This window comes from Rhodococcus sp. NPDC055112, from assembly GCF_053607505.1.
Genome location: NZ_JBSGTR010000005.1, coordinates 112616 through 161673 on the forward strand (window position 1 = coordinate 112616; position 49058 = coordinate 161673).

General features: G+C 69.9%; 54 protein-coding genes and 1 pseudogene (1 of these 55 cut by a window edge). 29 read left to right on the forward strand and 26 right to left on the reverse strand.

All coding sequences use genetic code 11. From position 1 onward, the window contains the following. Positions 1-403: the start of an ATP-binding protein gene (locus ACWFRB_RS04485; protein WP_452639153.1), read on the reverse strand. It extends 1136 nt beyond the left edge of the window; only the first 403 of its 1539 coding nucleotides appear in the window; its start codon is at positions 401-403; its stop codon lies beyond the left edge, outside the window. Between the two features lie 139 nt (positions 404-542). Here ACWFRB_RS04485 and hemL point away from each other — a divergent pair, with 139 nt between their 5' ends. The 8 genes from hemL (at position 543) to ACWFRB_RS04525 (ending at position 9690) form a co-directional block, all read left to right on the forward strand. After that, on the forward strand, positions 543-1874 hold the full coding sequence (gene hemL, locus ACWFRB_RS04490; RefSeq protein ID WP_452639154.1) for a glutamate-1-semialdehyde 2,1-aminomutase: 1332 nt from the start codon (positions 543-545) through the stop codon (positions 1872-1874). A 33-nt stretch (positions 1875-1907) separates the two neighbouring features. After that, complete coding sequence (locus ACWFRB_RS04495) at positions 1908-2576, forward strand: histidine phosphatase family protein (protein ID WP_027500726.1); 669 nt, start codon at positions 1908-1910, stop codon at positions 2574-2576. Continuing rightward, entirely contained in the window at positions 2573-3166 is a 594-nt protein-coding gene (locus ACWFRB_RS04500) for a TlpA disulfide reductase family protein (RefSeq protein ID WP_452639155.1), read from the forward strand. The genes ACWFRB_RS04495 and ACWFRB_RS04500 overlap by 4 nt, the downstream gene beginning before the upstream one ends. 5 nt (positions 3167-3171) lie before the next feature. Continuing rightward, complete coding sequence (locus tag ACWFRB_RS04505) at positions 3172-4005, forward strand: cytochrome c biogenesis CcdA family protein (RefSeq protein ID WP_452639156.1); 834 nt, start codon at positions 3172-3174, stop codon at positions 4003-4005. Further along, positions 4002-5690, forward strand: a complete 1689-nt coding sequence (resB, locus tag ACWFRB_RS04510) for a cytochrome c biogenesis protein ResB (protein ID WP_452639157.1) — start codon at positions 4002-4004, stop codon at positions 5688-5690. Before ACWFRB_RS04505 ends, resB begins: the two co-directional genes overlap by 4 nt. Before the next feature lie 16 nt (positions 5691-5706). Then, positions 5707-6690 (forward strand): c-type cytochrome biogenesis protein CcsB, encoded by a 984-nt coding sequence (gene ccsB / locus ACWFRB_RS04515; RefSeq protein ID WP_452639159.1) that lies wholly within the window; start codon positions 5707-5709, stop codon positions 6688-6690. A gap of 7 nt (positions 6691-6697) precedes the next feature. Further along, positions 6698-7891 (forward strand): MinD/ParA family ATP-binding protein, encoded by a 1194-nt coding sequence (locus ACWFRB_RS04520; protein WP_452639213.1) that lies wholly within the window; start codon positions 6698-6700, stop codon positions 7889-7891. 149 nt (positions 7892-8040) lie between these two features. Next, positions 8041-9690, forward strand: coding sequence for an NTF2-like N-terminal transpeptidase domain-containing protein (locus tag ACWFRB_RS04525; protein WP_452639160.1), 1650 nt, complete (start codon positions 8041-8043; stop codon positions 9688-9690). A gap of 15 nt (positions 9691-9705) precedes the next feature. Here the strand turns inward: ACWFRB_RS04525 and ACWFRB_RS04530 are convergent, their stop codons facing one another. The 3 genes from ACWFRB_RS04530 to ACWFRB_RS04540 form a co-directional block, all read right to left on the reverse strand. Beyond that, entirely contained in the window at positions 9706-9909 is a 204-nt protein-coding gene (locus tag ACWFRB_RS04530) for a hypothetical protein (protein ID WP_077040692.1), read from the reverse strand. Between the two features lie 136 nt (positions 9910-10045). Then, positions 10046-11251, reverse strand: coding sequence for a lipid-transfer protein (locus tag ACWFRB_RS04535; RefSeq protein ID WP_452639161.1), 1206 nt, complete (start codon positions 11249-11251; stop codon positions 10046-10048). Continuing rightward, on the reverse strand, positions 11248-11730 hold the full coding sequence (locus ACWFRB_RS04540; protein ID WP_452639162.1) for a Zn-ribbon domain-containing OB-fold protein: 483 nt from the start codon (positions 11728-11730) through the stop codon (positions 11248-11250). The genes ACWFRB_RS04535 and ACWFRB_RS04540 overlap by 4 nt, the downstream gene beginning before the upstream one ends. 143 nt (positions 11731-11873) lie before the next feature. Between ACWFRB_RS04540 and ligD the strand changes: the two genes are divergently transcribed. Next, entirely contained in the window at positions 11874-12848 is a 975-nt protein-coding gene (gene ligD, locus ACWFRB_RS04545; RefSeq protein ID WP_452639164.1) for a non-homologous end-joining DNA ligase, read from the forward strand. A gap of 18 nt (positions 12849-12866) precedes the next feature. Here the strand turns inward: ligD and ACWFRB_RS04550 are convergent, their stop codons facing one another. Continuing rightward, positions 12867-13079 carry a BldC family transcriptional regulator gene (locus tag ACWFRB_RS04550; RefSeq protein ID WP_077040695.1) on the reverse strand — a complete coding sequence of 71 codons (213 nt, stop codon included), beginning with the start codon at positions 13077-13079 and terminating at the stop codon, positions 12867-12869. Positions 13080-13241: 162 nt separating this feature from the next. Here ACWFRB_RS04550 and ACWFRB_RS04555 point away from each other — a divergent pair, with 162 nt between their 5' ends. Both ACWFRB_RS04555 and ACWFRB_RS04560 read left to right on the forward strand, forming a co-directional pair. Further along, a complete protein-coding gene (locus tag ACWFRB_RS04555; RefSeq protein ID WP_077040696.1) occupies positions 13242-13580 on the forward strand; it encodes a DUF4229 domain-containing protein in 339 nt (112 codons plus the stop codon). An 8-nt stretch (positions 13581-13588) separates the two neighbouring features. After that, entirely contained in the window at positions 13589-14674 is a 1086-nt protein-coding gene (locus ACWFRB_RS04560; protein WP_136909078.1) for an L-cysteine desulfhydrase Cds1, read from the forward strand. Between the two features lie 33 nt (positions 14675-14707). On the opposite strand, the gene ACWFRB_RS04565 is transcribed toward ACWFRB_RS04560, so the two are convergent. Further along, positions 14708-15403, reverse strand: coding sequence for a FadR/GntR family transcriptional regulator (locus tag ACWFRB_RS04565; RefSeq protein WP_452639166.1), 696 nt, complete (start codon positions 15401-15403; stop codon positions 14708-14710). A gap of 199 nt (positions 15404-15602) precedes the next feature. Here ACWFRB_RS04565 and ACWFRB_RS04570 point away from each other — a divergent pair, with 199 nt between their 5' ends. After that, positions 15603-17264, forward strand: a complete 1662-nt coding sequence (locus ACWFRB_RS04570) for a 2-isopropylmalate synthase (protein WP_452639214.1) — start codon at positions 15603-15605, stop codon at positions 17262-17264. A 66-nt stretch (positions 17265-17330) separates the two neighbouring features. Here ACWFRB_RS04570 and ACWFRB_RS04575 read toward each other — a convergent pair whose 3' ends face one another. Together ACWFRB_RS04575 and ACWFRB_RS04580 are read right to left on the reverse strand one after the other, a co-directional pair. Next, positions 17331-19214, reverse strand: a complete 1884-nt coding sequence (locus ACWFRB_RS04575) for an ABC transporter ATP-binding protein (protein ID WP_452639167.1) — start codon at positions 19212-19214, stop codon at positions 17331-17333. A gap of 142 nt (positions 19215-19356) precedes the next feature. Beyond that, positions 19357-19830 (reverse strand): cupin domain-containing protein, encoded by a 474-nt coding sequence (locus ACWFRB_RS04580; RefSeq protein ID WP_452639169.1) that lies wholly within the window; start codon positions 19828-19830, stop codon positions 19357-19359. A gap of 182 nt (positions 19831-20012) precedes the next feature. Here ACWFRB_RS04580 and ACWFRB_RS04585 point away from each other — a divergent pair, with 182 nt between their 5' ends. Continuing rightward, on the forward strand, positions 20013-20489 hold the full coding sequence (locus ACWFRB_RS04585; RefSeq protein WP_452639170.1) for a hypothetical protein: 477 nt from the start codon (positions 20013-20015) through the stop codon (positions 20487-20489). Positions 20490-20524: 35 nt separating this feature from the next. Here ACWFRB_RS04585 and ACWFRB_RS04590 read toward each other — a convergent pair whose 3' ends face one another. After that, the gene (locus ACWFRB_RS04590; protein ID WP_452639172.1) at positions 20525-20827 is read right to left on the reverse strand and encodes a hypothetical protein; all 303 of its coding nucleotides are present in this window, start codon (positions 20825-20827) and stop codon (positions 20525-20527) included. Positions 20828-20942: 115 nt separating this feature from the next. Here ACWFRB_RS04590 and ACWFRB_RS04595 point away from each other — a divergent pair, with 115 nt between their 5' ends. Continuing rightward, the gene (locus ACWFRB_RS04595; protein ID WP_027500706.1) at positions 20943-21158 is read left to right on the forward strand and encodes a hypothetical protein; all 216 of its coding nucleotides are present in this window, start codon (positions 20943-20945) and stop codon (positions 21156-21158) included. A gap of 4 nt (positions 21159-21162) precedes the next feature. Beyond that, positions 21163-21738 (forward strand): Clp protease N-terminal domain-containing protein, encoded by a 576-nt coding sequence (locus ACWFRB_RS04600; protein ID WP_452639173.1) that lies wholly within the window; start codon positions 21163-21165, stop codon positions 21736-21738. 16 nt (positions 21739-21754) lie between these two features. Here ACWFRB_RS04600 and ACWFRB_RS04605 read toward each other — a convergent pair whose 3' ends face one another. Both ACWFRB_RS04605 and ACWFRB_RS04610 read right to left on the reverse strand, forming a co-directional pair. Continuing rightward, positions 21755-22060, reverse strand: a complete 306-nt coding sequence (locus ACWFRB_RS04605; RefSeq protein ID WP_452639174.1) for a hypothetical protein — start codon at positions 22058-22060, stop codon at positions 21755-21757. Positions 22061-22132: 72 nt separating this feature from the next. Beyond that, positions 22133-22678: a GNAT family N-acetyltransferase gene (locus tag ACWFRB_RS04610; protein ID WP_452639175.1), complete on the reverse strand. Its 546-nt coding sequence runs from the start codon at positions 22676-22678 to the stop codon at positions 22133-22135. Positions 22679-22745: 67 nt separating this feature from the next. On the opposite strand from ACWFRB_RS04610, the gene ACWFRB_RS04615 reads away from it, so the two are divergent. Continuing rightward, positions 22746-23132: a phage holin family protein gene (locus ACWFRB_RS04615; protein ID WP_027500704.1), complete on the forward strand. Its 387-nt coding sequence runs from the start codon at positions 22746-22748 to the stop codon at positions 23130-23132. Positions 23133-23199: 67 nt separating this feature from the next. Next, positions 23200-23655, forward strand: a complete 456-nt coding sequence (locus tag ACWFRB_RS04620; RefSeq protein WP_452639176.1) for a hypothetical protein — start codon at positions 23200-23202, stop codon at positions 23653-23655. Between the two features lie 11 nt (positions 23656-23666). Here the strand turns inward: ACWFRB_RS04620 and ACWFRB_RS04625 are convergent, their stop codons facing one another. Next, a complete protein-coding gene (locus ACWFRB_RS04625; protein WP_452639177.1) occupies positions 23667-24536 on the reverse strand; it encodes a 1,4-dihydroxy-2-naphthoate polyprenyltransferase in 870 nt (289 codons plus the stop codon). A gap of 122 nt (positions 24537-24658) precedes the next feature. Here ACWFRB_RS04625 and ACWFRB_RS04630 point away from each other — a divergent pair, with 122 nt between their 5' ends. After that, positions 24659-27952 (forward strand): BTAD domain-containing putative transcriptional regulator, encoded by a 3294-nt coding sequence (locus ACWFRB_RS04630; protein WP_452639178.1) that lies wholly within the window; start codon positions 24659-24661, stop codon positions 27950-27952. Positions 27953-27991: 39 nt separating this feature from the next. Here ACWFRB_RS04630 and ACWFRB_RS04635 read toward each other — a convergent pair whose 3' ends face one another. Further along, entirely contained in the window at positions 27992-29440 is a 1449-nt protein-coding gene (locus ACWFRB_RS04635; protein ID WP_452639180.1) for an MFS transporter, read from the reverse strand. Positions 29441-29623: 183 nt separating this feature from the next. Here ACWFRB_RS04635 and ACWFRB_RS04640 point away from each other — a divergent pair, with 183 nt between their 5' ends. Beyond that, positions 29624-30115, forward strand: a complete 492-nt coding sequence (locus ACWFRB_RS04640; protein WP_452639181.1) for a MarR family winged helix-turn-helix transcriptional regulator — start codon at positions 29624-29626, stop codon at positions 30113-30115. 62 nt (positions 30116-30177) lie between these two features. Here ACWFRB_RS04640 and ACWFRB_RS04645 read toward each other — a convergent pair whose 3' ends face one another. Together ACWFRB_RS04645 and ACWFRB_RS04650 are read right to left on the reverse strand one after the other, a co-directional pair. Then, positions 30178-31011: an ABC transporter permease gene (locus ACWFRB_RS04645; protein ID WP_452639182.1), complete on the reverse strand. Its 834-nt coding sequence runs from the start codon at positions 31009-31011 to the stop codon at positions 30178-30180. Then, positions 31008-32006, reverse strand: coding sequence for an ATP-binding cassette domain-containing protein (locus tag ACWFRB_RS04650; protein ID WP_452639183.1), 999 nt, complete (start codon positions 32004-32006; stop codon positions 31008-31010). Before ACWFRB_RS04650 ends, ACWFRB_RS04645 begins: the two co-directional genes overlap by 4 nt. Before the next feature lie 184 nt (positions 32007-32190). Here ACWFRB_RS04650 and ACWFRB_RS04655 point away from each other — a divergent pair, with 184 nt between their 5' ends. Together ACWFRB_RS04655 and ACWFRB_RS04660 are read left to right on the forward strand one after the other, a co-directional pair. Next, on the forward strand, positions 32191-33021 hold the full coding sequence (locus ACWFRB_RS04655) for a class I SAM-dependent methyltransferase (RefSeq protein WP_452639184.1): 831 nt from the start codon (positions 32191-32193) through the stop codon (positions 33019-33021). 21 nt (positions 33022-33042) lie between these two features. Next, positions 33043-33678, forward strand: coding sequence for a TetR/AcrR family transcriptional regulator (locus ACWFRB_RS04660; RefSeq protein WP_452639186.1), 636 nt, complete (start codon positions 33043-33045; stop codon positions 33676-33678). Between the two features lie 9 nt (positions 33679-33687). Here the strand turns inward: ACWFRB_RS04660 and menE are convergent, their stop codons facing one another. Together menE and ACWFRB_RS04670 are read right to left on the reverse strand one after the other, a co-directional pair. Further along, positions 33688-34848, reverse strand: coding sequence for an o-succinylbenzoate--CoA ligase (gene menE / locus ACWFRB_RS04665; protein ID WP_452639187.1), 1161 nt, complete (start codon positions 34846-34848; stop codon positions 33688-33690). 3 nt (positions 34849-34851) lie between these two features. Beyond that, a complete protein-coding gene (locus tag ACWFRB_RS04670; protein ID WP_452639188.1) occupies positions 34852-35310 on the reverse strand; it encodes a MarR family winged helix-turn-helix transcriptional regulator in 459 nt (152 codons plus the stop codon). A gap of 90 nt (positions 35311-35400) precedes the next feature. Here ACWFRB_RS04670 and ACWFRB_RS04675 point away from each other — a divergent pair, with 90 nt between their 5' ends. Further along, the gene (locus ACWFRB_RS04675) at positions 35401-35748 is read left to right on the forward strand and encodes a DoxX family protein (protein WP_452639190.1); all 348 of its coding nucleotides are present in this window, start codon (positions 35401-35403) and stop codon (positions 35746-35748) included. A 209-nt stretch (positions 35749-35957) separates the two neighbouring features. Then, positions 35958-37330, forward strand: a pseudogene (locus ACWFRB_RS04680) (DUF222 domain-containing protein). A 91-nt stretch (positions 37331-37421) separates the two neighbouring features. On the opposite strand, the gene ACWFRB_RS04685 reads toward ACWFRB_RS04680, so the two are convergent. Both ACWFRB_RS04685 and ACWFRB_RS04690 read right to left on the reverse strand, forming a co-directional pair. Further along, entirely contained in the window at positions 37422-38105 is a 684-nt protein-coding gene (locus tag ACWFRB_RS04685; RefSeq protein ID WP_452639191.1) for an SGNH/GDSL hydrolase family protein, read from the reverse strand. A gap of 5 nt (positions 38106-38110) precedes the next feature. Beyond that, positions 38111-39559 (reverse strand): MFS transporter, encoded by a 1449-nt coding sequence (locus ACWFRB_RS04690; RefSeq protein ID WP_452639192.1) that lies wholly within the window; start codon positions 39557-39559, stop codon positions 38111-38113. A gap of 126 nt (positions 39560-39685) precedes the next feature. On the opposite strand from ACWFRB_RS04690, the gene ACWFRB_RS04695 reads away from it, so the two are divergent. Further along, positions 39686-40291, forward strand: a complete 606-nt coding sequence (locus ACWFRB_RS04695; RefSeq protein ID WP_452639194.1) for a TetR/AcrR family transcriptional regulator — start codon at positions 39686-39688, stop codon at positions 40289-40291. Here ACWFRB_RS04695 and ACWFRB_RS04700 read toward each other — a convergent pair. From ACWFRB_RS04700 to ACWFRB_RS04725, 6 genes are all read right to left on the reverse strand, one after another. Then, positions 40288-40692, reverse strand: coding sequence for a DUF3349 domain-containing protein (locus tag ACWFRB_RS04700; RefSeq protein ID WP_452639196.1), 405 nt, complete (start codon positions 40690-40692; stop codon positions 40288-40290). The two genes, ACWFRB_RS04695 and ACWFRB_RS04700, sit on opposite strands and share 4 nt — an antisense overlap. 12 nt (positions 40693-40704) lie before the next feature. Further along, on the reverse strand, positions 40705-41019 hold the full coding sequence (locus ACWFRB_RS04705; RefSeq protein ID WP_452639197.1) for a DUF3349 domain-containing protein: 315 nt from the start codon (positions 41017-41019) through the stop codon (positions 40705-40707). 31 nt (positions 41020-41050) lie between these two features. Then, positions 41051-41326 (reverse strand): hypothetical protein, encoded by a 276-nt coding sequence (locus ACWFRB_RS04710; RefSeq protein WP_136908796.1) that lies wholly within the window; start codon positions 41324-41326, stop codon positions 41051-41053. An 11-nt stretch (positions 41327-41337) separates the two neighbouring features. After that, complete coding sequence (locus ACWFRB_RS04715) at positions 41338-42570, reverse strand: anion permease (RefSeq protein ID WP_452639199.1); 1233 nt, start codon at positions 42568-42570, stop codon at positions 41338-41340. 288 nt (positions 42571-42858) lie between these two features. Beyond that, on the reverse strand, positions 42859-43248 hold the full coding sequence (locus ACWFRB_RS04720) for a VOC family protein (protein ID WP_097210935.1): 390 nt from the start codon (positions 43246-43248) through the stop codon (positions 42859-42861). A gap of 2 nt (positions 43249-43250) precedes the next feature. Then, entirely contained in the window at positions 43251-43700 is a 450-nt protein-coding gene (locus ACWFRB_RS04725) for a hypothetical protein (protein WP_452639201.1), read from the reverse strand. Between the two features lie 189 nt (positions 43701-43889). Here ACWFRB_RS04725 and ACWFRB_RS04730 point away from each other — a divergent pair, with 189 nt between their 5' ends. Then, positions 43890-45029: an alpha/beta hydrolase gene (locus ACWFRB_RS04730; RefSeq protein ID WP_452639203.1), complete on the forward strand. Its 1140-nt coding sequence runs from the start codon at positions 43890-43892 to the stop codon at positions 45027-45029. A 2-nt stretch (positions 45030-45031) separates the two neighbouring features. Here the strand turns inward: ACWFRB_RS04730 and ACWFRB_RS04735 are convergent, their stop codons facing one another. Then, positions 45032-45925, reverse strand: a complete 894-nt coding sequence (locus tag ACWFRB_RS04735; RefSeq protein ID WP_027500684.1) for a 1,4-dihydroxy-2-naphthoyl-CoA synthase — start codon at positions 45923-45925, stop codon at positions 45032-45034. Between the two features lie 93 nt (positions 45926-46018). Between ACWFRB_RS04735 and ACWFRB_RS04740 the strand changes: the two genes are divergently transcribed. The 4 genes from ACWFRB_RS04740 (at position 46019) to ACWFRB_RS04755 (ending at position 49024) form a co-directional block, all read left to right on the forward strand. Continuing rightward, entirely contained in the window at positions 46019-46675 is a 657-nt protein-coding gene (locus tag ACWFRB_RS04740) for a PaaI family thioesterase (RefSeq protein ID WP_452639204.1), read from the forward strand. A 22-nt stretch (positions 46676-46697) separates the two neighbouring features. Further along, positions 46698-47486, forward strand: coding sequence for a 2-phosphosulfolactate phosphatase (locus ACWFRB_RS04745; RefSeq protein ID WP_452639206.1), 789 nt, complete (start codon positions 46698-46700; stop codon positions 47484-47486). Next, on the forward strand, positions 47483-48511 hold the full coding sequence (locus ACWFRB_RS04750; protein ID WP_452639207.1) for an o-succinylbenzoate synthase: 1029 nt from the start codon (positions 47483-47485) through the stop codon (positions 48509-48511). Before ACWFRB_RS04745 ends, ACWFRB_RS04750 begins: the two co-directional genes overlap by 4 nt. A gap of 66 nt (positions 48512-48577) precedes the next feature. Then, positions 48578-49024 (forward strand): DUF6918 family protein, encoded by a 447-nt coding sequence (locus ACWFRB_RS04755; protein WP_077040721.1) that lies wholly within the window; start codon positions 48578-48580, stop codon positions 49022-49024. The last annotated feature ends 34 nt before the right edge of the window (positions 49025-49058 follow it).

Below are 49058 nucleotides of genomic sequence, written 5' to 3' on the forward strand. Positions count from 1 at the left end.
CCGTCGCGGGCCGGATCGGGCGTTCACCGAACGGCTCGACCGCACGCCGCTCCAGGAAGAAGTCGCCGTCGAACTCGCCGAGCGTGGTCGCGGATCCGCCGAGCGAGCGCATCAGCGGTCGGACGCTGGCCGCGACGACACCGAGCTCCGCCATCTGGTCGCGCACGGTGAAGTCGAGCTGGGGTCCCTCGCGTTCGACCATGCGGACCTCCCGCACCTGGACCGCGACGCGGCGCGCGCCCTCGAACTCGATCACCGCGAACCCGCCGACCTCGACACCGATCTCGATCGGGCCCATGAAGGACACCTCCCGGCCGTCGGCGGACACGGCCACCTGTGCGACCGCGAAGCGTTCGTAGAGCTCGTGTCGGTGATCCTGCAATGCGTCCAGCGTGGGTTCCATGCCGAACATCCTGGCATCACGACTTCGGGTGTCCGATAGGCCGGGATGTCGGTCCCTCCGCGGTGTCTCCGGGGTGTCACAGGCTCCCCTCCTACACCCTGTCGTTGGCAAAATCTCGACAACTGGGACACTGGAGGCCGTGACTGCTCCCACCAGCGCCTCTTTTCAGCCCGCCAGCACCTCCGCGCAGCTCTTCGAGCGGGCAGGCGCCGTCATCCCCGGGGGCGTCAACTCCCCGGTGCGGGCCTTCCAATCGGTGGGCGGCACCCCCCGCTTCATCGCCAAGGCGTCCGGCTGCACGCTCACCGATGTGGACGGCAACGACTACGTCGACCTCATCTGCTCGTGGGGACCGATGATCCTCGGGCACGCGCACCCGGCGGTCGTCGAGGCCGTGCAGAAGGCCGCGACCACCGGGCTCTCGTTCGGTGCCCCCACCGAGGGTGAGATCGAGCTCGCCGAGGCGATCGTCGACCGGGTCGGTCCCGTCGAGCAGGTCCGCCTCGTCAACTCCGGCACCGAGGCCACCATGAGCGCGGTCCGGCTGGCCCGCGGGTTCACCGGCCGCACCAAGATCATCAAGTTCTCCGGCTGCTATCACGGCCACGTGGACGCCCTGCTCGCCGACGCGGGTTCCGGCGTCGCCACCCTCGGGCTGCCCACCTCGCCCGGCGTCACCGGCGCGCAGGCCTCCGACACGATCGTGCTGCCCTACAACGACCTGGACGCGGTCGCGCAGGCCTTCGCCGCGAACCCGCAGCAGATCGCGTGCGTCATCACCGAGGCCGCGGCGGGCAACATGGGCGCCGTCGCGCCGAAGCCCGGGTTCAACGAGGGCCTTCGCCGGCTCTGCACCGCGCACGACGCGCTGCTGATCATGGACGAGGTGATGACCGGCTTCCGCGTCAGCTCGGCCGGTTGGTACGGGATCGACGGCGTCGCGGGCGACCTGGTGACCTTCGGCAAGGTGATGAGCGGCGGACTGCCCGCCGCGGCGTTCGGCGGCCGCGCCGACGTGATGGGCCACCTCGCGCCCGCGGGCCCGGTGTACCAGGCGGGCACCCTGTCCGGGAATCCCGTCGCCGTCGCCGCCGGTCTCGCGAGCCTCCGCGCCGCAGATCAGAGCGTGTACGACGCCCTCGAACGCAACTCCGCGACCCTCGGCAGGCTGCTGGGCGACGCCCTCACCGAGGCGGGCGTGCGGCACCAGGTGCAATTTGCAGGCACCATGGTGAGCGTGTTCTTCGCCGACCGTCCGGTCACCAACTACGCGGAGGCGAAGGCGAGCGACACCTGGCGCTTCCCCGCCTTCTTCCATGCGCTGCTCTCGCGGGGCGTCTACGCACCCCCGAGCGCCTTCGAGGCCTGGTTCGTTTCCGCGGCCCTCGACGACGCCGCTTTCGACCGAATCGCCGCCGCGTTGCCGGCCGCAGCCAAGGCGGCTGCCGCCGCGCAGGCACCCACCACCTAGACCCCGCACCCCTACATCACGGAGCCAAACCACGTGAGCACCCTGCAGCAGACGCCGACGCCCGACCCCGCCGAGTCGCGCACCATCGTGCACGTCCTTCGCCACGGCGAGGTGCACAACCCGAAGGGCATCCTGTACGGCAGGCTGCCCGGCTACCGGCTGTCCGTGACCGGTCAGGCGCAGGCCCGCACGGTCGCCTCGGTGCTCGCCGGGCACGACATCACCCACGTGGTGGCCTCGCCGCTGCAGCGCGCGCAGGAGACCGCGGCGCCGATCGCGGGCGAACACGGGCTGACCCTCGTCACCGACGACAACCTGATCGAGGCGGGCAACGACTTCGAGGGGCTCAAGGTCTCGGTCGGCGACGGTGCCCTGCGCAGGCCGCGGCACTGGTGGAAGCTGCGCGACCCGTTCACCCCGTCCTGGGGCGAGCCGTACCTGCAGATCGCGCACCGCATGCTCGCCGCGGTCAACACCGCGCGCGTCGCCGCCGTCGGGCACGAGGCCGTGTGCGTCAGCCATCAGCTGCCGGTGTGGACGCTGCGCCGGTTCCTGCAGGGCGAGCGGCTCTGGCACGACCCGCGGCACCGCCAGTGCGGACTGGCCTCGCTGACCTCGCTGGTCTACGAGGGCGACACCCTGGTCGACATCGTCTACTCGGAGCCCGCGGGCGCATCCGATCCGAGGGTGACCGGGGCATGAGGCGCGTCGTCCGGGTGGCGGCCGCGGTGCTGGCGGTCGCCGCCGTCACCGCCGGCTGCGGCACCGGCACCGACGCCGTCGCGCAGGGTGGCACGTTCGACTTCGTCTCGCCCGGCGGGCAGACGGAGATCTTCTACGACCCGCCGAGCGAACGCGGCACCATCGGCAACATCTCCGGGCCCGACCTCATGGTCGAGGGCAAGACCACGTCGCTGTCGGACTTCGAGGGCCAACCGGTGGTCATCAACCTCTGGGGTCAGTGGTGCGGACCGTGCCGCGGCGAGGCCGACGACCTCGAGAAGGTCTACGAGAGCACCAAGGACCTCGGCGTCGCCTTCCTCGGCATCAACGTGCGGGACCTGCAGCAGGACAAGGCCCAGGACTTCGTCACCGACAACAAGGTCGGCTATCCGTCGGTCTACGACCCGTCGATGCGCACCCTGACCGCGCTCGGTGGCAAGTTCCCGACGAGCGTCATCCCGTCCACCCTGGTGCTCGACAAGGAGCACCGGGTCGCGGCGGTGTTCCTCAAGGCGTTGCTGGCTGAGGACCTCCAGCCAGTGGTGGAGAGGGTTGCGCGGGAACAGTGAGCACCATGAACGACGCCGTCCTGGCCGCCGGGATCGGTGAGACCTTCGGCAACACGGCGGCCTCCGGGCCGCTGCTGCTGGCCCTCGGCGCCTGCATGCTCGCGGGACTGGTGTCCTTCGCCTCGCCGTGTGTGGTGCCGCTGGTTCCCGGCTACCTGTCCTACCTCGCCGGGATCGTCGGCGCGGACGCACCCGCGGTGACGACGGCCGAGGCCGGCGCCCTCAAGACCGAGACCGAGGCCAGGTCCGCCGCGCGACTGCGCGTCGCGGGCGCCGCCGGGCTGTTCGTGCTCGGGTTCACCGTGGTCTTCGTGCTGGCGACCGCATCGGTGTTCGGCCTGATCTCCGCCCTCACCGTCAACCGCGACGTGTTGCAGCGGGTCGGTGGCGTGATCACCATCGCGATGGGCCTGGTGTTCATCGGACTGGTGCCCGCGCTGCAGCGGGACGTCCGCTTCGAGCCGCGGCGGGTGTCAGGGCTGATCGGCGCGCCGCTGCTCGGGGGCGTGTTCGGGCTCGGGTGGACGCCGTGCCTCGGTCCGACCCTGGCCGGGGTGCTGTCCGTGGCGGCGGGCACCGAGGGTGCGACCGCCGCGCGGGGCGTTGCCCTGATCGTGGCGTACTGCATCGGCCTCGGGCTGCCGTTCGTGATCCTGGCGTTCGGCTCGGTGAGCGCGTTGCGCGGGGTGGGCTGGCTGCGCCGCAATGCGCGCGCCATCCAGATCTTCGGCGGCCTGATGCTGGTGGCGGTGGGCGTCGCCCTGGTCACCGGCGCATGGGACGTCTTCGTTGGTTGGGTTCGTGACGCGTTCATCTCGGAGGTGACGTTGCCGATATGACGGTGACAGAAGACAGGCAGGCCTCGACGCCGCCGCGGCGCCAGTCCCTCGCAGGACGGGGTGTCGCGCTGGTGCGCAACACCTGGCGCGGCCTCACCTCCATGCGGACCGCGCTGGTGCTGCTGTTCCTGCTGGCGTTCGCGGCCATCCCCGGCGCGCTGCTGCCGCAGCGCAGCCTGAACGCGGGCAAGGTCGACGAGTACATCGCGAACCGGCCCACCCTCGGTCCGCTGATGGACAAGCTGGAACTGTTCGACGTGTTCGGCAGCTTCTGGTTCACCGCCGTGTACGTGCTGCTGTTCGTGTCGCTGGTCGGCTGCATCATGCCCCGGTGCTGGGAGCACTACAAGGCGCTGCGCACCAAGCCGGTCGTGGCGCCGCGCAACCTGGCCCGGCTCCCGCACCATGCCGAGGTCACCGTCGCCGACGAGCCGGCGGCCGTCGCGGCCCTGGTCCGCGGGCAGCTGCGCGGCTGGCGCACGGTCACCCGCACCGGCGACGAGCTGCGCGCCGGCCGGCCGGGCGAGGTCACGGTGTCGGCGGAGAAGGGCTACCTGCGCGAGGCGGGCAACCTGCTCTTCCACCTGTCGCTGGTCGGCCTGCTGGCCGCGATCGCCATCGGGAAGCTGGTCGGCTACGAGGGCAACGTCGTGGTGATCGCCGACAGCGGCCCCGGTTTCTGCACCACCTCACCCGCGGTGTTCGACTCGTTCCGGGCAGGCAACACCCAGGACGGCACCGGCATGACGCCGCTGTGTGTGAAGGTCAAGGACTTCAAGGCCGACTACCTGGACAACGGCCAGGCCGAGATGTTCACCTCCAACATCGAGTACCAGGCGGGCGACGACCTGGCGAACAACACCTGGCGCGAGGACCGGCTGCAGGTGAACCATCCGCTGCGGGTCGCGGGCGACCGGGTGTACCTGCAGGGCCATGGTTACGCGCCGACGTTCACCGTGACCTTCCCGAACGGGGAGACGCGCACCGAGACGCTGCAGTGGCGCCCCGACGACGCGACCACCTTCCTCTCCAGCGGGGCGATGCGGTTCGACCCGCCGGGCGGCATGTACCCCGATCCGGCGGAGCGCCGAAAGAACCAGATCGGCATCGAGGGGCTGTTCGCCCCGACCGCGCTGTTCCACGGCAACCTGCTGGCGTCGAGCTTCCCGGCCATGACCGATCCGGCCGTCGCGATCGACATCTACAAGGGCGACACCGGGCTCGACACCGGCAACCCCCAGTCGCTGTTCTCGCTCAGCAAGGAGCTCGTCAACCAGGGCCGGATGGCCAAGCAGGACCGGGTCAACCTGCGGCCGGGCGAGAGCGCGACCTTGCCGGACGGCACCAAGGTGCAGTTCGACGGGGCCAGGGAATTCGTCAACCTCCAGGTCTCGCACGACCCCGCGCAGCAGTGGGTGCTGGTGTTCGCGATCTCGATGATGGCGGGCCTGCTGGTGTCGCTGCTGATCAAGCGGCGTCGGATCTGGGTGCGGGTGTACCCGGCCGAATCAGATGCCGACACGGTGTCGGATACATTGGATCCGCATCGACGACGTACCGTAGTAGAGCTGGGTGGGCTCGCCCGCACCGACCAGGCCGGTTGGGGCGACGAGTTCGACCGGCTGAGCAGCCGTCTGCTCGCGGACCTACAGACCGCGAAGACCACCTCGGAGAACCGCGCCTGAGGCGCAGGAGAGAACCATGCCGATCAACGAGACCATTGCCCAGTACAGCGACTGGGCGTTCGAGTCTGCGTTCGCGATCTACGTCCTTGCCTTTGTGCTGCTGATCGCCCAGTACGCGACAGCGCGGGCGAACGAGGTCCAGGCCCGCGAGGCCCGCGAGCTGGTGGCCGCCGGTGGCGTCGCCGCGCCCGCGGCGCCGTCCGTGCCGGGCAAGGTGGTCGAGGCGCCGCGCAAGCCGTGGTCCGAGCGGCTCGGCAACATGGCGCTCGCGCTGCTGTTCGTCGGCGTCGCGCTGCACATCGGCTCGATCGTGCTGCGCGGCTTCGCCACCGACAGGTTCCCGCTCGGCAACATGTACGAGTTCGTCACGATGGCGACCGCGGCCGCGATGCTGATGGGGTTGGTGCTGCTGCGCAAGCAGACCTACCGCTCGCTCTGGGTGTTCGTGATCGTCGTGGTGATCCCGCTGATGTTCATGGCCGCGACCGTCCTGTACGCGGACGCCGCACCCGTCGTGCCTGCGCTGCGGTCGTTCTGGCTGCCCATCCACGTCACCATCGTGGCCACCGGCAGCGGCATCTTCCTGGTCTCCGGCGTCGCGAGCCTGATGTTCCTGCTCCGGATGCGACAGCCGAAGGGCGAGGAGAGCGACGGCTTCTGGGGCAAGGTCGCCGAGCGACTGCCCGACGCGCAGACCCTCGACCGGCTGGCCTACAAGACCACGATCATCGCCTTCCCGCTGTTCGGTGCGGGCGTGATCCTCGGCGCGATCTGGGCGGAAGCGGCGTGGGGCCGGTTCTGGGGCTGGGATCCCAAGGAGACGGTGTCCTTCATCGCCTGGGTGATCTACGCCGCCTACCTGCACGCGCGGGCGACCTCAGGCTGGCGGGACACCAGGGCCGCGTGGATCAACATCGCCGGTTTCGTCGCCATGCTGTTCAACCTGTTCATCATCAACATGGTGGTCTCCGGCCTGCACTCCTACGCCGGTCTCAACTGATTCTCCGATAGGAACCAGACCGCGCGGCCTGCTATTGTCCAGCGCGGACTCGGCGCTGGGGCGAGTCCGGGGGGAAGTCAGCAACAGGGGGAGTGCCGCCGTGGCGCAGAACAACGTCGGTTCGTGGGAGTCCGTGAGTCCGGAGGCGACGGAGCCGGCCGGTCCGTCCGCGCCGGTCCGTCCCGTCCAGGCGCCGGATCCGTTCGCGCAGGCCGGGCAGTCGGCAGCCCAGCAGGCGCCCGAGCGGCATCACGTCGTCTCGGCCCGTGACCTGTCGACGTCGCTGTTGCTCAAGCAGGTCAAGCCGGCTCCGACCGCGGGGTGGCGCAGGGCGCTCTACCAACTGTCGGGCCGGTACATCAACGTCGGGAACAGCGCCAAGGAGCAGCGGCGCCTCGAGCTGACCAAACAGGTCAACCAGCCGCTGCAGGGCTGCTACAAGATCGCGCTGCTCAGCCTCAAGGGCGGCGTCGGCAAGACCACCACGACCGCGACGCTCGGGTCCACGTTCTCCTCGCTGCGCGGTGACCGGGTGATCGCGGTCGACGCGAACCCGGACCGCGGCACCCTGAGCCAGAAGATCCCGCTCGAGACACCCGCGACCGTGCGCAACCTGCTGCGCGACGCCGACAGCATCGAGAAGTACAGCGACGTCCGCGGGTACACCTCGCAGAGCGCGCATCGCCTCGAGGTGCTCGCCTCGGACAGCGACCCGGCCGTCTCCGAGGCCTTCAGCGCCGAGGACTACTCGACGACCATCGACATGCTCGAGAAGTTCTACTCGATCGTGCTGACCGATTGCGGCACCGGACTCATGCACTCGGCGATGCAGACCATCCTCGAGGAGGCCGACTCGCTGGTCGTGGTGAGCTCGGGCTCCGTCGACGGCGCCCGCAGCGCGTCGGCGACGCTGGACTGGCTCGACGCGCACGGCTACGCGGATCTGGTGAGCAAGTCGGTGGCGGTGGTCAACGCCGTGCGGCCGCGGTCGGGCAAGGTGGACCTCGCGAAGGTCGTCGAGCACTTCGAGCAGCGCTGCCGGGCCGTGCGCCTGATCCCGTTCGACCCGCACCTCGAGGAGGGCGCCGAGATCGACCTCGACCGGCTCCGCCCGCAGACGAGGAACGCCCTGCTCGAACTGGCCGCCGCGGTCGCCGCGGACTTTCCGATGTCGAGCTTCGCGATGCAGGATCGCCTCTGACGCAGGCGATTTGCTCGTGATCGGACCGTGAGCATCGCGTGATCCAACCCTGAACGTCAGCCTCAGCGTTCGCGCAACGTCACCCAACTGTGGCGGACTTGTGACCCCGTGTTCGCTGCGATAACGGTCTTCGGGCGGATGATCGGAACATGCGCGCGGTCCGGCACAAGCTTCGGATGTGGAACGGCATTGCCTTGGCCACGGCGCTCTCCCTTGCGGTCGGGGTGGTCAGCGGGTTCTTCGACGGGCCCAAGACCGACCCCGAATCCGTGGTCGAGCGCTTCGCCGCCGCCCTCACCGAGGGCGACTTCGGGGAGGCCGCCGAGTTGACCTCGTACCCGGCGGCGGCCGAGGCGGCCATCACCCAGGCCTTCGACGGCCTGCACGCCGAGAAGGCCACGTTCGACGTCAACCAGTACATCCCGCTCGGTGACGACGCCGGGATCTTCAACGCGACCGCGGACTGGAGCTTCGGCGACGGCAAGAACTGGCAGTACAACATCGATGGCCGCGTCAGGAAGCTCAGCATCGGCTGGCGGGTCTCGTGGCAACCGCAGACCCTCGCGCCTGGGCTGGGGCAAGGTCGGACCCTCCGCTACGACCGCACGGACGCCGCGCCCCCGCGGGTGTTCGACATCGCGGGGAACCTGATGATGACCGAGCAGCGCATCAACACGGTCACCCTCGACCCCGCCGCCATGCCCGACGCGGTGCTCAGCACGAACAGGCTGGCCAAGGTCATCGAGCCGGTCGCGCCGCTCATCACCGGGCCCACGTTGATGCAGGAACTGGCCGCGACGCCGGGCCAGCGGATCACCGCGGTGAGCCTGCGCGACGACGACTTCGCGGTGCTCGAGGACGACCTGCGGGCCGTCCCCGGCGTCGTCATCGATCAGCGATTCAAGCTGATCAGCAACGACCGACGGGTCTCCGGGCCGATGGTCGACACCATGCGCAATGTCTGGCAGCTCAACCGCGACGCGACCGCGGGTTGGGCGGTGCATGCGGTCGACCCCGACGGCACGCTGATTCGGCAGACCGGTTTCCAGGGGCCGCCGGGGCCCGACATCCGGTCCACCCTCGACCCGCGGGTGCAGCTGGCCGCGGAGGAGGCGGTGGTCAGCGTCGGCACGCCCGCCGTCATCGTGATGATGCAGCCCTCGACGGGAGCGGTGCTGGCGGTCACCCAGAACAATCAGGCCGCGGAGATGGGGCCGGTGGCGTTCACCGGGCAGTTCCCGGCCGGGTCGGCCTTCGATCTCGTCGGCGCCGCGGCGACCGCGCAGAACATCGACATCCGGGACGCCGCCCGCCAGCTCGGCCTCGGCATGGACTACAAGATGCCCGGCCTCGAACAGCGGACCGACGACCTCGACGGTAAGGGCGCCAACCTCATGCGGACGGCGCCGGGACCCGACACGGACGAGCAGGCGAAGGTCAGCCCGCTCGGAATGGCTCTTGTCGCGGCCTCGGTCGCCCGCGGATCGACCGCGGTGCCGGTGGTCGCCGCAGGTCAGCCGGCCACCACAGACCAGTCGCCGGCACCGATGCCGCGCGAGGTGAACGACCGGCTTCGCGCGATGATGTGGGAGAACGTGCACCGCGGGCCCGCCTCGATGCTGGCCGAGCAGGGCGACCTCATCGGGATGACCGGCTCGTTCGAGGACGACCGGTGGTTCTACGGGGCGAAGGGCGATCTGGCGTTCGCCGTCTTCGTCAAGGACGCGGACGGCTCGGACCAGGCCGTGAAGATGACGAGCAAGCTGTTCAAGGAGATGGCGAAGCCGCCGACTCCCTGATCCGTCGCGTCCGGTTCACTCCTTGGGGTCGACCGGGCCGCTCTCGGGGTTCTCGCCCGTGGTGGGGTGGGCCCGACGGTTCATCCGCCACAAGAATTCCGGGTCGTCGTCCGGACCGAGAACACGTCCCGCGGGCGGCGCGGAGGTGTCGGGGCCGAAGGCCTTCCACAACAGCACCGCCAGTATCACCAGCGCTATCAGCGTCACCAGATAGATCACGACGCACCTCCTTGATTCGAGCGTAGCCGCGTCACGGCGCGGCGGCACCATTGTCCGAACGCACGAACGGGCGGTCGCCGGGCAGGTCTGTCGACCGATGCTCCGATGACCGCCCGTTCGTGACAGGCGTGTGATGTCAGGCCGAGACGATCACCGAGGAGCCGTGGCCGAACAGGCCCTGGTTCGCCGTGATGCCGATGCGGGCGCCCTCGACCTGACGGCCCTCTGCCTGTCCGCGCAGCTGCCAGGTGAGCTCGCAGACCTGCGCCAGCGCCTGGGCGGGCACGGCCTCGCCGAAGCAGGCCAGGCCGCCGGACGGGTTGACCGGGATCCGACCGCCGATGGTGGTCTCGCCCGCACGCAGCAGGTGCTCGGCCTCGCCGCGCTTGCACAGCGCGAGGTCCTCGATCCAGTCCAGCTCGACCGAGGTGGCCAGGTCGTAGACCTCGGCGACGTCGACGTCCTCCGGAGAGATGCCTGCCTCCTCGTACGCCGCGTAGCCGATCGACTCCTTGAAGGTCCGCTCCGGAGCGGGCACCGCGGAGGCCGAGTCGGTGGAGAAGTTCGGCATGTCCATGATGGTCTGCGGGAACGTCGGCGTGACGGTCGAGATCGCCTTGATCCGAACCGGTTCCGCGATGCCCATCTTGCGGGCGTACTCCATCGAGGTGAGGATGATCGCCGCTCCGCCGTCGGAGGTCGCGCAGATGTCCAGCAGGTGCAGGGGGTTGGACACCACGGGGGAGGCCAGCACGTCGGCCGCCGTGACCTCCTTGCGGTAGCGGGCGTTGGGGTTGTTCAGACCGTGGCGCGCGTTCTTGACCTTGACGGCCGCGAAGTCCTCCTGGGTCGCGCCGTAGAGGTCGATGCGGCGGCGCGCGTTGAGCGCGAAGTATGCCGGGTTGGTCATGCCCATCAGGCGGAACCGCAGCCAGTCCGGGTCGTCCCAGCGCTCGCCCGCGACCGGTGCCAGGAAGCCCTTCGGCGTGGTGTCGGCGCCGACAACGAGGGCGACGTCGGACAGGCCTGCCAGGATCCGGGCGCGGGCGGTGTCGAGCGCCTGGGCGCCGGTCGCGCACGCGGCGTACGAGGTGGCGACGCGGGCGCCGTTCCAGCCGAGGGCCTGGGCGAAGGTCGCGCCCGCGACGTAGCCGCCGTAGCCGTTGCGGACGGTCTCGCCGCCGACGATGAAGTCGACGTCCTGCCAGTTCACGCCGGAGTCGGCGAGGGCAGCCCTGGCCGCCGCGACGCCGTACTTCACGAACGACTGGCCCCACTTGCCCCAGGGGTGCATCCCCACGCCGAGGATGGCGACGTCGTTGTTGGATCCTGCGCCGCTCATGCCTGTGCTCCGTTCGCGTTCGTGTCGGTGGTGGTCGGCTTCCAGCGCCAGGTGGTGCGCACGCCGGTCTCGTCCGTGTAGAGCGGCTCGACGACCAGCTCGACGTCGTCGCCGACCTTCAGGTCGTCGACGCCGAAGCCCTCGGCAACCTGTCCGAGCACGACGAGGCCCTCCGGCAGCTCGACCGCGGCCAGTGCGAACGGCACGTACGGGTCGGTGGCAGGGATGTACGGGGCAGGCGGCTGGTACTGGGCGTCGGTGTACGACCACACCTTGCCGTGGCGGGAGAGCTCGACGTCCTCGAACTCCTCGCCCGAGCAGGCCGGGTTCTTGCAGAAGGTGGTCTCCCGCGGGAACGAGATCGTGCCGCACGACTGGCACGAGGTGCCGATCAGGGCCGGTGCCGGGCCGGTGGTGAACCAGCCCGCTACCGCTGGTGTGACGCTGTCGCCGGCGGCCTGTGTGGCGGTGTCGCTCATGCAAACCTCATCTGCTGTCGAGCCTGATCGGAGGGTCGGGACCGGTGCCCCGAAGTAGAACGTGTTGCAGTATCGCACGGGATCGGCGATGTCGAGGGCGAGATCCCGCCCAGCGGGCGTCCGATCCGGATACGTTGTGAACCATGGCTGCCGGCAAGGGCGGGAGTCCGGCCGTCGAGATCGAGGTCGACGGCCGGGTGGTGCGTGTCTCGAACCCGGATCGCGTCTATTTTCCCGCAACCGGGGCGACAAAGCTCGACCTCGTCGAGTACTACCTGTCCGTCGGTGACGGCATCGTGCGCGCGCTGTACGAACGGCCGTGCATGCTGCACCGGTTCCCCGAGGGGCTGGCGGGGGAGAAGGTGCACCAGAAGCGGATCCCGCGCGGCGCGCCGTCCTGGCTGGAGACGGTCCGCCTGCATTTCCCGCGCTACGACAGGTATGCCGACGAGCTGTGCGTGACCGAACTGGCCGCCGTCGCCTGGGCGGTGCAGATGAGTACGGTCGAGTTCCATCCCTGGAACAGTCGTCGCGGTGACACAGAGAAGCCCGACGAGTGGCGGATCGACCTGGATCCGATGCCGGAGTGCGATTTCGGCCGGGTGCGCCGCGTCGCGGCCGTCGTGCACGAGGTGCTCGACGAGATCGGCGCGACCGGATGGCCGAAGACGTCGGGCGGGCGAGGCCTGCACGTCTACGTCCGGATCGCGCCGGACCACGGTTTCGGTGACGTCCGGCTGGCGGCGCTGGCGTTCGCCCGGGAGGTCGAGCGGCGCGCGCCGGAGGAGGTGACCACGACCTGGTGGCGCAAGGATCGGGACCCGGCGGCGCTGTTCGTCGACTACAACCAGAACGCCCGCGACCACACGATGGCCGCGGCGTACTCGGTGCGCGGTGTCCCGGATGCGCGGGTGTCGGCGCCGCTGCGCTGGGACGAGGTCGACGATGCGCGGCCCGAGGACTTCACGATCGACACGATGCCCGCTCGATTCGCCGAGTTCGGCGACCTGCACAAGGGGATCGACGACGCGACGTTCGACATCTCGCCGCTGCTCGAGTGGGCCGAGCGTGATGCGCGCGAGGGTGTGGCCGTTCCGCCGGAACCCGAGCGGGCGTGAGGCGGTGGGCGCGTTCGGTCAGCGGGTGGTGGCCTCGGTGGTCAGCGACTGCAGCAGCTCCATCACCTCGGACTCGCGGAATCGGCGGTGACCGCCGGGGGTGCGCAGGGAGCCGAGGCGTCCGGCATGAGCCCATCGGGTGACCGTCTTCGGGTCGACGTGGAACAGGGCGGCAACCTGACCCGGGGTCAGCAGCGATTCCTGGGCGGCGCGGAACGACGGGGCGCTCATCGAGAATCCTCCATGCGCTTGTGCGGTACGAACGTGCGGACATCCTGGCACCCGGTGCCCCGGGTACTCGAACGATCCCGATTTGGTAAAGCGGAGGTAATTCGCAAATCGGATAAGTCCGGCACCCGGGGCCGGTGACAGGCGGGTCGGTAACCTGGGAGGGTGACTGATTCCTCGCAGAACCCCGCCCCGTCGAACGCCAAACGCTCGCTGGCGCGGGACCTCGGTCTGTACACCGTGGCCCGGCTGGGCCTCGTCGTCCTGATCGCGGCGATCATCCTCGGGGTCAGTGCGCTGCTGAACGTGGACGTGCCGCTGCTCGTGGCGCTGATCTTCGCGGTGATCATCGCGCTGCCGCTCTCGCTCGTGCTGTTCGGCAAGCTGCGTACCAGGGTCAACGAGGAGATCTCCGCGGTGGATGCCCAGCGCCGGGCGGACCGCGACGATCTGCGGGCCAAGCTGCGCGGCGACGGATCCGGTGACGCAGACGGCCGTAAGTGACCGCCGCGATGGGGGTCGTCGACCACAGCGCGCCACGGGACTGGGTGGACAACGCGGTTCGGCTGATCGACGCCGATTCCCAGCGGAGCGCCGACACCCACCTGCTGCGCTATCCGCTGCCGGTCGAGTGGAACATCCAGCTCTATCTCAAGGATGAGTCCACCCACATCACAGGAAGCCTCAAGCATCGGCTCGCGCGGTCACTGTTCCTGTACGCGATCTGCAACGGCTGGGTGACCGAGGGCACCACGGTGATCGAGGCGTCGTCGGGGTCGACCGCGGTCAGCGAGGCCTACTTCGCGAAGCTGCTGGGACTGGACTTCGTCGCCGTGATGCCGCGGAGCACCAGCCCCGCGAAGATCGCGCTCATCGAGGCGCAGGGCGGCAGCTGCCACTTCATCGACCGTCCTTCGGAGATCTACGCCGAGGCGAGCAGGCTCGCGTCCCAGTGCAACGGCCACTACATGGACCAGTTCACCCACGCGGAGCGGGCCACCGACTGGCGCGGGAACAACAACATCGCCGAGTCGATCTTCCAGCAGATGACGCTCGAGCAGCATCCGATCCCGGACTGGGTCGTGGTCGGTGCGGGCACCGGCGGCACCAGCGCCACCATCGGGCGATACATCCGGTACCGCAGGCACGCCACCCGGCTGCTGGTGGTCGATCCCGAGAACTCCGCGTTCATCGGCGGCTACGAGACCGCGTCCGCGGCGTACGAGACCGGGATGCCGTCGCGGATCGAGGGCATCGGCAGGCCGCGGGTCGAGCCCTCGTTCGTCGGCCAGGTCGTGGACCGGATGGTGCCGGTGCCGGACGCGGGGTCGATCGCCGCGGCCCGGCACGTCAGCGAGGTCCTCGGCCGACGGGTCGGCGGGTCCACCGGGACCAACGTGTGGGGCGCCTTCGGCGTGATCGCGGAGATGCTGGCCGCAGGCCGCACGGGCAGCGTGGTGACCCTGCTCTGCGACGGCGGGGAACGGTACGCGGGAACGTATTTCAACGACGAGTGGGTGCGCGGCGAGGGTATGGACCTGACCGAGCCGACCGCGGTGTTGGAGGCCTTCGCGGCCACCGGGCGCTGGTCGGCCTGACGTCGCCTCGCCGGGTGCCGTCGATCGGCACCGTCAGCCGGGCGTCCTGACCGCCGCGAGCATCGCACCGAGGTGTGCGCGGCTGACCAGGACCGCGGCCTCCTCGTCGCCCGCCGCGATCGCCTCCACCAGGGCGAGGTGCTCGTCTGAGTTCGGTTCCGGGTCCGCCTCGCGGAGGTCCAACAGGTCGATCATCTCGACCAGCGCGTCGGTCAGCCGTGGCACGAAGGTTTCAAACAGTTCGCTGAGGACCCGGTTGTGTGCGGCCGCGACCACCGCGCGGTGGACCGCGATGTCGGCCAGGGCGAAGGCGTGATGGTCCGCCGTCACGGCGGCCGCGCGTAGCTCGAGTGCCCGCCGCATCGCCGTCACGTCCCGCGCGGTGGCGCGCTGCGCGGCCAACCGAGCGGCCTCCACCTCGATCGCGTTGCGCACCTCGACGACCGCGGCAATGGCCTCGGCGCGGAGCACCTCGTCCCAGCCGTCGGCGGGCAGCGGTTCGGTGCGCTCGACGAAGACGCCCGCGCCCTGCCGCGAACGCAGCAATCCCTGCCCGGAGAGCATCCGGAGCGCCTCGCGGACGGTGGATCGGCCGACGCCGAGTTCGGCCGCGAGGGTGGTCTCGCCCGGCAACTTGGCGCCGACCGCCCATTCGCCCGCGCCCAGTCGCGCCAGCAGCAGCTCGGCGGTCTGGTCGGCGAGCAGGTTTCGACGGGGCGCCGCGACCACACAACCTCCTCAGGTTGTCAGACAAGTTGGTTTCGTCTAGTTTAGCCGATGTGGCCATTCGCGGACTGCTCCTCGGACGCCGCGGCGGGGTCTGACCGGACCGGCTCCCCGCCGCGGGGTTCGGCCGTGCCGGTCGATCGATCGATCCCGATCCGCACAGGAGCCCCACGTGAACTGGAACCCCCAAACCCCGTCCCCGATGCCCTCGCATCGCTACCGGCCGTACACCGACCGGGTGCCGGTGCCGCTGACCGAGCGCACCTGGCCCTCGAAGCGGACCACCGTCGCGCCGCTGTGGGTACCCGTCGACCTGCGTGACGGCAACCAGGCGCTCGCCGAACCGATGGACCCGGCCAGGAAGCGTCGCTTCTTCGAGCAACTGATCGCCATGGGCTACAAGGAGATCGAGGTCGGCTACCCGTCCGCCAGCCAGACCGACTTCGATTTCGTCCGCGATCTCGCGACGCTCGGGCTGGTGCCCGATGACGTGACCATCGTGGTGTTCACCGCCGCCCGCACCGACCTGATCGAGCGAACCTTCGAATCGGTGCGCGGCCTGCCGAACGTGGTGCTGCACATGTACACCGCGACGGCACCGACCTGGCGGTCGGTCGTGCTGGGGCGAGAGCGGGATGAGCTGCACCGCTTGATCTTCGACGCGGCGCAGGACGTGGCCCGGTGCGGCGACACCGCGGCAGGCACGCGCTTCGAGTTCTCGCCCGAGGTGTTCAACCTGACCGAGCCGGACTTCGTCCTCGAGGTCTGCAACAGCCTGACCGAGCTGTGGGACGCAGACCAGGACCGGCCGGTGATCCACAACCTGCCCGCGACGGTGGAGATCGCCACCCCGAACGTCTACGCCGACCAGATCGAGTACATGCACCGCCACCTGGCCAGGCGGGACTCGGTGATCCTCTCGGTGCACCCACACAACGATCGCGGCACCGGCGTCGCCGCCGCGGAACTGGCGGTGCTGGCCGGCGCACAGCGGGTGGAGGGCTGCCTGTTCGGCAACGGCGAGCGGACCGGGAACGTGGACCTGGTGACGCTGGGGCTGAACCTGCACGCGCAGGGCGTCGACCCGATGATCGACTTCTCCGACCTCGACGTGGTGCGGCGAACGGTTGAGTACTGCAACAGGATCGACGTGCACGAGCGCCATCCCTACGCCGGCGACCTGGTGTACACCGCGTTCTCGGGCACGCATCAGGACGCGATCAAGAAGGGCTTCGCCCACCACCGCGCCGCTGCGCTGGCGGCGGGGACGGATCCGGACCGGGCGCCATGGGATGTGCCCTATCTGCCGATCGACCCCCGGGACGTCGGCCGCGACTACGAGGCCGTGATCCGGGTGAACAGCCAGTCCGGCAAGGGCGGCGTCGCGTACCTGCTGCAGAGCGCGTACGGCATCGACCTGCCCAGGGGCCTGCAGATCGACTTCGCGCGGCGGGTGCAGCGCACTGCCGACGACAGCGGGGTCGAGGTGACCGCGCAGCAGCTGTGGGACCTGCTGCTCGCCGAGTTCGGGAACCACGGTGAGCTCGCGCGGTGGACGGTCGAGCACGGGGAGGACGGCGATGGGCTGCGGATCGAGGCCACGGTGGGCGGCGCGCCCGTCGTGGGGTCCGCGACGGCGAGCGGACCCGTCGAGGCGCTGACCAGGATCCTGTCCGAGGCCGGGCGGGAGGTGGAGGTGCTGAGCCTGGCGGCGCAGTCGGTGGGCGAGGGCAGCGACGGCCGGGCGATCACGTTCGCGCAGTGCCGAATCGACGGGACCACCCGGTGGGGCGTCGGGCTCGATTCCTCGGTCACCGCGTCGGCGTTCGAGGCGGTGCTGGCCGCGGTCGCCGCGACCGGATAGTTCCTGCCCGATCCGAACACCGGGACCGGGCAGGCCGCGATCGTCGACCGCGGCCTGCCCGGACTCTCAGCTTGCGGTCACCTTCGCGTCGCTGTCCGCGAACTGGGTGCGGTACAGCTCCTCGTACCGTCCGCCTGCGGCGAGCAGTTCGTTGTGCGTGCCGCGCTCGAGGACCCGGCCTTCCTCGATGACCAGGATCTGGTCCGCGGCCCGGATGGTGGACAGTCGGTGCGCGATCACCACCGAGGTCCGGCCTGCCAGGGCCTCGCCGAGTGCCGCCTGCACTGCGGCCTCCGAGGTGGAGTCCAGGTGTGCGGTGGCCTCGTCGAGGATCACCACCCGCGGGTGTGCGAGCAGCAGGCGGGCGATGGTCAGTCGCTGACGCTCGCCGCCGGAGAGGCGGTATCCCCGCTCACCGACGACGGTGTCCAGGCCGTCGGGCAGGGCCGCGATCAACTCGGTCAGGCGGGCCCGGCCGAGCACCTCCCACAGCTCCTCCTCCGTCGCCCCTGGTCGGGCCAGGAGCAGGTTCGCCCGGATCGACTCGTGGAACAGGTGCCCGTCCTGGGTGACCATCCCGACCGCGCCGCGGATCGACGCGGCGGACAGCTCCCGCACGTCCACCCCCGACAGCCGGACGGCGCCGGAGTCGGCGTCGTAGAGCCGGGGCACGAGCTGCGCGATGGTCGACTTGCCCGCGCCGGACGAGCCGACCAGCGCGACCATCTGTCCGGGCTCAACGCGGAACGACAGCTCGTGCAGCACCTCGACACCGCCGCGGTTGTCGAGCTGCGCGACCTCCTCGAGCGAGGCCAGCGACACCTTGTCCGCGGAGGGGTAGGCGAAGCGCACCTTGTCGAACTCCACCGACACCGGCCCGTCCGGCACCGGAAGCGGGTTCGGCTTCTCGGCGATCAGCGGCTCGAGGTCGAGCACCTCGAAGACCCGCTCGAAGCTGACCAGCGCGCTCATCACCTCGACCCGCGCGCTCGCGAGGGCGGTCAGCGGGGCGTACAGCCTGGTCAGCAGCAACGCCAGGGCCACAACCGAACCCGCGTCGAGCTGACCCTTGAGTGCGTAGAAGCCGCCGAGGCCGTAGACCAGCGCGAGGGCAAGGGCGGAGACGAGGGTCAGCGCGGTGACGAAGGCGGACTGCACCATCGCGGTGCGCACCCCGATGTCGCGCACCCGGCCTGCGCGGGTCGCGAACTCGGCGGACTCCTCGGCGGGACGGCCGAACAGCTTGACCAGCGTTGCGCCGGGAGCGGAGAACCGCTCCGTCATCTGCGTGCTCATCGTCGCGTTGTGGTTCGCGGCCTCGCGCTGCAGGTGCGCCATCCGCGAGCCGATCCGGCGGGCAGGCAACACGAAGACCGGCAGCAGCAGCAGCGAGAGCACGGTGATCTGCCAGGAGATGCTGAGCATCACGACAAGGGTCAGGGTGAGGGTGACCAGGTTCGCGACGACGCCGGAGAGGGTGTCGCTGAACGCCCGCTGGGCGCCGATGACGTCGTTGTTGAGGCGGCTGACCAGCGCCCCGGTCCTGGTGCGGGTGAAGAACGCGATCGGCATCTTCTGCACGTGGTCGAAGACGGCGGTGCGCAGGTCGAGGATCAGGCCCTCACCGATGCTCGCGGACAGGAAGCGGTTGTACAGCGCGAGGCCCGCCTCGACGATCGCGATCAGCGCGATCAACACCGCGAGTTTGATCACGACGCTGGTGTCGGAGCCGTTGACGATGCCGTCGACCACGCGTCCCGCCAGCACGGGGGTGGCGACGGCGAGGGTGGCTGTCACGACGCTGATCAGCAGGAACTTGGCGAGCTTGCGGTGGTGCGGCTTGGCGAAGCCGAGGATTCGACGGACCGTCGCCATCGAGAACGGCCGCTTCTCGTCGTGGGAGTTCATCATGCGGTACATCGAGCTCCACGCGACGGATTCCATGCTCATGGTGGACCTCTCGGGTTGGTGTGACCGGTGAAACGCTACGGAGGGGGTCCGACATGCCCGGATCTCCCGCCCGTCTGCACCGACCGTAAAACCTCGAGTGAACTTGAGGTCAAGTCGGGGTGTCGGTCACCATCGAGGGTCCTCAGGGGCAGTGCGCGGGTGCGTCCTCGGCGAAGGGCTCGTCGTCGGGGAGAAGGTACGTCACCAGCAGGACCACCGGTTCGGTGCCGAGGTTCAGTCCGACGTGGTCGCCGCCGGGGTCCTCGGTGACCCAGGAGCCGGCAGGCGAGGCCTGGCGGGAGCAGTCGGCGAACACCCGGGTCAGCGTGCCCGCGGCGACGATCCCCTGGACGTGGCCGTTGTGGTGGTGCCAACCGGTGCTGCCGCCGGGGGTGATCACGATCCGGCGCAGGGTGCCCTCCACCTCGTCGGAGACCGGTGGGTGTCCGGGAGGTGGTGGCGGGAGCAGTATCGGATTGAGCTCGAGTTCGGCGAGGGTCTCGGCGGTCACGCCGGTCGGCGGTGTGGCGAGGGCTGGTGCGACGACGCCAACGGTGCACAGCGCGGCGAGGGTGACGGGTACGGCCAGTCGTGCGAACGTGGTCACGGTGCTCATGTCCGGGTCCGTTCGGTTCGGAGAACCGGGGCTGCGGCGGGGCGGGTTGCCCGCGGCACGGCTCTCGCCTGTATCGATGGTGACCCAATCCTGTCGATTCCGCGACGGAACGCCCGGGTCGATCTGTGCGCGTCCACCCGGATCCCATCGCATTTGGAACAGGTTCTAGCTACGATGCGCGCATGCGCACTCGTCGAATTCTCGCCCTGTCGGCCGCCGGAATCGCCACCGCGATGGCAGTCGCGGTGATCGCCGCCGGACCCGCGACCGCAGGTCCGGCCGTGTCGGCCGCCCCGGAGCGGGTCGACACCGAGCGCGAGGCCGTGGCCAGGGCCTACATCGATGCGCTGATCTCGCACGACGCATCGGCCGTGAAGTTCGCCGCGGGCGCGACCCGGGTCGAGGCCGGGCTCAAGACCGGGTTCTCCGGCCCTCAGATGACCAGGGACCTCGAGCGAGGCCCGCAGTACCGGGTCATCCGGGGCATCAGGGAGCTGAGGATGTCCGAGTCCGGTGACGTGGTCAGCACCACGTACCTGCTGGACGCGGGCATCGGCGATCTGCGCCTGATGACCGTCGAGATCACCGAGACCTTCGAGGTCCGGGACGGATCGATCCACGCCATCGTCGCGCACATCAGTCCGAAGTCACTTTTCTGATCGGTCCACGGGCCTGCTGACGGGCAGGCCCGGACTCAGCCCTTGCTGATCAGCTGCGAGGCGAGTGCTGTGCCCGCGGCCACGGCCCCGACCGACGGCCACGCACCGATTTTCTTCGCCAGCGGATGCGAGGCGCCGAACGCGCCGAGGTAGGTGGCGAGCAGCGCGGCGCCCCGCGCGGGTCCCGAGCCCTGCACCCAACTGGTCGTGCACGCGGCTCCGACCGCGGCCAGCACGGCGCCGCCGAGTGGGCGGTTGCCGGTCTTCTGGGCTACGGCGAATCCGCCGACGAGTCCGCCTGCGGCGAGCGCGGATACGGCGGTCTTGGACAGGGCCATCGGTGTTGCTCCTCGGGTCGACGTCAACTCCTCACCACGGTAGCCGTCGACCCGTCGCCGCCACCCATGTCAACTCTGCTTGACACGTTCGGATTGTCAATTTAGATTGACAGGCATGACCGAAGCAACGGATCTGGCGGCCGCGGCAGGCAGCCCCGACCCCAAGGTGGGCCTGCGTGCGGTGCTCGCGCTCCGCAGGCTGCTCGAACGACTGGAGACGATCCAGGTCCAGAACGCCCGTAGACAGGGCTGGTCCTGGCAGGCCATCGCCGACTCGCTCGAGGTCAGCAGGCAGGCAGTTCACCAGAAGCACAACAGGAAGGGCAGGTAGCGGCATGTTCGAACGGTTCACGACAGAGGCACGCACCGCGGTGATCGGGGCGCAGGCAGAGGCCAAGGCGCTCGAGTCCCCGCAGATCGGAACCGAGCACCTGCTGCTCGGCGTGGTCGCGGCGGCGGCAGATACACCGCTGGGGCGCACGCTCGACGATGCCGGACTCACTCTCGAGGCGACGCGTGCCGCGGCCGCCGAGGCGAGGGGCGGCCAGGCGCTCGGTGCGGAGGACGCCGAGGCGCTCAGGTCGATCGGCATCGATCTCGATGCGGTGCGGGAGAGCCTCGACGCCGGCTTCGGCGAGAACGCCCTCGATCGCGCGGAACCGGGCGAGCGGCGCGGCTGGTTCGGCCGGCTTGTCGGCGGGCACGTCCCGTTCACGGCGGCGTCGAAGAAGGCACTCGAGCTCTCGCTCCGGGAAGCCTTGGCGCGCAAGGACGATCACATCGGTGCCGAACACATCCTGCTCGGCATTCTCCGCGCGGACGACGCGGGTGCCCGCGACGTGATGGCGGCGCAGGTCGACCCGGACGAACTGCGTAGGAAGATTCTCGAACTGCTCGACCTCGCGGCCTAGGCAGTGGGGCCGTCGGTCAGAAGGTGCCTGCCGCCTCGAGTGGCTCGAGGATCTCGATCGTCGGTGGGCCCTGGACGCCTGCCGCCGCCGTGACCCGTGCGACCTTGTCGCTGCCGTCGAAGAAGCGCTGGAAGGCCTCCGCGCTGTCCCATTCGTCGACCACGACCAGTCCGCCCGAGTTCGCCGCGAACCGGTGATGTCGGGCACCGTGACCTTTCGCGTCGCCGCTGATCTCGTCGAGCAAGGCGGCGTTGTCGGCGAGTGACTGCTTGGCCGCGGACACATCCGCGACGTCGAAATGCAGGATGACGACCACGCTCATGATGGCTCCTCGTGCCCCCGGCGTTGGACCGCCCGGGTCGTCCGCGTGCGCGAGCCCGGCCGGGGCCCTCCCTCAGTCAGTATCGCGCCGGCCCGGCCGAGGGGGAAGTGCCGATCCCACCATCCGCCGCATCGTCACCCTGGGCCAGGCGTCGAGGCCGTGTTCCGCCTCGTGCTCGCGGATCGACCTCAGGCCGGGCGTCAGCTCGTCGGCGGGTACCACCAGGAACCCCAGCCGCTCGTAGTACGGCGCATTCCAGGGCACCTCGGCGAATGTCGTGAGGGTCAGCCAGGGGAGGTTTCGCTCGGCGGCCCAGCGCTCGACCTCGTCGATCAGCGCCGCACCCAACCGCCGACCGGCGTGGGCCGGGTCGACGGACACCTGCTCGACGTGGGCAAAGCCGTCGACCACCAGGGCGAGCACGTAACCGATCGGGGTGTCGTCGTCGGTCGTCGCGACCCAGGCGCGGCCCGCGCGCTGATACTCGGCCAGCTCGCTCACCGTTGGCGGCGCGTCGTCGGCCACCGCGCCCATCCCGACCGAGCGGAACGGCAGGCCCGCGGCGATCTCGATGGCGGGCAGGTGGACGAGGTCTGTGGCGGTGGCCGAACGGATCACCAGTCCTTTCTAGCCGCTGGGCCGCCGCCGCGCCGCCCGTGCCTCGCCGATGTGCCAGCATGCACCCATGACTTTCCTGATTCGTCTGGCGATCAATGCGATCGCGATCTGGCTGGCCGCCTCCTGGGTGACCGGCATCGACATCGCCACCACCTCGGACGGGGGAACGGGCAACGACATCCTGGTGGTCGTGTTCATCGCGTTCGTGTTCACGGTCGTGAACGCCTTCATCAAGCCGCTGGTGCAGTTGCTGTCGCTGCCCCTGCTGATCCTGACCCTCGGTCTGTTCACCCTGGTGATCAACGCGCTGATGCTCTTGCTCACCTCCTGGATCACCGAGACGACCGATTTCGGGATCTCCGTGGACGGGTTCTGGACGGCGGTCTGGGGCGCGCTGATCATCTCGATCGTGAACTTCGTGCTCACCGCAGTGGTGCCCTCGGCGAAACGCTGAGGCTGCCGGGGCCGATAAGGAACAGGACGGGCGTCAGGCGACGGTCGGGCGACAACCGGGAGGCTCCGTGAGATTTCGACGGTCAGCGGTGTTGGCAGCGGCGGGGGTGGCGGCGCTCTCGCTCGGCGCAGGCCCTGCGGCAGCGGATTCCGGCAGCGCGGGCAGTGCCGGCAGCGCGGGAATCGCGGACCTGCGGGTCAGCGTCGGATACGGATGTCGCACGACGGGCACCGGTCCCGCGGACTGGCGCACCTCCGCGCACGTCTTCACGACGGTCACCAACGTCGGCTCGGCGCCGGTGCGTGGGGTCGGGACCTCGGTGTGGATTCCGCTGACGTACTCGGTGACGAACCATGCCGCCGAGATCGCGCCCGGCCAGACGGTGGTCTACGACAACGACACGTTCTCCACCGCGCTCATCCTCAACCCCGTCGGCGTGTCCGTCTTCGGCGTCGGGCTCGACGCGAACCCGTTCGACAACATGTACGCCGGGGCCGCGCCGTTCGTCTGCTCGGCGCTCTAGCGCCCCTCGGCTCAGCCCAGGCCGAGTGCCAGCGCGGTGGTCGCGCCCCACACCAGCATCGCCAGCCCGGTCCCGGCCAGCGCCGGGATCAGGGCGAGGCCCTGTCCGCCGGAGCGCACGGGGGCATTGGCCTTGACCGCCAACGGAAGTGCGAGCAGGCCGACCAGTGCCCACGGGGTGCGGGCCACCAGGATCAGGGTCACCACGAACGGCACCACCAGCAGTGCCAGGTGCAGGGTGCGGGTGCCCCGGTCGCCGAGCCGCACCGCGAGGGTGCGCTTGCCTGACTCGGTGTCGGTCGGGATGTCGCGCAGGTTGTTCGCCACGAGCACCGCGCTCGAGAACGCCCCGACCGCCACGGCCGAGACCGCGCCGGCCCAGTCGATCCGCTCCGCCTGGACGAACTGGGTGCCCAGCACGGCGATCAGCCCGAAGAAGACGAACACCGCGACCTCGCCGAACCCGGTGTACCCGTATGGATTCCTGCCGCCGGTGTAGTACCAGGCGCCGGCGATACACAGCGCGCCGACCAGGATCAGCCACCAGGCGGAGGTCAGTGCGAGCACCACCCCGACCACCCCGGCGAGCCCGAAGCAGACGAAGGCCGCGCGCTTCACGGCGGCGGGTGAGGCCAGCTTCGAACCGACCAGTCGCAGGGGCCCGACCCGGACGTCATCGGTGCCGCGGATTCCGTCCGAGTAGTCATTGGCGTAGTTCACCCCGACGATGAGCGCCACCGAGACCACCAATGCCAGCACGGCCTTCCACCACACCGCGCCGTCGAGGGAGGCCGCGGCGCCGGTACCGACCAGCACCGGGGCGATCGCGTTCGGCAGGGTGCGCGGTCGGGCACCCTCGATCCACTGCGAGACAGAAGCCATGAGGCGATCCTTGCACCTACCCACATTCCGCATGCGGACCGCCGCTCCGATTAGCATTGTCGCCGGTGCAACCCGATACGAGCGACTCCCCAGTGACCGCTGATCCCCGGCCACTGATTGTCGTGTCCCTTTTGGGTGATATCTCGACGCGCCGAGGCGGTGAGCTGGTGCCGTTGCCCGGGGCAAGGGCGCGCAGTCTGCTGGTGGCGTTGGCAGGCAGGCCCGGCCGCAGCCGCAGCGCCCAGGCCCTGATAGAGGACGTGTGGGGAGAGGCTCCGCCGCGTTCGCCGATCAACGCGCTGCACACCCAGATCTCGCGGTTGCGTGGGGCACTGCCCGAGGGCGCGATCGAGATGGGGCCCGCCGGGTATCGGCTCGACCTCACCCGGGCGCAGGTCGACCTCACGCTCGCCCGGATGTGGGAGCAACAGGCACAGCAGCTGATCTCCGAGGGTGATGCGCGTGGGGCCATCGAGACGATCCGCCGGGCCAAGGCGCTGTGGCGCGGCGAACCGGGCGCGGACCTGCCGGCAGGCGATCTGGCGCGGGAGCTGGTCGACGAGGGGCAGGCGCGACTGGCCGCGTTGGATGCGGTCGAGGTCGTCGCCCTCATCGACGCGGGTGAACTGGGTGAGGCGCTGGCGCCGGCCGAGAAGACGGCCGCGCGCGCCCCGCTCGACGAGCGCGCGCACGAACAGCTGATGGTGGTGCTGAACGGACTCGGTCGCGCGAACGACGCGCTCGAGGTGTTCGCCGGACTCCGCGGCCGGCTCGCGGACCGACTCGGGACCGACCCCTCACCGCGGCTGGTTCGGCTCAATGCCGCTGTGCTGAGCGGAGAACTGCCTGCGCGTGCGCTCCCGGCGGACGCGGCGCCGGAGCCCGCCCGTGCTGCGCCGAGGCCGACCCTGATGGCGGTCGGCCTGCGCGCGGCGCCGAACGCGCTACTGGGACGCGAGGCGGACCTGGACGCGATCGAGGACCTGTTGGCGACCTCCCGGGTGGTGACGGTGCTCGGTCCGGGTGGAACCGGAAAGACCCGAGTCGCGCACGCGCTCGGCTCGCGGGCTGCGGAGCGGGTTCCCGTGGCCCTCGTCGAGCTCGCGTCGCTGCGCAGCGGCGAGGACGTGGTCGCGGCCATCAGCGGCACGCTCGGGCTCAGCGAGGCCGAACTCACCCCAGGAACCGCGTTGAACAGGGCGCGCATCTACGACGCTCGCGATCGCCTCCGGGAGGCGTTGTCGGCCAGACCGACGCTGTTGATCCTGGACAACTGCGAGCACCTGATCGACGATGTCGCGGAGGTGGTGGCCGACCTGGTGGCGGCCAGCGTGAACCTGACCGTGCTGGCCACCAGCCGGGCACCGATGGCGATCACGGCCGAAGCCGTGTACCCGTTGCCGCCCTTGCTGATCGACGAGTCCGGTTCGCCCGCAACGGATCTGTTCCAGGCCCGCGCGCTGGCCGTGCGTCCGGCGGCCCGGCTCGATCCGGTGGAGGTCGCGCGGCTGTGCCGGACGCTCGATGGACTACCGCTCGCCATCGAGTTGGCGGCAGCCCGGGTCCGCACGATGAGCGTTGCCGAGATCAACGCCAGGCTCGACGACAGGTTCGCGCTGCTGCGCTCCGGTGACCGGACCTCACCGGAGCGGCACCGCACCCTGCGCGCGGTGATCGAGTGGAGTTGGAATCTGCTCGAACCGGACCAGCAGGCCGCGCTGCGCCGATTGTGCCGGTTCCCTGCGGGTTTCACCCTCGCCGCGGCCGTCGGGGTGGCGCAGTGGGGCGAGGTGGCCGACATCGCGGATGCCCTCGACGGATTGGTGAATCAGTCGATGCTTTCGGTTGTCGAGGGGGCGGACTCGTCGGGCCTGCGGTACCACATGCTCGAGACGGTCCGGGAATTCGGCGACGGGCAGTTGGTGCACGCGGACGAGTCGGACGAGGTCGCTGCGCGCACCCTCGCCTGGGCGCAGACGTTCTGTCTGGATGCGGTGCAGGACTTCCTCGATGGCCGCCAGGTCGCCACGGCCCTCCAGGTCGAGGCCGAGCACGACAACCTGCTCGCGGTGCTGCGCCATACCCTGACCATCGGTGACGGCGTGGGCGCACTCACGGTGTTCCCGGTGCTCGGGGTCACGTGGTCCCTCCGCGGGGCCCATTCCGAGGTGGTCGCGCTCTCGCCCCGGGTCCTCGAAATCGACCCGAGGCGGTACCGCCCGGAGTTGCTGTCCGGAAACTGCCTGGCGCTCACCTACCTGGTCATCGTCGGTCACACCGCGTTCGGTGGCGTCAGCAGGGCGCTGGCCGTGACCCGGGTGCGGCTCCGGGCGATCCTGGCGTCCCGCACGGACATCGACGAGTCGGTGCGGATGAACGCCTCGCTGGTGATCATGCCCGCATCGGGAAAGGGCTTGGCCCGCAAGCTCGCTCGCGCGATCCGGTCCGAGAACCCGTCGGCACGATCCTCGGCGTACATGGCGCGGGCCAACCTGCGGGAGAACAGCGGAGACCTGTACGGATCCTGGTCCGACGCCACGCAGGCCAAGGAACTCGCGGAGGCGGGCGGGGACGTCTGGGGCCTGGCGATGGTCCTGCAGCACCTCGGCAGCCTGGCCGGGCAGTCCGCGCGGTACGGGGAGGCGGTCGGGTACTACCGGCGGGCAGCCGAACTGCTCTGGGACCTGCACGCGTACGAGGAGAGCACCACGCTGCGCAGCTATATCGGGGCCGCGCTGGTCGGTGCGGGCCGTGTCGAGGAGGCGCGACGGGAACTGGTCGCGGGCGGGTCGGCCGTCGAGGAGGTGGAACTGTCCATCGCGGGGGATCGGACCACGTTCGGCCTCGGTGATGCCAGGCAGAGCGCAGGCGCGATCGCGGCGGCGATGGCGGAGGTGGACCTGGCCGAGGGCTCGGTGGATGCGGGGCTGCGCGGATACCGCCACGCGCTGGAGTTGGTCGGCTGGCAGACCGCGGGGGAGTCCCCCGATCCGTTCGGATTCATGCTGCTGGCGGCGGCAGTGGCCGCGCACGCGCTTGCGGGTCGCGGCGACGAGATCGTGGACATGGTCGATACCTACGCGGGGATGGTCACGACGCACCTCGGTCCGGACGGCTACCCGGATCTTCCGCAGACCGGCGGGGTGGCGTGTGCGGTGGGCAGCTTCGACATCGCGACCGGGCGGGACCCCGAGGGCGGGTTGCGGATGATCGCCCTGTCGACCAGGGTCGCTGCCCGACAGGACTTTCCGTCGATGCAGTCGTCGCGACACCTGGGCGTGGCACGACAGGCGCTCGGTGCGGAGCGGGTGGACGCGGAACTGGCGCGGGTCGAGCGGATGCCGAGGCGCGTCGCGCGTGACGAGATCCTCGTGGCGCTGCGCGACCGTACGGATCGGGATAAGTCGCGACTGTGAGTCGGCTGCCCGCGCCTGGGCGCGGGCAGCCGATCGGGGTCAGGCCTTCGACAGCTCGTGTGGTTCGGCGGCGGTGGGGGTCGGCGCCGGGGTGCTCGCACGGCGTGCGGGGATGGCCACGGTGACAGCGGCGGCGACGAGGGCGACCGCGCAGCCGATCAGCAGGCCGGTCCGGAACCCGTTCTCGGTGGGCAGGGTGTAGTCCCCGACCCGCACGCTCATCTGGGCGAGCACCACGCCGACGACGGCCGCGGCCATCGAGGTGCCGAGCGAGCGCATGAGGGTGTTGAAGCTGTTGGCCGAGGCGGTCTCGGACAGCGGCACCGCACCCATGATCAGCGCGGGCATCGCGCCGTAGGCGAGCCCGATGCCAGCGCTGCAGATGCAGACCACCACCAGTAGGCCCCAGGTCGAGCCCATCAGCAGCATCGAGGACCCGTAGCCCGCGGCGATGACCACGCTGCCCGCCAGCAGGGTGATCTTCGGCCCGCGGGCGGAGGAGAGCCGGGCACCGAGGGCGGCGACCAGCATCATCACCAGGCCGCCCGGGGCCATCCACAGGCCCATGGCCAGCATCGACTGACCCAGGCCGAACCCGGTGGACTCGGGCAGTTGCAGCAGCTGCGGGATGATCAGCGACTGCGCGTACATCGCGAAGCCGATCACGACGCCGACGATATTGGTCAGCAGCACCTGCCGCCGAGCGGTCACCCGCAGGTCGACCAGCGGATCCACGGTGCGCAGCTCCCACCATCCCCAGGCGAGCAGCACCAGGACGGCGGTGACGAAGAGGCCGACGGTGGTGCCGCTGGTCCAGCCCCAGACGGCTCCCTTGGAGACGGCGGAGAGCAGACACACCAGGCCGACTCCGAGCCCGAGTGCGCCGAGCAGGTCGAAGCGGCCGCCCGCGCCCAGCACCGGGGTGCCCGGCACGAACCGCCAGATCGCCACGGCGACCAGGACACTCAGGGCGGTGGCGCCCCAGAACAGCACCCGCCAGCTGGTGCCCTCGGCTACGGCCGCGGCGAGCGGCAGGCCCACCGCGCCGCCGATTCCCATGGACGCGCTCATCAGGGCGATCGAGGAGTTCAGGCGCGCGGGCGGCACCAGATCCCGCAGGGCGCTGATGCCGAGCGGGATCATGCCCATCCCGATGCCCTGCAGGGCCCGCCCGGCGATCATCGGCAGGACGGACGACGCCACCGCGCAGAGCATCGAGCCCGCGATCAGCGGCACCGAGCAGACCAGCAGCATGCGGCGCTTGCCGTACAGGTCCCCGAGCCGTCCGGTGACCGGGGTCGCGACCGCGCCCGCAAGCAGCGTCGCGGTGATCACCCAGGAGGCGTTGGACGCGGTGGTGTCGAGCAGGCGTGGCAGGTCCCCGATCAGGGGGACGACCAGTGTCTGCATGAGCGCGGCGACGATGCCGGTGAAGGCAAGCACCCCGACCAGGCCATTCGGGTTGACGGTTGGGCTCGGACCTGACACGGACCATCTCCTCGACTTCACGGGAACACTGAATGTGCGCGATACACAGAGGTTGCACAATACACATCAATTGCATAATGCAAATCCCTTGCACCGTGCACGCGATGGGTATCGTGCAACCAGGCGACTCCCGCTCTGGAAGCCCGGACCGGCGGGGCGACACGGGGATCGACGAAAGGCCGCATGGACAAGCCCACGCACTTGATCGAGTTCGAGACGATGCTGCTCGGGCGGCATCTCAATCTGCACAACCCGCGCCCTCGACGTGACGAGTGCCAGCTCGACCGCAGCGCCTACACCCTGCTCAGCCGGATCAGCATGGGCGGACCGATGTCCATCGGGGAGCTCAGCGATGCCTTCGGGCTCAATGCCTCGACCCTGCATCGACAGACCTCCGCCATGTTGAATGCCGGACTCGTCGAACGCATCCCCGACCCCGCGGGCGGCATGGCCCGCAAGTTCGCCATCACCGCGGAGGGGGAGCGCCGCCTCGAGGCGGAACGGTCCTTCAACGTCCGTGCGTTGGGGAGCGTGATGGCCGACTGGGCTCCGGAGGACGTCGAGGCATTCGCCGGATGGCTCAAGCGATTCAACACCGACATCGAGCGACTTGCCGGGCGGCCCTGGCCGCGTCCGGAGCACTCGGGCACGGCCGAGGCGAACGATTCGGAGTAGTCGCGAGACGAGAGATCCGTACCCCGAGCGGGATACGGATCTCTCGAATGGGAACCGCGTGGCTAGGTCTTGCGCATGTAGGTCCGGACGGTCAGCGGGGCCATCACCGCGACGATGATCGCGGCGCCGAGCAGGGCCCACACGACCTGGATGCCGAAGTGGCCGTCGTTGGCCAGATCGCGCACCGCGGTCACCAGGTGCGAGACCGGGTTCACGTTCACGAAGGCCTGCATCCAGCCGGGCATGGTGTGGGCGGGCACGAACGCGTTGGACATGAAGGTCAGCGGGAACAGGATGAGCATCGAGATGCCCTGCACCGACGAGGCCTTGTTCATTAGCACGCCCATCAGCGCGAAGATCCAGCTGATGGCGAAGGCGCACACCATCACGAGCAGTCCGGCCGAGACGACGCCGATCACGCCGCCGCCAGGGCGGTAGCCCATCGCCAGGCCCATGGCGAAGGTGATGGTGGTGGCGATGAGATAGCGGACCATGTCCGAGAGCAACGCGCCCGCGAGCGGCGAGATGCGTGCGATGGGAAGGGATTTGAATCGGTCGAACACGCCCTTGTCCATGTCCTCGCGCAGCTGGGTGCCGGTGACGATGGAGGCCGTGATGACGGTCTGCACGAGGATGCCGGGAATGATGATCGGCAGGTAGGACTTGACGTCGCCGGAGATCGCGCCGCCGAAGATGTAGGTGAACATCACCGTGAAGATCAGCGGCTGGATCACCACGTCGAACAGCTGCTCGGGATTGTGCTTGAGCTTGATCAGACCACGGTGGGCCATGGTGATCGACTGTGCGACGGTCTCGCTCAGGCTGATCGACCGAGCCGCGGGCGGCGGTCCGGGATGGGTGCTCCTGGTGTCGGGCGCGAGGGTGGCGGTGGTCATGCGACGCTCCGTTCGGTATCGGACTCGGCTGCGGCGGAATCGGATTCGTCGGTTCCGTGGCCGGTGATGGTGAGGAAGACCTCGTCGAGGCTGGGCTTGCTGACGGTGATTTCGTCGACCGCGATCCCGTGCTCGCGCAGCCGGATCAACAGTTCGGGGGTGACCGACGTATCGGTCAGCGGGGCGGTGAGCCTGCCGGCCTCCGGGGTGATCGCGACCTCGACGCCGAGCGACTCGGCGAGCAGTGATCGGGTCTGCTCGACGCGCGTCTTGTCGACGAGCTTGAGCTGCAGTGTGGACAGTCCGACCGAGGCCTTGAGTTCGTCGGCGGTGCCGTCGGCGATGACCTTGCCGCGGTCGATGACCGCGATCCGGTCGGCCAGTTGGTCGGCCTCGTCGAGGTACTGCGTGGTGAGCAGGACGGTGGATCCCTCCGCGACGAGCCGGCGGATGGTCTCCCACATCTGGGCGCGGGTGCGCGGGTCGAGGCCGGTGGTGGGCTCGTCCAGGAACAGCAGCGGCGGGTGCGCGATCAGGCTCGCGGCCAGATCGAGGCGCCTGCGCATGCCGCCGGAGAAATTCTTCAGCGGCTTGGTCGCGGCCTCGACGAGGTCGAACTCCTCCAGCAGTTCGGCGGACTTGCGTCGGGCGTCGGATCGGGACAGGCCGAGCAGCCTCGAGAAGATCATCAGGTTCTCGGTGGCGGTGAGGTCCTCGTCGACGGAGGCGTACTGGCCGGTGACCCCGACAAGGGAGCGCACGGCGGTGGGTTCGCGTACCACGTCGTGGCCGAAGACCCGGGCCTGCCCGCCGTCGGGTCGCAGCAGGGTGGCGAGCATCCGGACGGTGGTGGTCTTGCCCGCGCCGTTGGGGCCGAGCACGCCGTAGACGGAACCGGTCGGGACGGTGAGGCTGACGCCGTCGACGGCCGTGGCGTCTCCGAATCGCTTGACCAAGCCGACCGCTTCGATGGCGGGGGGAACCGAGAGGTTCATGCGGTGTCCTTTCGAGGAGTTCGATTGACACAACAGTGCGGGGCCGCCCTTGCACGGGCCTTGCGTCGCGCATGCGGGCGCTGTCGCGCTGCGATGCGCCGTTGACAGCGACCTCGTCTGGACGCACTATGAACACATGTTCATGAACAACCGTTCATAATCTGGTTCGCAGAGGAGGATCGCGATGCGCACGATCGTCAACATCGAGCAGGCCTCGGCCTGGAACGGCTACGAGGGCGAACACTGGGCCGGACACCAGGACCGGTACGACCTGGTCAACAGCGGTTTCAACGACCACCTTCTCGGTGCGGCCGCGCTGGGCGAGACTGACCGCGTTCTCGACGTCGGGTGCGGCAACGGTCAGACGACGCGGCTCGCCGCCGGCAGGGTGGCGCACGCGACCGGGGTCGACCTCTCGGAGCCGATGCTCGCGCGTGCCCGCGCCAGTGCGGCGGAGGACGGTATCGGCAATATCGCGTTCGAGCGCGGCGACGCCCAGGTGTGCCCGTTCGTCGCCGCATCGTTCGACGTCGCGATCAGCCGGTTCGGGATCATGTTCTTCGCCGATCCTGTCGCCGCGTTCGCCAACATCGGCCGCGCGTTGCGGCCGGGTGGGCGGATCGTATTCCTCGCGATGCATGACCTGCGCGACGAGGATCTAGGCGCCGTGCTCGGCGCGGTGTCGGACCTGCTGCCCTGGCAGCCGGCCGCCGATCGTCACGGGCCGACCTCGCTGGCGGACCCGAGCCGGATCGTCGAGGTCCTCACCGCTGCCGGGTTCGAGTCCGTCACCACCGAGTCCGTCGACGCGCCCCAGGTGTGGGGGCGCGATGCCGAGGACGCTGCCGGGTTCCTGTGTGACTGGGGGCCGGTGCGATTCGCGCTCGAGGGCGCGGATCCGTCGCGGTCGGACCGACTGCGCGTCGCGGTCACCGAAGCGCTGCGTCCCTACGAGGAGCCGGACGCGGTCCGCCTGCGCGGCACCGCTTGGCTCGTCCGGGCCGTTCGGCCGTAGCCCTCGCTACGATTCGACGTGATGTCACCGAGAACCGCTGCCGCTCTGCGCGGAGACGACGCCCACAGCCTGCGCGAACACCTGATCGCGTCGGCCGCGCGCCTGATCTCCGAGCAGGGCACCGCCGGACTGACGGTACGAGGAATAGCCCGCGCGGCCCAGGTTGCGGATGGCGTGCTCTACAACCATTTCGCGAACAAGGAGGAGCTCATCGCTCTGGCCCTGGAGGCGTACGTGCGGTCGGTCGAGGACGATCTCGACGGGCAGCTGCCCGAAGCGGGTTCGGGGACCGTGGAGCGGAATCTACGGGCCCTGGTGCGCCGTGGCTTCGATCTGCACATCGCGATCCTGCCCGCGTTCGCCGGACTGCTGTCGCAGCCGAAGGTGTTGTCCGCGTACGGGTCTCTCGATTCGTCCGATGTCGGTCCTGTCCCGGTGCGGACGGTCCTCGCCGACTACCTCGATGCGGAGCAACGGCTCGGCAGACTGGACGACTCGGCCAGTGTCGAGGCCGCGGTCACGATGATCAGCGGCGCGTGGCACGACCTGGTGTTGCGGGGGCTGCTGCGTGGCGCGGTGCCGCCAGGCGACGCACCCGACGACGCCCTGGTGGACGGCCTGGTGCGCACGGTCCTCGACGGGATCGCATCGCGCTGAGCGGGAGCCTTATCCCGTCGCGCAGCCGGTGAACTGCTCGGCAAGCGCCCGGCGGTCGACCTTGCCGGGTCCGCGCAGCGGTAGCGCCGGCATCAGGTGCAGTTCGCGGGGCGCCGCGGCCCTGTCCACGGTCCGCTCGACGTGTGCGCGCAGGTGCTCGAGGGTGGGTGCGGTGCCCGCGGCAGGCACCACCGCCGCCACCACGCGCTGGCCGAGCCGCGCATCGGGCACCCCGAACACCGCGCATTCGGCGACCGCGTGATGGGTGGACAGGGCCGCCTCCACCACCTGCGGGACGACCGTCAGCCCACCCGTCGAGATCGCCTCGTCCAGTCGGCCGGTGATCGACAGCACGCCGTCCGTCAGCAGGCCCGCGTCGTCGGTGCGGAACCAGCCCGGTTCCGTGAACGCCGGATGATCGGGCAGCCCGCGATACCCCGAGGCCAACACCGGTCCGCCCAACAGCACGCGGGAGTCCTCGATCCTCACCCGGACCCCGTCGAGCGGTACCCCGTCGTACACGCAGCCACCGCAGGTCTCGCTCATCCCGTAGGTGCGGACGACCGTGATCCCCGCGCTGCGTGCCCGTTCGAGCACCGGCGCCGGGGTCGCGGCGCCGCCGAGCAGCACCGCGTCGAGTTCGGCCAGCGCGGCGGTCGCCGCCGGGTGCTCGAGCGCCTTGATCAGCTGGGTCGGCACCAGCGAGGTGTAGCGGCGGGCTCCCGTCATCGCCGCGACCGCACCCGGCAGCAGCGCGGGGTCGAAACCCGTTGCGACGTCGACTATCACGGGCTCGGTGCCGGCCAGCAGGCCGCGCAACAGCACCTGGATCCCCGCGATGTGGTGGGCGGGAAGCGCCAGTAGCCACGAGCCCGGCCCGCCGAGGCGGGCGTGGGTGGCCTCACCGCTGGCGCGCAGCGCGGCGGCGGTGAGCAGGGCGCCCTTGGGTATTCCCGTGGTCCCGGACGTGGCGACGACGAGGGCGGTCGATTCGTCGATCGGCTCACCCGGACGCAGGGCGTCGGTGAGTCGCCGGATCTCGCGGTCGTCGGCGGCGGGCACCGGGAGCAGCGCAGGCCCGTCGCCCGCGAGCGCGCATTCGAGCCGGGGGAGTGCCTCGCGGGCGGCCGGACCGGGTTTGACGTGCAGGACCTCGAGAGTGCTTGTCACGAGTCAGGCCTCGGTGCACTCGCGCTGCACGGAGGTCACCTCGACCCTCTCGAGCATGGCCCTCAGCGAGGCGAGGTCGCGCTCGGAGAAGGCGGCGAACAGCTCGCGCTCGGCCTCGTTCAACGCCGAGTGGACACCCTGCAGGGCCTTCGCGCCTGCCTCGGTGATCTCCACGATGTGGCGTCTGCGGTCAGACGGGTCCCGGCGACGTTCGGCCAGGCCGTCTCCCTCCAGCTCGTTGAGGATCGCGACGAGCTGGCTGGGGTCCACCTCGAGCATGTCGGCGAGTTCTCGCTGGCTCACCGGGCCGGTGCCGAGGTGCATCAGCGTCATGGCCTGGCGCGGGTGCAGCCCGGTGACCGCGAGGGCGCCGCGAATCCGGGCGCTGGTGGCTTCGCCGCGCCAGGCGAGGAGGATCCCGAGACGGTCTGTCGGGGCGCCGTTGACCTGTGCTGCTGCCATCTTCCCACGGTATCAGCAGCTCCATTTTGGATCTCCGTCAATCATTGATACGTTTCAACGATCATTCCGGATAAATCATTGGAGTCCGTCATGTTCATCGCCTATGCCGTCATCGCCGTGGTCCTCGCCCTTGCGCTCAGCATGTCGGCCTTCCTCACCTTCACCCGCAACGAGAAGCTGGTCGGTGGCTTCATCGAGCTGGGCGTTCCGGATGCCTGGCTGCCGCGGCTCGCCCTGGCCAAGGCTGCGGGCGCGGCGGGGCTGCTGATCGGGCTCGTGGTGCCTGCGATCGGCGTCGCCGCCGCGATCGGGGTGGCCCTGTACTTCGTCGGCGCCGTCGTTGCGCACGTGCGGGCGCGTGACTACGCGATCGCGCCCGCGGTCGTTTTCGGGCTGGCCGCGGTCGCCGCCGTCGTGCTGCGGATCGCGACTGCCTGACCTGGGTGTGGACCCTCGCGGCGACTGTGCGGGTCGGCGCTTGTTGGATCCGTGTCGGACCTCTGCGGTAGCATTCGAACATGGGTTCGATCGATGGGGTTGGGGCTGCGGGGCGGGTGCAGGAACACCTGTCCGCGTTGGCCGACGCCGTCGATGGCCTCTGCGAGTGCGATCTGACGGGGTTGCCGGACGGCGAGCTGACGTCGGTCATGCAGCGGGCCGAGAGGTCACTTCGGCGGGCAGGCGCGGTGGGACACCGACTGGTCGTGGAGGCAGTCGAACGCTCGCTCCCGAGCAAGCTGGGACACAAGTCGGTGAACAAGTTGCTGGTCGAGGTGTTGCGGATCTCGGCCGCTGACGCCTCCGCGCGGGCGAGGGCGGCGAAGACGTTGGGAACCTGGCATTCGTTGTCGGGGGATCCGTTGCCCGCGGACCTGCCCGAAACCGCTGCCGCGCAACGCGACGGCGCGATCGGCCCAGATCACGCCCGCGCGATACGCGAAGTCATCCGCAAGATCCCCCACGCCGTCAGCAGTTCCGACGTCGCCGTCGCGGAGGAAATCCTGGCGGGCCTGGCTCGTTCGGCGACATCGGAAGATGTGGAGAAGGCCGGACACGATCTGCTCGCGCACCTGAACCCCGACGGCACCTCACCGACCACAAGGACCGCAAGCGTCTGCGCGGGATCCGGATCGGCCGCCAGGACACGGATCTGATGACGCCGATCTCCGGGCACCTCGACCCCGAGACCCGCGCCTTGCTCGACCCGATTCTCGCGAAATGGGCACGACCCGGGATGAACAACCCCGAGGACCCCGAATCGCCCACCGGCAGTGCCGAACACCCCGCCGTGGACCGTGACAAGCTTGCCGCCGCCGCGGGGCGTGATACCCGCACCGCGCCGCAACGCAACCACGACGCCATCAAGGAAGCACTACGCACGCTCCTCGGATCGGCGGTTCTCGGATCCCATCGCGGTCTACCCGTGACGACGATCATCACCATGACCCTCGACCAACTCGAACACGCCACGGGCGTCGCCACCACCGCGTCCGGCGGAATCCTCCCGATACGAGACGCACTGAAAATGGCCGAACGGTCACATCCGGTCCTGGTGCTCTTCGACCACAACGGCAGACCCCTACACCTCGGACGTTCGAAACGCCTCGCCACCGCAGACCAACGACTGGCCCTCATCGCCGCCGACGGTGGCTGCGCCCGGCCCGGCTGCGACGCCCCCGCCACCATGACCGCCGTCCACCACGTGAACGACTGGTCCAAGGGCGGCACCACCGACATCGGCACACTGTCCCCCAGGCACTCCGTGCAGGGGGTGCCCCCACCTCGGGTGCGACGGCTGCCACGCCCTCATCCACGACGGCCCAGGCGGCTGGCACACCCACACCGCCCCCCAACGGCACCGACAACGCCGGACGCACCCAATGGACCCCACCACCACACATCGATCCCGAACAGAAACCCCGCATCAACCACCGCCACCACCCCCGAGAGCTACTCGACCGCGCCAGGCGAAAAGCCAACGCCCGCAGGGAGGACGACGCGCGCCGGCGAGGTGAGGTGAGGGCGTCCGGGATCGTCGGGGCGAACGGCAGGCCGAAGACGGTCCCCCGTAGCGGCCGGTCGCGACGAACCCAAGCGAGCGTCTCAGGTCATCACGCCGGTAGCACCGCTCGCGCGAGGCGGTCGTGAAGTGCCCGCACCATTTCCGACGCCACCACGGCGTACCCGCTCATCGTGAAGTGGATCCGGTCAGCGCTCATCAGATCCGGCCGCAGCCGGAGCGGGTGCCCCCACAGGTCGACCAGGATCGCGTCGTACGTGGCGGCCAGCCCGCGGGTGACGTCGTTGAGGTGCGCGATCCGGTCCCTCATCGGTTGCATCCGTCGGCCGACGAACACGTCGGCCAGCGCGAGCGTGGAAATCTGTGCGCCGGAACGGTGCGCCGCCGAGAACGCGGTCTCAAGGTTCCGGGCCATCGCGTCGAGGTCAGCGTCCGGGAGCCACAGGTCGTTGCCGCCGAAGGTGATGTGTACCAGGTCGGGTTCGAAGTCGAGCACGGTCTGGAGCTGCTCGTCGAGGACCTCCGCGCTGGTCGCGCCCATCCGCCCGGTGTTCAGGTACGACACGTCCGGCCGTGCCGACTTCAGTCCCGCCGCGACACGGTCCGCCCAGGCGGCGGTCTCGTAGCCGGGGCTGGGATCGCCGATGCCCTTCGCTATCGAGTCGCCCATGACCGCGAACCTCGACCAGGGTGCGTCGGTCAGCAGGATGCGGATCTCCTCGGCTTCGAGGCACATCGGATCGGTCGCTTCGGTACGGATGATGTTGTGGCTCATGGCTGTTACCCCTTGCTCTCGACGAGATTCGTGGTGTTGGTGTCTGTGTGGGAGGCCTGCTTCTCGGTCAGGGTGGCCGCGAGGATCCCGGCGGCCGCCGCGGTGACCGCGCAGGCGAGGAAGAGGAGGTGGAACCCGTCCAGCGCGTCGCCCGGATGAGCGGCGAGGACCGAGGCGAGCACGCCCACGCCGAGCGCTCCGCCGACCTGGCGGGACATCAGGTTCATCCCGACTCCCGATGCGAACTGCTGAGGCGGAAGGGAACTCGCCGCGACTGTGCCGAGGACCGTGACGAGGAAGCCGATGCCGCCGCCGCCGAGGAGGGAGGCGGGAACCCAGACGGACCACAGGTGCGGCGTCGCGCTGAACGCATCAGTGCTCGCCCAGAACGCCGAGCACGCGAACATCAGCGCGCCCAGCACCCCCACCAGGCGTAGTGCGTTGGCAGAGCCGACGCGGCCGGTGATCGTGGCCGTCACCATGGCGGCCACCGCTCCGACGCTGAGCGCCGCGGCGGACTGCAGCACGGTGTATCCCCAGATCGCATCCAGGAACAGGGGGCCGGCGAGCAGCCAGGCGAACATCGCCGCACCGAACACGAACGAGGTGGCGTTGGTGAGGGCGTATCGCCGATTGCGCCACAGGTCGACCGCGATCGCCGGACTCGGATGCCGCCTGGACCGGACGAGCGCGACGACCACGAGGACCAGTCCGGTGCCGACGGTGAGGAGCGTCGCAGGGGACGTCGTTCCCCAGCTCTGACCCTCGGTCACGCCCGCCACCACCGCGCCGATGCCGAGCGCGGCCGCGAGGGTGCCCACGACGTCGGGGATGGCCGGTGCGCCGACTCCCCGGTGTGCGGGCTCGCCGGTTCGGAGGCCCGCGCCGAGCGCCACCAGGGCCGCTGCGATCGGAACGTTGATGACGAACACGGCACGCCAGCCGAACGACTCGACGAGAGCGCCGCCGATCGCGGGGCCGACCACGGCCGCCAATCCGCCCGCGGCAGACCAGGCGCCGATCGCGGCGGCGATCCGGTCGGGAGCGGTGGCGGCCAACACCAGCGCGAGGGCCGCCGGGATCATCAGCGCGGCGGTCGCGCCCTGCAGGACGCGGCCACCGATCAGCCATGGCGCGCTCGGCGCGACCGCGCACAGCAGCGAGGTGACGGCGAACCCGATCAGGGCGACGAGGAAGATTCGCCGACGGCCGAGGGTGTCGGCGAGTCGGCCCGCGGGCGTCAGGAGTGCCGCGAATGCCACCGCATAACCGCTCACCACCCAGGTGAGGGTTGTCGGTGTGGCGGTGGTGAAGTCCCGGGCGATCGCCGGGAACGCGATGTTGACGACGGAGAGGTCGAGGAAGGCGACGAAGGTTGCGCTGCAGGCGATCAGGAGAGCGATGCGGGAGGACGCCCGCGCCGGGGAGGGTGCCTGCTCGGACACTTCGGTCATGGTTGGTTCCTTTCGGAGTGGTCCGACGAGGGGATGACCGCGCAAAGAAAGCGTACGATCGTTCGTGTATATAGTGAACGTACGACCGTTCGTGCAATTTGGCAAGATCTCGTGGAGAATGGAGCGATGGTGGATACGGCTCGGACTTCCGACCAGCGGTTGATCAAAGGGGCGCTGGCCCGCGCATCGATCGCCAGGCACGCGGCGGATGTCGCCTCGGTCGAGGGACTGACCGGTCTGAGCATCGGCAGGCTCGCGACCGATCTCGGGCTGAGCAAGAGCGGCGTCGCCACGCTCTTCGGCACCAAGGAGAACCTTCAGGTCGCCGCGGTGCAGGCGGCCAGGGAGGTGTTCATCGAGCACGTCGTCCGGCCGAGCCTGAAGGAACCCCGCGGGATGCCCCGGCTACGGGCGCTGATCGACCGCTGGTTCGACTTCGTGTCGGCGCCGGTGTTCCCCGGCGGTTGCTTCCGGGTCGCGACCGTCTCCGAGTTCGACAGCAGGCCTGGGCCGGTGCGTGACGCGATCGCGGCAGATCAGCGGGACTGGCGCGAGCTGCTCACCCGCGAGATCGGGCGGGCTCAGGACCAGGGTGCGGCGCAGGGAAAGGACGCCGCGGCGCTGGCCTTCGAGATCGAGGCGCTGCTCAGTGCGGTCAACACCGCGCTGCGGATGGGGGAATCGGAGGCGGCGCCGGTCGCCCGCGGGATCATCGACGGGCTACTGGGTTAGCCGGACTCCGGGGGAGTGTCCCCGTCCTCCGATGCCCCGTCGTCCGCGGCCGACTCGGCGTCACGGTCGAGAGCGCGCAGGGTCGTCGCCCCATTCGGCCCGTCACCGGGTTCGTCGGCCAGCGGCCAGCCTCCGGCCGCGAGGTGTGCGCGCACCCGCTCCACATCGGATTCGACGGGCATCTCGTCCGTGACCTTGGTGATGAGGACCTGGATGTCGATCTTGTCGATCGGCGGCGGGAACTGCTCGACCAATGCGTCGGTGACCGCGTGGACCTCTTCGTCGGACAGGCGCCTGCGGAGCAGGGCGATCAACGGGATGTAGTCCTGTTCGGGCACACCGTTGGGATACCCGGCGCGCAGCCACCCGAGTATCGAGGTGAGGAACGGTGGAAGGGCCACGGCGGTGCGTCCCTACGGCTCGTCGCCGAGCGGCCATCCGGCCGCGGCGAGCACGGACCGGACCCGGGCGATGTCGTGATCCGACGGGGCCTCGTGGGTGATCTGTTCGATCAGCTCGCCGATCTCGGCCCGGGTGACGGTCGGGTCCTCGCCCTCGCCGCGCGATTCGGCGAGCGCGACGGCCACGTCCTTGATCTGCTCGGCGGTCAGCTCGTGGTGCAGGAGGGCCACCAACGGGATGCGGTCCTTCGGCGGGATGCCCTGCGGGTACCCGTCCTGCAGCCAGGTCAGCACGGACAGGGGGAACGCTGGTTTTGCTGAGGTCACGAAATGTTGCCTCTCGACTCGTGGGCCGACGCTAGAAGATCTCGATGCCGAACGTGTGGCTGAGGAAGCCCTGCATGACGAACAGGATGCCCGTGATGATCGCCACGATCACCACGGCGAAGCAGGCGCCGGCCGCGATGACGGCAACCGGCTTGCGGGTGGTCGTCGCCGTGGCGGGATCGGTCGTGGAACCGGAGTCCAGCGCCCGCAGGCCGAGCGCGAAGATCGCGGGCAGGCCCGCGCCGAGCAGTAGCCCCACCGCGATGACCTGCCACAGGGAATCGACGGTTTTCGAGAGAAGATCCATGTCTGTGTACCTCAGGCCGTCACGTTGTCGCGCGGGGTCGGCTCCGCAGCCGGTGCGGGCGCGGGGGCGGGGTTCGGCGGCGCGGGCGGACCGGGGATGTCCTCGGCGGGGATCAGGCCGCCGTCCCATTCCGCGTTGACGTTGCTCGAGTCGATCGGCTGCCTGCGCGAACGCGCATACATCCAGCCCGCCAGCAGCAGCAGGATCGCGAACACCGCCAGCACGCCGGGCAGGCCGCCGATCAGCTGCGCGATGCCCCAGCACACGGCGCCGACCAGCGCGGCCGACGGCAGGGTGATCAGCCAGGCGACCGCCATCCGGCCCGCGACGCCCCAGCGCACCTCGGCGCCGCGGCGGCCGACGCCGGTACCCATGATCGAGCCCGTGGCGACGTGCGTCGTGGACAGCGGCAGCCCCAGGTGGCTGGAGGTCAGGATGATGGCGGCCGAGGACGCCTCCGCGGCCATGCCCTGCGGCGCCGCGATCTCCACCAGGCCCTTGCCGAGGGTGCGGATCACACGCCAGCCTCCGAGGTAGGTGCCGAGGGCGATCGCGACCGCGCAGCTCAGCTTCACCCAGAACGGCATGTCGGAGTCGGCGTTGAGGGTGCCGTGGGCGACAAGGGCCAGGAAGATCACGCCCATCGTCTTCTGCGCGTCGTTGGTGCCGTGCGCGAGGGATACCAGCGATGCGGAGCCGACCTGGCCGAGCCGGAATCCGGAATCCTTGGTCTCGTCGCTGACGCCGCGGGTGATCCGGTAGATCAGCCAGGTTCCGGCCGTGGCGACGAGGCCTGCGACGACCGGCGCCAGCAGTGCCGGGATGACCACCTTGCTCAGCACGCCGCCCCACTCGACGCCGTTCATCCCGAGGGAGGCGATGGCCGCGCCGATCAGGCCACCGAACAGTGCGTGCGAGGAACTCGAGGGGATGCCGAACAGCCATGTGGCCAGGTTCCAGATGATTCCGCCGACCAGTCCGGCGAAGACGATGAACAGCAGATCCTCGCCGCCGACGGAGCTGAGGTTGACCACACCCTTCGCGACGGTGGCCGCGACCTCCACCGAGAGGAACGCGCCCACCAGATTGAGGATTGCGGAAAGCGCAACCGCGACTTTGGGTTTGAGTGCCCCGGTTGCAATCGACGTCGCCATCGCGTTGCCGGTGTCATGGAAGCCGTTGGTGAAGTCGAACCCGAGGGCTGTGACAACTACGACAAGAAGAACGATGAGTTCCGCGTTCACGGCCTCGATCCTCCGTTACGAACGCGTAAAAGTCGAGTCTGTACCCGCTGTTCGCGCGTGCTTTCGAGCGCGCCGCGCCGCCGCCCGTCGGGCCAGGTCCTGGCGGTTCGGGCGGGCCGAGAACGGCACTCGCAACGCCTCTGTCGGCATGCGAACCGTCAGTGTCCGGACCGAAATGTGTCGAAGCTCACCGGGGCGGACCGAGCGGGTCGCCGAGGCACGAATCGTCCGCCGCGTTGGCCCGGTCGTCAACGGCGCCGCGCCGCGAGGACCGGTCCCGCAAGCGCCCTAGGGGGCCGGGCGGCCGTCCCTCCGGATCGGGTGGTCCGCCGGGATCTGCACCAACACGATCGGCACGCCGTCGGGATCCGCTATCCACAACTCGTGCAGGCCCCACGGCTCCTGTCGCGCCTCCCGGATGATCTGCACGCCTTTGAGCACCAGTTCCGTCTGCGTGGCCGTGAGGTCGCGGACCTGAAACCAGAGGGCGCCGTCGAAGCGGGTGCTCACCCCGGATGCGCCGTGGGCGGCGACCTCGATCAATCCCTGCCCGGCGAAGAACACGGTGCCGCCCGGATACTCGCGCGCGACCGCGAGCTCCAGGGTCTGCGCGTAGAACGCAAGGGTGGTCGGATAGTCGGCCGGCCGCAGGATCGTCCGGCTGCTCAGAATCTCCATGCTCACTCCTGCTCCGCGGGTCGGGCCTCGTGCCCGGGCCTGCCCGGTGTCCGTCTGTGCTGCTTCATCTCCGCCTCGTACAGGTGTCTGCGCCCGCCGAGCAGCTCCTCGCGCACCGCCCGCTCGTGGTCGCGGAACTCCGACCAGTAGCCGTCGTCGAACTCCTCCACCACCTGAAATGTCCAGCGGCCCGCCAGCACGTTGCGGCCGACCAGCTCCTCCAGGAGTTTGTCGGCCCGCTCCCCGTGGCCGGCCGCGCGCAGCATGTCGACAGCCTCGGCGAGCTGCAGGTGCGCGTGCCCGATGAGTTGGTGAAACCCGTACAGATGCCCGCGGGCCCGTTCGACCGTCTCGAGGGCTTCGGAGACCCGCCCGGCGGCGGCGATCTCGGCGTCGGTGACACCGTCCGGCCGACGGTGCTCGGGTGCAGGCTTTTCGCGGTCGACGCCCATGCGTTCAGTGTGCCTGATCCCGTGTTCGGTCGCGGGCGAGAGATTCGTGACACGGGGGAACGAATTCGCCTGCGCGGCCCAGCCGAACGCGGTACCGTCTCGGCGATCGGTGCCGTCGCTAAGGGAGTCCGGCGGTCCGGGCCGTCTGTTGCCCGATTCCGATCGACACCAACGAGACTGGGGGAGTCCATGAATTTCGCGTGTCGTCGTCCTGGGTGGGGCAGGGCGGTGGGTGTGGTCGCGGTTGCGGTCGCGGTGTTGGCCGGGTCGGGCGAGGCCGTCGCGGCGCCGGGCACGGGCAGTGATTCCGGGAGCGCGGGCAGCTCGGACTCGGGCAGCCTTGGCGGCAGCTCGGACCTCGGCAGCTCGGACTCGGGCAGTGTCACCTCCGGGTCGACGATGCCCGAGTCGTGGCAGGACGATCCGGGGCCGATACCCCCACTGCGCGACGACATCGTCACCCCGGCGATCGTCTCGGAGAAGTTCACCTCGGAGCGGATCGCGCGCTTCCTCATCGCCTCACCCGCCCTGCGCCGCGAGGTCGGCGTGGACGTGCTGCTGGCCGCGGACAGCTCCCGGCCCACCCTGTACATGCTCGAGGGCGTCGGCGCGGGCGAGGACCAGAGCGCCTGGATGTACATGACCGACGCGCCGAAGTTCTTCGCCGACAAGAACATCAATGTGGTCCTGACCAATGGTGGGGTGGCCAGCCTCTACACCGACTGGGACGAGCGTGATCCGAAGGTCGGGCTGCACAAGTGGGAGACCTTCATCACCAAAGAGCTGCCGCCGCTGATCAACGCCCGGCTGAAGACCAACGGCGTCAACGCGATCGCGGGCACCTCGATGGGCGCACAGGGCGCGATGATGCTCGCGCACCGGCGCCCCGACCTGTACCGCGGCATCGCGGTCTTCAGCGGGTGCTATTCGACCACCGACGATGTCGGCCGGCTGAGCACGCAGGTCACGGTGTCCTCGCGCGGCGGCGACCCGGCCAAGATGTGGGGTGTGCCCGGAGGTCCCGAGTGGGCCGTGCACGACACGATCCGTAACGCGGAGGCGTTGCGCGGCAAGCCCATCTACATGTCGGTCGGCACGGGAATCGTGGGTGAGCACGAGGGCCCCGGCACCGACGCCGAACGGATCTTCGTCGGCGGCGGCATCGAGGCGGCGGCGAATCAGTGCACGAGGCGGCTGGACAAGAAGCTGCGCGAGCTGGGCATCCCGGCCACCGTCGACTACGAGGTGACCGGCGTGCACGCCTGGGCCTACTGGAACGACCGGCTGCCCAAGGCGTGGCCCACGTTGCGTCAGGCGCTCGGGGTATAGGCCTAGAAGTACCAGGGGTACGGCGACCAGTCGGGATCGCGCTTCTCCAGGAACGCATCCCGGCCCTCGACGGCCTCGTCGGTCATGTAGGCCATCCTGGTGGCCTCGCCTGCGAACAGCTGCTGGCCGACCAGGCCGTCGTCGGCAAGGTTGAACGCGTACTTGAGCATCCGCTGCGCCTGCGGGGACTTGCCGTTGATCTTCTCGGCCCACTCCAGCGCGACGTCCTCGAGCTCGGCGTGGTCGACGACCTTGTTCACCGCGCCCATCTGATGCATCTGCTCGGCGGTATACGCATCACCGAGGAAGAAGATCTCGCGGGCGAACTTCTGGCCCACCATTTTCGCGAGATAGGCGCTGCCGTATCCGCCGTCGAAGCTGCCGACGTCCGCGTCGGTCTGCTTGAACCGGGCGTGTTCGCGGCTGGCGAGGGTCAGGTCGCAGACCACGTGCAGCGAGTGCCCACCGCCCGCGGCCCAGCCGTTGACGAGGCAGATCACCACCTTCGGCATGAAGCGGATCAGGCGCTGCACCTCGAGGATGTGCAGCCGGCCCGCGCGCGCCTTGTCCACGGTGTCGGCGGTCTCGCCCGCGGCATACTGGTAGCCGCTGCGTCCGCGAATGCGCTGGTCGCCTCCAGAGCAGAACGCCCAGCCGCCGTCCTTGGGGCTTGGACCGTTGCCGGTCAGCAGCACCGCGCCCACGTCGGAGGTCATCCGGGCATGGTCCAGGGCGGCGTACAGCTCGTCGACCGTGTGCGGCCGGAACGCATTGCGCACCTCCGGACGGTTGAAGGCGACGCGGACGGTGCCCTGCGTGATGTGCCGGTGATAGGTGATATCGGTGAGGTTCTCGAACCCGGGAACCGGACGCCACAGCTGCGGATTGAAGGTCACGATCGCCAAGGATATGCCCCGAACCGCATCGGTGGCCGCCGGGTACGCGAGCCCACCGACGGGCGTCGGCGCCGCCGGGCCTACCGTGCAGCTATGAGCGAGCAGGTGGAACGGGGCCGTGGCCGGGGCGACGTGGACGACTACGAGCAGCACGGTGGATTCCCCGTGTACCGGGCCGCCGAGGACAACGGAGGCCCGGACTTCGGGCGGCTTGTCGAGGCACTGCGCACGATCCAGGATCTGGGTGTGTCCACCGCGCCGCCCGCGGACGTGGTCCGGCAGGCCGCCGAGCAGGCGGAGGCCCTCGTCGCACTGCTGGAACCGCACCGGGTCCCCGAGGGTCGCCAGCCTGGTGGGCGTTCGATGGGGCTGCCCGGCCGCGGCAGCCTGCTGATGATGCCGTGGACCGTCGAGAAGTTCGACGAGACAGGCGTGCGGTCCACCGGCGAGTTCCGCCGTTTCCACATGGGCGGCAACGGGGCCGCGCACGGCGGCACGCTGCCGCTGCTGTTCGACGACCTGTTCGGGATGGTCACGCACGCCTACGGTCGCCCGATCAGCCGGACCGGCTATCTGCACGTCAACTACCGCAAGGTCACCCCGATCAACACCCAGCTCACCGTCGAGGGACAGGTGGACAGGGTCGAGGGCCGTAAGACCTTCGTCAGCGCGCGGCTCGTCGACGCCGAGGGCACGCTGCTCGCCGACTGCGAGGCGCTGATGGTGGTGTTGCTGCCCGGTCAGCCCTGAGGCCGGATGCGAGGATGACGGCATGCTTCCCGCTCACCGTCAGGGTGCGTACCGACTCCGGTTCGACTGGGGACCGGCCGGCGCCGCCGCCCTGATCGAGAACTGTGACGTCGCGGTCGTCGTCGACGTGCTGTCCTTCACCACGACGCTGACCGTCGCGCTCGACTGCGGCGTGAGCGTTTACCCGTATCGGTGGGACCCCGCGTCCGCCGCCGGCTACGCCGCCGAGCGGGGGGCGACCGTTGCGGTCGGCCGATCGCGCGCGGTGCCGGGCGACGTGAGCCTCTCGCCCGGGTCGGTCCGCGCCGCCTTCGGCCCAGGCCGGCCGCCTGACTCGCACGGGAACAGGCTCGTGCTGCCGTCTCCGAACGGATCCTCGCTGTCCTTCGGGCTGGCCGATGCCGGGGTCGAGGTGGTGGGGGCCTCGCTGCGAAACGCCACCGCCGTGGCGCGCTGGCTCTCGGCTCGGGGTGGCCCGGCCGGACCGCCCCTGGTGGCGGTCATCGCGGCGGGGGAGCGCTGGCCGGATGGGGCCATCCGCCCTGGCCTGGAGGATCTCTGGGGTGCGGGCGCGGTGCTGCGTGCGCTGGGGGCGCTCGACGCGGAGGCGGCCTCGCCCGAGGCACGCGCGGCCGCCGAGGCCTTCGCCGCGGCCGAGGGCGACCTGTCGGCGAGGCTGCGTGACTGCGCGAGCGGCCGCGAGCTCGTCGACAAGGGATTCGGTGACGATGTCGACATCGCCGCCGAATTCGACGCCAGCGCCGTGGTCCCGCTGCTGCGTGGCGAGGCGTTCGTGGACGCCTCGTCGTGAGCGGCGAACCGGTGCCGCTGCCGCCACTGTCAGAGCTTCGTGAGGACGCCGTCGTGGTGAGCCTTCCGATGCGAGTCCGCTTCCGTGGCATCACCACTCGCGAGGTGCTGCTGTTGCGCGGGCCCGCCGGCTTCGGCGAGTTCGCCCCCTTCCCCGAATACGCCGACGCCGAGGCCGCGTCCTGGCTGCGCTCGGCGATCGAGGCCGCCTGGCTGGGCCCGCCCGCGCCGGTGCGCGCGATGGTGCCCGTCAACGCGACCGTGCCCGCGGTGGAGGCGGCGCGGGTGCCCGAGATCCTGTCCCGGTTCCCCGGCGCGAGGACGGCGAAGGTGAAGGTCGCCGAGCGGGGGCAGTCGCTCGCCGAGGACCTGGCGCGGGTCGCGGCGGTCCGTGCGCACATCGAGCAGGTGCGGGTCGACGCGAACGGCGGGTGGAATCTCGACGAGGCGGAGGAGGCGTTGCTGGCGCTGTCCTCGGATGGACCGCTCCAGTACGCGGAGCAGCCGTGCGCCTCCGTCCCCGAACTGGTCGAATTGCGCAGGCGCCTGGCCGATCACGCGGCGGCCTCCGGTCGCGCGCGGGTGCGGGTCGCCGCGGACGAGAGCATCCGCCGGGCCGAGGATCCGATGAGGGTCGTGCGCGCGGGCGGTGCCGACGTTGCGGTGGTGAAGGTCGCGCCCCTCGGGGGCATGCGGGCACTGCTGCGTCTGGCTGCCGAGTTGGCGGGTCACGGTGTGCCGGTGGTGGTCTCGAGCGCGCTCGACTCCGCGGTGGGGATGGGTGCGGGGCTGGCGGCGGCGGCCGCGCTGCCCGAGCTGGAGTACGCCTGCGGACTCGGCACCGGCGGACTGTTCGAGGCCGATGTCGCGGCGCCACGCGCGATGGTGGACGGGGCACTGCCTGCCTCGGCGGTCGTACCTGATCCGGAGCGGGTGGCAGGGCTGTTGGCCTCACCGGAGCGCACACGGTGGTGGCTCGCGAGGCTCGAGCGGTGTCATGAGCTGCTCTCGGCGGATGCTGAGTAAGCCGGGTGGGCTCCGCGTCGTATAAGGTCTGGCGCGACACCCAAGTCAACATCGGAGGCATTGAAAGTGGTTGCAGCACTGAATGACACCCTTCTCGACCCGTCCCGGCTGCCCGCCGTGGTCGCGGACGTGCAGGAGCTGATCGACGCCGAGGTTTCGGAGAAGACGGGCGCCTCGGGCCTCGCGGTCAAGGGCGGCTACGGAGCCGTGAAGAAGGTCGGACCGTCGATCGTGCCGGAGGCCGTCGAGGGCCTGCTGCCGGGATTCATCTCCCGCCTCGAGCCGTTCTGGCAGGATTTCGGCGCGGCCGGTGGCGCCGGATTCGGTGACTTCCTCAGCGCGCGAAGCGAGCAGGTCGCGGACGCGCTGCTCGGCGTGACCGACGAGAAGATCGAGGGCACCAGCAAGTCCGCCATCAAGAAGGTCTACTCGACCATGCGCCCGTCGGCGAAGAAGAACGTCATCGAGGCGCTGCCGCGACTCGGTGCGCTCGTCGAGAAGCACGCGAGCTGAGACAGTCGTAGTCGGTGGGCCGGATCCCTGGGGG

Coding starts and splice junctions, on each gene's coding strand:
- ACWFRB_RS04720 (WP_097210935.1), bottom strand. CDS start 43,248: ATGGAGATTCTGAGCAGCCGGACGATCCTGCGGCCGGCCGACTATCCG.
- ACWFRB_RS04560 (WP_136909078.1), top strand. CDS start 13,589: ATGGGGGTCGTCGACCACAGCGCGCCACGGGACTGGGTGGACAACGCG.
- ACWFRB_RS04595 (WP_027500706.1), top strand. CDS start 20,943: ATGACCGAAGCAACGGATCTGGCGGCCGCGGCAGGCAGCCCCGACCCC.
- ACWFRB_RS04535 (WP_452639161.1), bottom strand. CDS start 11,251: ATGAGCGGCGCAGGATCCAACAACGACGTCGCCATCCTCGGCGTGGGG.
- ACWFRB_RS04685 (WP_452639191.1), bottom strand. CDS start 38,105: ATGAGCCACAACATCATCCGTACCGAAGCGACCGATCCGATGTGCCTC.
- ACWFRB_RS04725 (WP_452639201.1), bottom strand. CDS start 43,700: ATGGGCGTCGACCGCGAAAAGCCTGCACCCGAGCACCGTCGGCCGGAC.
- ACWFRB_RS04525 (WP_452639160.1), top strand. CDS start 8,041: ATGCGCGCGGTCCGGCACAAGCTTCGGATGTGGAACGGCATTGCCTTG.
- ACWFRB_RS04500 (WP_452639155.1), top strand. CDS start 2,573: ATGAGGCGCGTCGTCCGGGTGGCGGCCGCGGTGCTGGCGGTCGCCGCC.
- ACWFRB_RS04540 (WP_452639162.1), bottom strand. CDS start 11,730: ATGAGCGACACCGCCACACAGGCCGCCGGCGACAGCGTCACACCAGCG.
- ACWFRB_RS04675 (WP_452639190.1), top strand. CDS start 35,401: ATGTTCATCGCCTATGCCGTCATCGCCGTGGTCCTCGCCCTTGCGCTC.
- ACWFRB_RS04690 (WP_452639192.1), bottom strand. CDS start 39,559: ATGACCGAAGTGTCCGAGCAGGCACCCTCCCCGGCGCGGGCGTCCTCC.
- ACWFRB_RS04575 (WP_452639167.1), bottom strand. CDS start 19,214: ATGAGCATGGAATCCGTCGCGTGGAGCTCGATGTACCGCATGATGAAC.
- ACWFRB_RS04650 (WP_452639183.1), bottom strand. CDS start 32,006: ATGAACCTCTCGGTTCCCCCCGCCATCGAAGCGGTCGGCTTGGTCAAG.
- ACWFRB_RS04590 (WP_452639172.1), bottom strand. CDS start 20,827: ATGGCCCTGTCCAAGACCGCCGTATCCGCGCTCGCCGCAGGCGGACTC.
- ACWFRB_RS04655 (WP_452639184.1), top strand. CDS start 32,191: ATGCGCACGATCGTCAACATCGAGCAGGCCTCGGCCTGGAACGGCTAC.
- ACWFRB_RS04585 (WP_452639170.1), top strand. CDS start 20,013: ATGCGCACTCGTCGAATTCTCGCCCTGTCGGCCGCCGGAATCGCCACC.
- ACWFRB_RS04660 (WP_452639186.1), top strand. CDS start 33,043: ATGTCACCGAGAACCGCTGCCGCTCTGCGCGGAGACGACGCCCACAGC.
- ACWFRB_RS04550 (WP_077040695.1), bottom strand. CDS start 13,079: ATGAGCGCCCCGTCGTTCCGCGCCGCCCAGGAATCGCTGCTGACCCCG.
- ACWFRB_RS04600 (WP_452639173.1), top strand. CDS start 21,163: ATGTTCGAACGGTTCACGACAGAGGCACGCACCGCGGTGATCGGGGCG.
- ACWFRB_RS04730 (WP_452639203.1), top strand. CDS start 43,890: ATGAATTTCGCGTGTCGTCGTCCTGGGTGGGGCAGGGCGGTGGGTGTG.
- resB (WP_452639157.1), top strand. CDS start 4,002: ATGACGGTGACAGAAGACAGGCAGGCCTCGACGCCGCCGCGGCGCCAG.
- ACWFRB_RS04570 (WP_452639214.1), top strand. CDS start 15,603: ATGCCCTCGCATCGCTACCGGCCGTACACCGACCGGGTGCCGGTGCCG.
- ACWFRB_RS04645 (WP_452639182.1), bottom strand. CDS start 31,011: ATGACCACCGCCACCCTCGCGCCCGACACCAGGAGCACCCATCCCGGA.
- ACWFRB_RS04580 (WP_452639169.1), bottom strand. CDS start 19,830: ATGAGCACCGTGACCACGTTCGCACGACTGGCCGTACCCGTCACCCTC.
- ACWFRB_RS04625 (WP_452639177.1), bottom strand. CDS start 24,536: ATGGCTTCTGTCTCGCAGTGGATCGAGGGTGCCCGACCGCGCACCCTG.
- ccsB (WP_452639159.1), top strand. CDS start 5,707: ATGCCGATCAACGAGACCATTGCCCAGTACAGCGACTGGGCGTTCGAG.
- ACWFRB_RS04670 (WP_452639188.1), bottom strand. CDS start 35,310: ATGGCAGCAGCACAGGTCAACGGCGCCCCGACAGACCGTCTCGGGATC.
- ACWFRB_RS04615 (WP_027500704.1), top strand. CDS start 22,746: ATGACTTTCCTGATTCGTCTGGCGATCAATGCGATCGCGATCTGGCTG.
- ACWFRB_RS04745 (WP_452639206.1), top strand. CDS start 46,698: ATGCTTCCCGCTCACCGTCAGGGTGCGTACCGACTCCGGTTCGACTGG.
- ACWFRB_RS04505 (WP_452639156.1), top strand. CDS start 3,172: ATGAACGACGCCGTCCTGGCCGCCGGGATCGGTGAGACCTTCGGCAAC.
- ACWFRB_RS04710 (WP_136908796.1), bottom strand. CDS start 41,326: ATGGATCTTCTCTCGAAAACCGTCGATTCCCTGTGGCAGGTCATCGCG.
- ACWFRB_RS04695 (WP_452639194.1), top strand. CDS start 39,686: ATGGTGGATACGGCTCGGACTTCCGACCAGCGGTTGATCAAAGGGGCG.
- ligD (WP_452639164.1), top strand. CDS start 11,874: ATGGCTGCCGGCAAGGGCGGGAGTCCGGCCGTCGAGATCGAGGTCGAC.
- ACWFRB_RS04740 (WP_452639204.1), top strand. CDS start 46,019: ATGAGCGAGCAGGTGGAACGGGGCCGTGGCCGGGGCGACGTGGACGAC.
- ACWFRB_RS04605 (WP_452639174.1), bottom strand. CDS start 22,060: ATGAGCGTGGTCGTCATCCTGCATTTCGACGTCGCGGATGTGTCCGCG.
- ACWFRB_RS04640 (WP_452639181.1), top strand. CDS start 29,624: ATGGACAAGCCCACGCACTTGATCGAGTTCGAGACGATGCTGCTCGGG.